The sequence below is a fragment of the Nitrosomonas sp. genome (genome assembly GCF_024282095.1).
Classification (GTDB): domain Bacteria; phylum Pseudomonadota; class Gammaproteobacteria; order Burkholderiales; family Nitrosomonadaceae; genus Nitrosomonas.
The window spans coordinates 1-47,084 of the sequence record NZ_JAMWZS010000022.1; the positions used below are offsets into that span (position 1 = coordinate 1).

A 47,084-nucleotide genomic window follows, 5' to 3' on the forward strand; every position below is an offset into this window, starting at 1 on the left:
GTCAATTCAGCGGCATTCAGCATGGACGGCACGCGCGTGGTGACGGCATCCGATGATGGAGCGGCGCAGATATGGGATGCGCAAAGCGGACAAGCGCTGGGTGAAGCAATGCGGCATCAGGGTAAAGTCATCTCAGCGGGATTTAGCGCGGACGGCACGCGCGTGGTGACGGCATCTTGGGTTAAAACAGCGCGGATATGGGATGTATTGCCGGTGCTATCGGATCCGCATAATCTATTGGCAGAGCTGGCGGAAGCGGTAGCCGGGTTAAAACTCGGTGAATACGGTGCGATAGAAACCCTCGATGATCAAATCGAGCGGTTGAATCAATTGCGTCAGCGCACAGCCCATGTGCGATTAGGTGAGCCGACTGCAGAATCGTTTGTGCGTTGGTTTTTGTCCGATCCGTGGACGCGGACGATTTCACCACTGTCCAGAACGACTGTGCCGGAATATATTCAGCGAGAGATTGCTGCCGGGCGCCGTGAGCAAGTGGCGCGAGAATTCCCCGGTCATCCGTTGTTACTCCCGTCCGCTGACCTCAACTGAGTGTATTTGATAGCGAAACCGGTTGTGTACAACGCCGCGACTGGAACTACCGCCACCGCTGTGCCGGGTCCTGGCGGTAAAACAGCGCCAATTGTTCGTAAACAGAGGGAAAGTGCTGCTGGGTGATGAGCGGCAGTTCAAAAAATACTTCACTCAGCACCGCGAAGAACTCCGCCGGACTCTCCGCGGCATACGGATCGATGATGGTTTCTTGGCGTTTGTCGACCTGATGGCAGAATTGGGCATAGGCTTGGCTGAATACTTCGTGCCAGGTATAGGCACTCATGTTCGCATGCAATTCCGGGCAACCGTTGGCCCCTTCATGCAGCATGTCAATTTTATGCGCAAATTCATGAATGACTACGTTATGGCCGGACCGGGTGGCCGTATGGATTGTATCCTGCCAGGAAAGAATCACCGGCCCGGCAGACCATGCCTCGCCGGCTGCGATCCGATGGATATGATGCACAACGCCAAATTCATCCGCATAATCGTAATCCAGGATAAATTCGCCGGGATAGACAATAATCTCAACCCAGTTCCGGTAATAATCCAGATCAAGGTTGAGAATCAGAATGCAAGCCTGAAGCGCGATTGAGGCGCGCATTTCATCAGTAATTTCCAATTCATGTGCGCCGTTGATTTGTTTGTCGTGCAGAAACAAAGTTGCACATTCGCGCAAGCGCATCAGTTCATCAGGATTGAGTCCCTTCAGGCAGCGCATGCTGATGAGCTTTTGCCAGATGTAATCGGGAATTCCTTCTCGTTGAAGAATCTGGTTTCGGCGCCAATTTTTTATGCTCCATGACATGATGGTAATCTCCTGGAGGCGTTGTGGATCAAGAGGCCAATCGTTGATAACGATTGCTATGATAACTTGCTCTGCATAAAAATTTGCAATTTCGTTGATGCTGAATTAATGAAATAGCAGGCTATGCACTTTCCGCTTAGGAATGAATGCGCTATAGTGATTTCTTTATGTGGCTACTGTAATGCTGCGGTTATGTGGTGTTATGGTCGCTGGTTTTCTGATTAATAAAATGGTTGGTGCAGTTGAAATTTGCATCATAGAAAAAAGGAAATTCATGGCAAATTGGTTTGAAGATAATTCGTTGTCGGTTGGGCGCACGCCCTTAGTGCGTCTTAATCGGGTGACCGATGGTGCATCGGCGCTGGTTTTGGCAAAAATCGAGGGGCGTAACCCGGCGTACTCGGTGAAGTGCCGCATTGGTGTGGCGATGATCGATGATGCGCAACAGCGGGGATTGCTGGGGCCTGGAAAAGAGATTGTCGAGCCGACCAGTGGCAATACCGGTATTGCATTGGCTTTCGTGGCGGCAGCACGGGGGATTCCGCTGACTTTGACGATGCCGGAGACGATGAGTGTGGAGCGGCGTAAATTGCTGGTTGCATTGGGCGCCAAGCTGGAATTGACGGAAGGTGCGCGCGGCATGAATGGCGCTTTGGCCAAGGCGGAAGAAATTGTGGCTTCAGATCCGGACCGATATGTGCTGCTGCAGCAGTTCAAGAATCCGGCTAATCCGGCAATTCATGAAAAAACTACTGGGCCGGAAATATGGGATGATACCGATGGCGCCGTCGATATTTTTGTCGCAGGCGTGGGGACGGGCGGAACGATTACGGGCGTTTCCCGCTATATCAAACAAATCAAAGGTAAGGCAATTACCTCGGTGGCGGTTGAACCAACCGCCAGTCCGGTCATGTCGCAAAAGCGCGCGGGTACATCACTGGCGCCCGGGCCGCATAAGATTCAAGGCATTGGCGCGGGTTTTATACCGGATAATCTGGATCTTTCCTTGGTCGATGAGATCGAGCAGGTCAGTAATGAAGAGGCGATATTGTATGCGCGGCGGCTGGCGCGGGAAGAGGGAATTCTGGCCGGTATTTCCTGCGGCGCTGCGGTAGCGGCGGCGGTACGCCATGCCAAACGACCGGAGAATGCGGGAAAAACCATCGTGGTCATTTTGCCGGATTCCGCTGAGCGTTATCTGAGCAGCATTCTGTTTGAAGGCATGTTTGATGAACAGGGTTTGATTGCGCTGTGAACAATACCAAAAGAACGCGCGATACTTTACTGCGCACGACGCATCTGGATGTGGACAGTATTGTTACTGAATTACGCACTTTGCGCCTGGCGTCGCTGGAGCGCCGCAATCGGCATGATAATCCACCGCGGTTGCCGTCACGAAGGATTTTGGCAAGTGTTACGGAAGGTTTGTGTGCGGCCTTGTTTCCTAATCGATTAGGTTCGCCGGAATTGGCCGATGAGGGCATTGATCATTACGTGGGACATACGCTGAATATGACGCTGCGGGAGATGATGATGCAAATTCAACATGAATTGCATTATAACTCCGGCCTGGAAATCCTCAGTCATGAAGATCGCGAACAGTCAGCGGCGATTACGCAGGCATTTGCCAAACGGCTGCCGGAGGTTCGGAGCCTGCTGGAAAGTGACATTAAAGCGGCGTATGAAGGTGATCCGGCGGCGCGGAATGTCGATGAAGTGCTGGTTTGTTATCCCGGTATCATGGCGATTATGCATTACCGGCTGGCGCATGTGCTGCATGGGTTGGGGGTACCGTTAATCGCACGCATGATTTCGGAAATCGCCCATTCGCAAACGGGCGTGGAAATCCATCCGGGCGCGCAGATCGGCGGTAGTTTCTTTATCGATCATGGTACCGGCGTGGTGATTGGGGAAACTGCGATTATCGGTCAGAATGTTCGTCTGTATCAGGCGGTCACACTGGGTGCCAAGCGTTTTCCGGTGGATGAGAATGGCGCGCTGGTGAAGGGCAATTTGCGCCATCCGATTGTTGAGGATGATGTGGTGATCTATGCCGGTGCGACGATATTGGGGCGCATTACCATCGGCCGAGGATCGACGATTGGCGGCAATGTGTGGTTGACGCGCAGCGTGCCGCCGGGCAGCAATATTTCACAGGCGCAGATGCGCCATGAGGTGTTCGAAGGCGGCGCCGGGATTTAATTTATTTTTCAGAGGCGGTTATGACGGTTAACAAAATAATACTCACACTGGATGACGCCAAGAAGATGGCTGCCGCTGCAGAAGCGGAAGCCAAACGAAATGAATGGCAGGTTGTCATTGTGATCGTGGATGACGGCGGTCACTTACTGTACTTGCAGCGTCTTGATCATGCGCAATTCGGCAGTATCGATGTGGCGATTGAGAAAGCACGTGCTGCGATTGCTTTTCGCCGCCCGACTAAAATATGGGAAGAAAATATTGCGCAAGGACAACTGCGTTATTTGAATTTGCCGGGCACATTGCCTATCGAAGGAGGGTTGCCGATTGTTGTGAACGATCAATTTGTCGGCGCGATTGGTGTCAGTGGCGTGCGATCATTTCAGGATGCGCAGATTGCCCAAGCCGGGATCGATGCATTGTTGGCATAAGCTTCTGTAGTGCCTACGGATTGTGGCGCCTCATGGATGTTTCTCCTCGTCTGTCTGAGTCAGATAGACGAGAACGGCGCCGATAATCATCACTAAACGAAATGCAGCCTGTTGTCCGTTGGCAACTTCCGATTGCCACATCAGAAACCATTCACCACCGATCGTCATAAATCCTGTGAACCATAGCATAAAGCCCAGTGTTAATCCCAGGATTGCCAATCTTTTGGCTTGATTGAATGCTGTCGGGCGCTTGATGTTTTTAACTAGACGCCAGCCGCCTAATCCGCAAAGCCCCGCAATGACGATTTCAGTAACAATGATGAAGCCATAGATCAGATGATGCATAGCCGGGGATTCAATGGCGCGCCAAAGCCCTTGGTTACCCGGAAAGGTCGTATCCATCGTAAGGACGTGCTGGATGATGGCAAAATTTGAATCGTAATCGGTGATGTTATTGAACGCTACCAATGCAGCAAATAGCGCGATAGACCAGACCAGTACAACTTTTGATAATCTTGTATACATAGTGTTAGTGATCTGATGCGACTGAATCAATAAATAACTGCTGGAGATTAACAAACAAGCTGTATGGGTTGGAAAGTTTTGACGGTGCGTGGAATGTCCGGCCAGCGCGGCCGGACAGTTTATACCTAAGAAGCTTGCTGAATACCAGCCAACAACCAAGTGGCATTGGAATCTTTCAGATCTTTTTGTACGTGCCAGATTTCATCAAATTCTTCCGGTTCACCATTGGGTACATCGCGTAATTGGCCGGTGAAACGCACGCTGGCGATGGCCAGGTCTTGAGTGGTTTCTACTTCCAGCAGATTGGCATCAATGAACATGACTTCTGTTTTTTGCTGTGTATCGCCCCGTTCGTTAATCTGCGCGCTAATTTCCGCGAACATTTCTGGTGTGGTGTAGTCACGAATTTCCTCAACATTGCCATGATCATGCGCAGTCTGCAAGCGGATGAACGAAGCTTTCGCGTTGCGGATAAAGGGTTCCACTTTAAAATCTGCCGGAATATTCGGCTGGCGATAGGCTGTTCCGCTATCAGTTGTTGCAGCTTCTGCAGGCGCGGTGAATGGCGGCGTATTGAAGCGCTCTTGTGTATTTGTATTCATGCCCGAGTACTGCATGGCAGGCGTTGCTTCAGCCTTGGGTTTGCGCAGCATGCGGAAGATAAAGAATGCAGCGCCGATGAGTAGCGCCAGAATTACCATATCCATCATATTAATATTTTCAAACGCGCCGCCCATAAACAGCGCAGCCAGTAAACCGCCTGCTGCCAGACCCGCCAGTGCGCCGCCCCATTTGCTTCCGCCAGTGGGCGCTGCCTTAGGCGCTGCGGCAGTTGATTGTTGAGGACTCGGTGTAGCTTGCTGTTGGGATTGACGTTGCGTGCCGATATTTTTGCCGCCGCCTATGCGCTTTGCTTCTGCATCAAAAGCAAGCAATCCAAAACTGAAGATAGCCAAAGTCAGAAAGGTGAGTGTTTTTTTCATCATAATTGTCTCCCAAACTGTTGTTAAGGCATCGAGTATAACATCGGGTTTGCGTTGACAGCTATCATGAATTTTTCGATGTTGGATTCTGTATGATTTATTCTGTTGCAGCGAGTGCTTGATTGCTTGTTTTCAACGCAACAGGATCAAGCGGGGAATGGCATCGCTGCCGATCCATACCATCGCATTCTGATTAAATTGCTGTCCCAGTGATTTGGCAGTATCCACATCCAGCCCAGGCACGAAAAAGCTTTTTTCTGTCGGCCATATGTTGGTCGGATCAATATTCAGGCTTTCTATCATTGGGTAGGAATGGCGGTTCAGACAATGCTTAAGGGATTCGTGTGCGGCCGAATTTTGTTCATCGTTCTGAAGTTGGCTGCATGGATTGTATGCGCTGATAATTGCAGCGCAAGGTTGTTTGGATGCGATCAGAAATTTTGCGAGCGCTTCTGAGTATTGATCAATTTGCAGGAGAATTGCATCAGTGCCGGTGCCCATTTGGTAATGGGTACTGCGATAACTTGCGATAAGGTTTTGGGCGATAACCGATTGAGCCAAAGTCATTCGTGTTGATAACGGAAGATCAGACAATGAGGCCAGTTTGAGTCTCCGTTATTTGGCTAATGACTGTGTCCATGATCGCTGTCCTGATGATCATGTGCTTGATTCTTGGCTGAATTGACGAGATTCTCATATTGCTCGGGTGTCATCTGGCTCATTTTGAGGATAAAGGCCACCATCCCCCAAATCGCATTGTCATCATGACTCAGACCCCAGGCTGGCATGGCGGTCATTTTCAAGCCATTTTTTATCACCCAGAAATATTCTCTGGCATGCTCCAACCGCTTGGCGGGATCGTTGATCGGCTCACGTTGATGAAATATGGGCGCTTGTGGATACAAACCTATCGACAGCTCTGTTGGTTCCAAACCGGGAGCCAGATGGCAGATTGTGCACATGGCGCTATAGTGTTCGGCACCGCCAGCGAGCAATTCCTCGCCATCCAAAGCAGGTACTTGCAAATCTTTGGCCCGCGCTTCAATGGAACTATCACGTACCCATTCGATAATCTTTTCAGTGATACCCCAGTGTTTTTCCGTCGCCGCCATGTTGTAAGCGCCTGATCCAAGAGCGATGGTTGCCAATATGAGTGACGCCAATACTAGGCTGACGATTGTTTTCATTTTTTGACCTCATAGAAAGGTTTATACAGCATCATAGTACTTTCAATTCCCGAGGGAATCAATTTGCATTTTCTGAGTCGCTGTATCGACCGCTTTCCAGCTTAGCCTGGATACTGGCATGATTGAGATGTGGTGCAAACATTTCGATAAAATCGAAGATGTAGCCACGGATATAATTGTTGCGACTGATGCCGATGCGTGTTGTGCTGGGTTCAAACAGATGGCTGGCGTCTATGGATCTGAGATTTTTGTCGCGTTTGGCGTCAAAAGCCATGTTGGCCAATATGCCTACACCCAATCCTAATTCTACGTAAGTTTTAATCACGTCGGAGTCGATCGCGGTCAGTACCACATTCGGTTCCAGTCCGCGGTCTGCAAACGCCTGATTGATTTTTGAGCGACCGGTAAAAGCAAAGTCGTAAGTGATGATGGGATATTGATTAATGGCTTCCAGCGTGAGTTTTTTTAACTTCAGGAGCGGGTGTTTGGGCGGCACAATGACGCATCGGTTCCATTGATAACAGGGCAACATGATCAGCTCATGAAATTGCTCAATGGCTTCGGTGGCAATCGCAATATCCGCTTCGCCTGAGGTGACTAATGCAGAGATCTGCATCGGACTGCCTTGCCGCAGGATGAGTTTGATTTTTGGGTAACGTGCGGTAAAACGTTTGATCACGGGCGGTAATGAATAGCGCGCTTGGGTATGTGTGGTGGCGATAGTGAGTGTGCCGCCCGCTTCATTGGTAAATTCCTGCGCAATTTTTTTTAGGTTGTCGGCATCGCGAAGCATTCGGGTGGCGGTTTTTATGATCAGTTGCCCGGGTGGGGTGATCTGCACGATACGTTTGCCATTGCGCAAAAAGATATCGACACCGAGTTCGTCTTCAAGCAGCTGAATTTGCTTGCTGATAGCCGGTTGAGAAGTGTGCAGTTTGATTGCCGCCTTGGATAAGTTCATGTTCTGGTTGGCGGTTTCGCACAAATAGCGAAGTTGCTGTAGTTTCATAAATCACATCTGCTCATAATAAATAGTTATATAAATCTAACATAATAGTATTTTGAATTATAGAGATGCATTGTTATCATGCGATAAGTCAAAATGGGTAAAAATGAGATGCAAGATTTATTCTGGCAAGTTTCTATTGGGTTGGTTTCCTTGTTTATGTCAGTTCGTGTCGACCACTTGTGTTCGGAATGGCGTGTTCGATTCATCTGTCATTCATGCGTATAAGACAATCACGGGTTAGTTTTTTGGTAGAATACTCAATTGTTATAAATTGCTATCGTTTGTTCGTAGCAGTAGCGCAATAAAATTTAAGGCGACGGCAAGAAGTTGTTTTGTTCAGTATGTCAGGATGATAAGTGGCTGGAATAGTGGGTTGCTGATTCATTGACAGGCTTCGGCAATTTCCCATTAATGAAACAAGGATTGATTGATGAGTACAAATATTGAGAATAAGCCCAAACAAGTCACATGGTTTAATGGGTGTGGTGGACGTATCGGCATTGTGGTGGGTGAGAGCGGTGAACATGCCTATATTGGTATGGCGTTAAGGCATGATGAAGATGATGATGTGAACCATATTATGAAATATGGTGCCAAATTTCCATTGGATGCAGCGCTATTGTTGCCTGTCTCCAAGCAGTATACCCAGACGGAATCCTAGAAATCCCATTGAATTGACTGTGCGTGCCTTATTGAGCATCTTTGAACGAATATGCGGGGAAATTAACAATGTATCGCTATGATGAATATGATCAGCAAATAGTGAATGAACGCGTCGAGCAGTATCGTGATCAAGTGCGTCGGCGTCTTTCCGGTGAACTGACGGAAGAAGAATTTTTGCCTTTACGGCTGCAAAATGGCTTGTATATGCAAATACATGGCTACATGCTGCGTATTGCAGTGCCTTACGGCTTCATATCTTCAAGACAGATACGCATGTTTGCCCACATTGCACGTAAATATGATCGTGGTTACGGGCATTTCACGACACGCCAGAATATCCAGTTTAATTGGCTCAAACTGGAAGATACGCCTGATATTCTGACCGATCTCGCTTCTGTCGAAATGCATGCCATCCAGACTTCCGGCAATTGTGTGCGCAATATTACCTCGGACGAATATGCCGGGGTTGCGCAAGATGAAGTCGTTGATCCGCGCCCTTATGCTGAGATTCTGCGCCAATGGAGCACTTTTCATCCGGAATTTGCTTACTTGCCGCGCAAATTCAAAATTGCCATCAGCGGTGGAAAAGAAGACCGTGCTGCGATCTATGCGCACGATATCGGCTTGTCGGTGACTAAAAATGCGCAGGGTGAAGTGGGCTTCCGTGTGCTGGTGGGTGGAGGATTGGGGCGCACACCTGTCATCGGCAGTGAGATTTGTGAGTTTGTGCCGTGGCAGCATATTTTGACGTATGTCGAATCCATTCTGCGGATCTATAATCAATATGGTCGCCGGGATAATAAATATAAAGCACGCATCAAGATTCTGGTAAAAGCGCTGGGAATTGATGAATTCAAACGTCAGGTTGAAGCGGATTGGGCGGATCTCAAGGATGGTCCCGGTACTTTAACTGCCGAGGAAGTCGATCGTGTTGCCTCGTTCTTTACTGATCCGGCTTATGAAACACTGACGGATCATGATTCCGCGTTGAATGAATTCAAAGCGGATAGTCGCTCATTTTCCAACTGGATGTTGCGTAACGTCAAGCCGCACCGTGTTCCCGGTTACGCAATCGTCGTTTTGTCGTTGAAGAAGCCGGGCACTGTTCCTGGCGATGCCACGGCTGAACAGATGGAAGCAATCGCAGATCTGGCGGATCGCTACAGCTTTGGTGAATTACGCATCACGCATCAACAGAATCTGGTGTTGGCGGATGTGCGGCAGAAGGATCTGATTCGTTTGTGGCAAGAAGCGACAGCCTACGAGCTGACAGCGCCCAATATCGGGTTGTTGACCGATATCATCAGCTGTCCCGGTGCGGAATTCTGCACGTTGGCCAATGCGCGCTCCATACCGCTGGCAAAGTTGATCGCCGAGCGTTTTGAGAGTCTGGATTTTCAGCACGATATCGGTGAGATAACACTGAATATCTCGGGGTGTGTCAATGCGTGCGGGCAGCATCATATCGGCAATATCGGCATTACCGGTGTTGAAAAGAAAGATCATGATGAGTGGTATCAGGTGTCGCTTGGTGGCGCTGAGGGTAACAACAGCTCGATTGGCAAGATTATCGGTCCATCCTTTACATTTAACCAGGTGCCGGAGGTGATTGACCGCCTGCTGCAGGTTTATCTGCGTGAACGTATGGAAGCTGAGCGTTTTATTGATACGGTGCGCCGCATTGGCCATGGGCCTTTTAAAGAGTATGTGTATGCGACGGAATTTGCGGTTGAGGAAGAAGAAATTGCCGACAAGCATGTGGTGGTGCCTGCGGAATATTCAGTGCCCTATTATTCTCCAAGGTTTTAAGTGTGATGATTATAAAAAATAAAGCAATCGTTGCGGATGACTGGGTTGTGCTGCGTTTAAGCGAGCAGGAATCAGCAGACAATGTGACGGTTCCGGCGGGCAAAGTGATTGTGCCATTGCAAGTTTGGTTGCAGCAGCGCGATGCATTACAACAACGTGATGACATAGGCGTGTGGCTCGCCAGCGCTGAACGTCCGGAGGATTTGAAAGACGATGTGCACAAACTTTCCGTGATTGCGGTTGATTTTCCGAAATTCTCGGATGGCCGGGGTTATTCCATTGCCTATAATCTGCGCGCGCGTCTGGGTTATACCGGAGAATTGCGGGCGATCGGCGATGTCTTGCGCGATCAATTATTTTATATGCAGCGCGTCGGATTTGACGCCTTTGCGCCGCGTCCGGATCGTAACATTGAGGATGCGTTAAAAGGATTGAGTGATTTTTCCGAGGTGTATCAAACTTCTTTTAATCAGAAACTGCCATTATTTCGTCGAGTACAGCGCAAGGGAAATCCGGCTGCAGACATGACATGAGTGCGCTGCAACAAAAAGTTGAACAGGTCGTTGCGGTGTTGACTGAAACCGTGCGTGATCATGCACCGGTTACGTTTGCCAACAGTCTGGGGGCTGAAGATATGGTGTTGACAGACATCATTGACCGATATCATCTTGCGATTGATATGTTTAGCCTCGATACCGGGCGCTTGCCGCAAGAAACCTATGATTTGATGCAGACAGTGCGGGAACGGTACAAGACGCCGCTACGCATCTATTTTCCTAATGTAAAACAGGTTGAAGCGTATGTCACCGAGCATGGCGTGAATGGCTTCTATGAAAGCATCGAATTGCGCAAGTCATGCTGCCATATCCGGAAAGTGGAGCCGTTGCGCCGCGCTTTACAGGGTAAGCGCGCGTGGGTGACGGGAATACGGCACGAACAGGGATCTACCCGGCTGGACTTGAGAGTGTCTGCCTATGATATGGGCAATCGTATGCAAAAGGTTAATCCGCTGCTGGAATGGTCAAATGCGGAAGTCTGGGAATACCTGAAACAATATGAAGTGCCCTATAACAAGCTGCATGACAAGTTTTATCCGAGTATCGGATGTGCACCCTGCACCCGTGCGATTACACCCGGAGAGGATATCCGCTCCGGCCGTTGGTGGTGGGAAGCGCCGGAAAACAAGGAATGTGGATTGCATACTGGCAAAGTGATTCCATTAAAATAGGTGCAATTGGTCGCAGTATTACGCGTAGTTTTTTGCGGGCAGCCTGTGCGCAGGGTGCTTAATTTTTGTAGGTTGAGAGAAAGAAAATGAGTAACCACCCCTTTACCCATCTGGACGCGCTGGAAAGTGAAGCGATCCATATTATGCGCGAAGTTGCGGCGGAATGTGCTAATCCTGTTCTGCTGTTCTCCGGTGGTAAGGATTCCATTGTTTTGTTGCGTTTGGCTGAAAAGGCGTTTCGTCCCGGACGTTTTCCATTTCCATTGATGCATATCGATACGGAACACAACTTTCCCGAGGTGATCGCGTTTCGCGATCGGCGTGTCAAGGAACTGGGCGAACGACTGATTGTGCGCAGCATGGAGGATTCGATTAAAAAAGGCAGAGTGGTGCTACGCTCGGAGAATCAGAGCCGCAATGCTTTTCAGTCGGTGACGCTATTGGATGCCATTGCGGAATTCAAATTCGACGCGTGTATCGGTGGTGCGCGCCGGGATGAGGAAAAAGCGCGTGCCAAAGAACGAATTTTTTCTTTCCGCGATGAATTCGGCCAGTGGGATCCCAAAAATCAGCGCCCGGAATTATGGGATATTTATAATACCCGCACGCATCCTGGCGAGAATATCCGGGTGTTTCCGATCAGTAACTGGACCGAATTGGACGTTTGGGAATATATCGCACGCGAAAAACTGGAAGTGCCGCAAATCTATTTTGCCCATACGCGTGACGTGATCCGGCGTGCAGCCGGTTTGTTACCTGTTTCGCAGTTGGTGCAACCGCAGGCGGGTGAGAAAATTGAGCACATTACCGTGCGCTTTCGCACCGTGGGCGATATGAGTTGTACCTGTCCGGTGGAGTCCGATGCAGCCAGTATCGATGAAATCATTGCTGAGACAGCGATGACGCGCATTACTGAACGTGGCGCTACGCGCATGGATGATCAAACGTCGGAAGCGTCGATGGAATTGCGCAAGAAAGAAGGATATTTCTAGCATTGACGTATCAGTGGCGGTTTTGACTGAAAAATACCGCATTCTTGGGCATATCAATCAATTTTTAATCATTTATTTCTATATTCTGTGGTAACACGAATTTCCAGAAGGTTTCCAAATGTCGATCATTGAAAAAATTTCGTTTGATCAAGCCGGGTTATTGCGCTTTATTACTGCCGGGAGTGTGGATGACGGTAAAAGCACTCTGATTGGCCGTTTATTGCATGACTCAAAGTCTATTTTTGAAGATCAACTTACGTCGATTTCCAATACCACGCGCAAGCGCGGTATGGAGGGTGTGGATCTATCACTGCTCACCGACGGATTGCAAGCCGAGCGTGAGCAAGGCATAACCATTGATGTGGCCTACCGGTATTTCGCTACGCCCAAGCGCAAATTTATTATTGCCGATACGCCGGGGCATGAACAATATACACGCAATATGGTCACCGGCGCGTCAACGGCCAATCTGGCGATTATTCTGATTGATGCGCGCAAGGGCGTGCTGACGCAATCGCGCCGTCATGCCTATCTGGCAAGTTTGGTGGGAATTCCGCATCTGGTGGTGGCCGTTAATAAGATGGATCTGGTGGATTACGCGCAACCAGTCTTTGAGAAGATTTGTCAGGATTTCGCTGCGTTTGCGGAGAAACTCAAGTTGCGCAATATTACCTATATTCCGATGTCGGCACTCAATGGGGATATGGTGGTTGAACGCGGTGATCATCTGAGCTGGTATCAAGGCTCTACACTGATGGATCTATTAGAAAGCGTATCGATCGAAGACGATATCAATCGTGACGATTTCCGTTTCCCTGTGCAATGGGTGTGCCGACCACAAACTAAGGAGTTGCATGATTTTCGCGGTTATATGGGACGTATCGAATCGGGTTCAATACGTGTCGGTGACAACGTCACGTTGCTGCCATCCGGATTGACTTCGCGCATCAAAGAAATTTTGGTTTACGAGGGGGCCATTGACGAAGCTTCCGCCCCACAATCGGTCACACTGACGATTGAAGATCACATAGACATTTCACGTGGTGATATGCTGGTGAAAGCGGGCGATGCACCGCAGGTTATTAAAGCATTTGACGCGATGTTATGCTGGCTCTCCGAGCAACCGCTGGATCCCGGCCGGAAGTATCTGATCAAACAGTCTACCCGCATGGTGAAAGCCGTCATCAGCCGGATTGATTATCGTGTCGATGTCAATACCATGGACCATGAAACAGTGAATACTTTGAAAATGAACGATATCGCGCATATTGGACTGAAAGTGCAAGCGCCGCTGGTTTGTGACGATTATGAACGCAATCGTGCCACCGGATGTTTTATCGTCATCGATGAAAGCAGTAATAATACGGTTGCGGCCGGGATGATTGCAGCGGCTAAGGAATAGGCAGGCATCCAGGCGTAGCGGAATAGGTGAGTTTGATGTGATAAGTATGCATGTTGGGTCTGTTTCCGGCACCGTAGTGGCAACACAGATCGTTTTGCGCCTGCGGGGGGTGCCGGCCACATGCAACGAGTGAACTTGCGAGAAGAATCTGTTGTGATTTATTGCGTACGGGATTGCAAGTATAGTGGAAACAGTTAATCATGCAAATTTGAAAGTGAATTTGATGCGCAATGATCGGGAGCTTACAGGATTTGCTATTTTGGTGGTCGAGGACAATGAGCTGAATCAGCAAGTTATCAAGGAGATACTGGAATATTCAGGTGCCACTGTAGCCATTGCAGAACATGGAAAAGAAGCGCTGGACCTTCTGAGCAAGGAATCATTTAATTGTGTGTTAATGGATATTCAAATGCCCATCATGGATGGTCTGGAAGCTACGCAAATGATTCGAATCAATGCGCATTGGTCGGATTTGCCGATTATTGCGTTAACAGCCAATGCGGATCAACACCATAGGGATTTGTGTCAACATGTTGGTATGAGTGATTTTTTAGCCAAACCGATTAATCCCGACTTACTGATTAATACACTTCTGAAATGGCTCTGATAGTAAAAGAATACGTGCTGTAGTGATTTATTGAATGCTCCTGGACGAATTATTAGTAGTTGTTAAGTAAGCGCTTAACTAAATTCTTCGGATGGATAAAAAGAAAAATATACGTGTGTTAGTACTTGATGATGACAAATTTATGCTTGAATTTGTCAGTCATTTGCTTAGAGAATTGGGAGTCAATGAAGTGCTGGTTGCAGAAGATGGTGCCGCTGGTTTGTTTGCACTGTCTGCTCAAATAGAAGTTGTTGATTTGTTGATCTGTGATATTGAAATGCCAGGAATGGATGGCATTGAGTTTTTGCGTCATATTGCTGATCAGAAATATAGTGGAAAAGTTGTATTATTTTCAGGTGTTGACGCGGATTTGCTCAAAGCAATAGAGCGTTTAGCCATTGTACGTGGGTTGAATGTCATTGGCACATTGACTAAGCCGGTGACCATGGGTTCTTTGACAGCGATATTGGAGAAACTGAGTTTACCGATTCAAAAAACTGCTGACTCTTCCCAGATAAGACAAATGTTTGATGTGGAGGAGATCCGACAGGCTTTGATGGCTGATCAGATCACGCTATTTTTTCAACCCAAAATTTCCGCTTCCAGCCGTCGCGTTACCAGTGTCGAGTGTTTGGCACGGTGGCATCACGCGAGATATGGCTATATTTCTCCTGATAATTTCATTTCCATTATCGAGCAAAATGGCTTGATCAATGATTTTACACGCAATGTTCTGAAGAAATCCGTGCAGCAGTTGGATATCTGGCTACAGAACGGATTGGATTTGAAAATTTCTGTGAATGTTTCCATGGCAAACCTGGATCGCTTTAATTTGCCGGAGATTTATCAGGAAGCGGTGCAGGATTCCAATGTGCCGATTGAGCGGGTCACGTTGGAAATTACCGAGGGTAAGCTGGGGAAGGATTTTGCACAAAGTCTGGATATTCTGACGCGTATTCGGCTTAAAGGTTTTGGGTTGTCCATTGATGATTTCGGTACCGGCTATGCGTCCATGGAAACGCTTAAATATATGCCTTTTACAGAACTCAAAATAGACCGGATTTTTGCACATAACGCTACGCAAGATCTGGCGACTCGTGTAATTCTTGAGTCGAGTATAAAATTAGGCAAAGCTTTTGGCTTGAATGTGGTGGTAGAAGGGATTGAAACCCAGGCTGATTGCGAATTGGTTGCAGAACTGGGGTGCGATGAAATACAAGGATATTTTATTGCAAAACCCATGCTGGCCGATGAATTTGCCCGGTGGCTATGTGATTATGAGAAGAATAGGGAATAACAGGAAATAACGGTTTTAACATTATCACCCAACTAATATAGTACGTTTAGGTTAAGTGATTACACGGATAATAGAATAAAATAATTGATTATGACAAACTCAGATGCAGCGTTAAGCACTCAGCAGGAAACAATGACAGCTTTATCGAATTTTAATTTTGGTTTTACGATTGCCGATCTTTATCAGCGCAGCGGCTTGGTCAGGCTCGATCAGATATTTATGGATTTTCTCCGTACCGGCGATGAAGTGCTGTATAAAAGGCTGGAGCATGCACGTGCGCATCCTGATGAATTGCTACCCAAAGATGATTCCGCGTTATTGATCGACATCGCACCTTGGCTGGAAGATTTTATTGCCCGGCTATTCAACATTGAGAATGAAGTGCAACAGTTGGCCGCAAAGCATCATGAACTGGCACCGCTGTATTTCTGTAAGCGGCAATTTGTGCAGCGTCGGGCGAAGAGTAAGGTCAGTGATGCAGAACTGGCTGGAATCGATGGTTTGGCGCTGGAGAAAGAACTGACAGCAGAATTTGGTGAGCCCTTCTCAGAATTGGTTTTTGCCACGAAGGTGATGCAGTGGATGGAAGCGGAAGCAGACAATGAGTCGCGGCTGAACAAGGCACTGCATTATGCTGCCTGGGCGCTGAGAACGCCGGCTGGACAGCGACATACGCACCAGGGAATTTTATTCAAATCGCCTGCCAAACTCGATTTTCAGCATCTGTTGTCGCTGGAGACGGATGAATCAAGAGGATATCCGTTACATCGGCTTGGACATCTGCGTGAACGCAACGGTTTTGCGCTGACCGATCAAGGCACTGATCTGATGGGCGCGCTGGATGAGGCCAATTACTGCATCTGGTGTCATGAACAGGGTAAAGATTCGTGTTCAAAAGGTTTGATACAAAAATCCAAGTTGCCGGATGAGCCGCCTACCTTCAAGAAAAGTGAACTGGGTGCGTTGTTGGCAGGTTGTCCGTTGGAAGAGCGTATTTCCGAATTTCACAAACTCAAGACGCAAGGCGTTGCAGTCGGCAGTCTGGCGATGATTACGCTGGATAATCCGATGTGCGCCGGCACCGGTCATCGCATTTGTAACGACTGCATGAAATCCTGTATTTATCAAAAGCAGGAGCCTGTGGATATTCCTCAAGCCGAGACGCGGACGCTGAAGGATGTGCTGGCGCTGCCATGGGGATATGAGATTTATAGCCTGCTGACGCGCTGGAATCCATTGAATCTGCGTCGACCGGTGCCGAAACCGGCATCCGGTCGCAAGGTTCTGGTGGTGGGCATGGGACCGGCCGGCTATACACTGGCGCATCATTTGATGAACGAAGGCCACACGGTGGTGGGAATTGATGGGCTGAAGATCGAACCCTTGCCGGAAGAAATTTCGGGGGTTAATCAACAAGGCGAGCGCGTACCATTTAAAGCGATTCAACACGCCAGTACACTGGAAGAAAATCTGGATCAGCGCATGCCTTGGGGTTTTGGTGGCGTGGCAGAGTACGGGATTACGGTGCGTTGGAACAAAAACTTTTTGAAGCTGATCCGCCTGCTACTGGAACGCAGAGAAGAATTCGCTTTGTTTGGCGGCGTGCGTTTTGGCGGCACATTGACGACCGATGATGCGTTTGCCATGGGATTTGACCATGTGGCTCTGGCTGCCGGTGCCGGACGTCCTACCGTGCTGGATTTGCCGAACGGGTTGGCGCGTGGTGTGCGTGCAGCATCTGATTTTCTGATGGCATTGCAATTAACCGGTGCTGCGCAGAGTGATTCCATTGCCAATATGCAGCTACGCTTGCCGGTGGTGGTGATTGGTGGCGGTTTGACGGCGATCGATACGGCTACCGAAGCCCTGGCTTATTATCCGGTACAGGTGGAAAAATTTTTGCAGCGCTATGAAATTCTGACGGCTGTGCAAGGAGAAGCTGCCGTTCGTGAGGCCTGGGATGCGGAAGAAAAAGACATCGCTGATGATTTTCTCAACCATGCGCGAGCCATCCGTGCAGAGCGTCAGGTTGCTGAACGGGAAGGACGTGCGCCGCGTATCATTAAACTGTTGCAATCCTGGGGCGGCGCAACGATTGCCTATCGGAAACGCCTGGCAGATAGCCCTTCTTATACGCTGAATCATGAAGAAGTGGAAAAAGCGCTGGAAGAGGGGATCTGGTTCGCTGAGGGTATGACGCCGGTGCGGGTCAATGTGGATGCATGGGGACATACGCAATCGGTGCAATTTGCGGTGCAAAAACAGGATGAGACCGGGCAGTGGCAAAATGCCGGCGAAGTTGAATTGCCGACGCGTGCTTTGCTGGTTGCTGCAGGAACTCAGCCCAACACGGTGCTGGCGCGAGAAGATGAGAAGTTATTTAAACTCAACGGCCGTTATTTTGCGGCTTGCGATGAAGCAGGTAATCCGGTGCAGCCACCGTATGCCAATCCCAAACCTGAAACGCCGATGGTATTGCTGAGCCGCTACAAGGATGATCAGGATGGGCGTTTCATCAGTTTCTTCGGTGATTTGCACCCGTCGTATTCGGGTAACGTGGTAAAAGCGATGTCCAGCGCCAAGCAGGGTTACCCCGTTGTGAGCCGTGTGCTGGAGCGCGTCAAGCCGGTCTTGGATCAGTCAGCGCAGCAATTTTTTGCGGGACTGAATAATCAACTGCGGCCAACGGTTTACAAAGTGGAAAGACTGGCACCCAATATCATCGAAGTGGTGGTGCATGCGCCAACGGCAGCTGAGCATTTTCAACCGGGTCAGTTTTATCGGTTTCAGAATTATGCCACCCTGGCGACCATTGCCGGAGATACTCGGTTGGCGATGGAAGGCTTGGCACTGACAGGTGCGTCGGTGGATATTGAACGTGGATTGGTTTCACTCATTGTGTTGGAAATGGGCGGATCTTCCAATCTGTGTGCGATGCTGAAACCGGGAGAGCCGGTTGTGCTGATGGGCCCCACCGGCACGCCGACTGAGATTCCATCCGGTCAAACCGTGGTGCTGGTAGGTGGCGGTTTAGGTAATGCGGTACTGTTCTCTATTGGTGCGGCTGCGCGTGCGGCCGGGTCAAAAGTGCTGTATTTTGCCGGCTATAAAAAAATGGTGGATCGCTATAAGGTAGCCGAGATTGAAGCCGCGGCGGATATCGTTGTGTGGTGCTGTGACGAATCCCCGGGTTTTACAGCCACACGTCCGCAGGATAAAAGTTATGTGGGTAATATCGTGCAGGCCATGGTGGCTTATGCCAGTGGTGAATTGGGCGAGCAGCCAGTGGCGTTGGCGGATGCCGATCATATTATTGCCATCGGGTCAGATCGCATGATGGCCGCAGTCGGCGTGGCGCGTCATAATCAGCTGAAGTCATATTTGAAAGCCGATCATTTCGCCATCGGCTCGATTAATTCTCCCATGCAATGCATGATGAAGGAAATTTGCGCGCAGTGCTTGCAACCGCATCAGGATCCGGAAACCGGAAAAATCACGTATGTGTTTTCGTGTTTTAATCAGGATCAACCACTGGATCAAGTGGATTTTTCCGGATTGGCAACACGCTTACGTCAGAATACGGTACAGGAGAAGCTGACGAATCAATGGATCGGACGTTGTTTGAACAGCGTGGAGTAGAGAATCCGAGCCCGGTGAGAAGCGGTGATGGATAATCAGTCGATAGAGCACGCTGCAGCGGCGGTATCTGAAAGTGACCGGGATATTCCGGATGCAATACTTCAAGTCATTCGTATACGGGCACAGGATACGCACTATGCGATCGCACTTAGGTATGTTGAGTGTGTTTTACCCTTGATGGAGTTACAACCAGTACCCGGTGGTGCAAATTATCTGGCTGGTTTGATGAATTATCATGGCAAGAGCCTTGCGGTTGTTGATCTGGGCATGTGGCTCGGGTTAAAGTCTCCCGCAATGTATCACCTGAATACGCCGCTGGTCGTATGTGGCGACAGATGTGCCCAAATAGCCCTGGTTGTGGATGAAGTGATGCAGATTGAAAGGGTGCAACCCAGTGCCATCCATATGCAAGGATTATTCAAGGAAGGTGGCGCACCGTTTGAAGCTTCCTTGAGCTTGAATGCAGGAATAGCTTTGTTGCTGGATATGCCGCGCATTTTAAATATCAATTTCACACGAACGGATTCTGTGTCCTCGCAAGTAGCGCATGCGTTCGGAAGCTGAGTTTACTGCGCATCATCCAGTGAGTTTTCTCTCGGCGAGTGAAGAATCCTTATATCATCTGATTATCCACCGAACTGGCATTGTGTTGCGGGATTATCAAATGCCGGTGCTGCGTAGTGCGCTTGCAGAAGCTTGCACTTACTTTGGTTATAAAGATACCAAAGTGTTGTTGCAGCAACTGAGACGAAATAACAATCCATCGCTGGAACTTGAGTTCTTACTGATCAGAATAACGATTGGGGAAAGTTATTTTTTTCGTCATACCGAACAAATGTCGCTGCTCCGTGATGAATTGCTGCCTAAGTTGATCGCCCGCAAACGACTGCATGAGGATTATTCGTTACGCGTGTGGAGCGCGGGCTGTGCAAGTGGTCAGGAAATTTACAGTGTGGTTATCATGCTGCATGAGATGCTGCCGGATATCCAGCGCTGGAAGTTACAATTCCTGGCGACCGATATTAATCGGGAAGTGCTGACGGATGCCGTGCAGGGGCGCTACAAGTTGTGGTCGTTGCGCGCAACACCTGAATCCATCATGCAAAAGTATTTTGCGAAAGATTCTGGGGATTATCAGTTGCGCAGTGATATTTGCCAGCAGGTAAAGTTCGCTTATCTGAATTTGGCGGAAGATATTTTTCCTGCGATGCATACAGACACCCATGCAACCGATATCATTTTGTGTCGCAATGTTTTTATTTACCTGGAACCGAACATGATACGGCGTATCATGAGTCGGTTTGCACAATGTCTGGTGCCGGGTGGCTTGTTATTTTTAGGCCCCGCTGATTTTACGGATGTGCCGGATGATCTTGAGTATATCCAACATGACGCGACCTCCCATTTCCGGCGTAAATCAGACGCTCAGCCTGAGTTACCAGCATTAGCAGAGAATAATGCCGATACGATCGTTTCACCGGTGATCATCAGGGAACTGAGCAACGTAGAAAAAATACCACCGAAATCAGTGTGTAAGAGCAAGAAGAGTTTTGGGGATATTGCCCTCATTCAGGATCTTTTGCGCACTGAGCGTTGGTATGATGCGCTGCTAGTCATTGATGAGATGATTAAGCTGCATGGAAAATCTGCTGAATTATTGCAGGCTAAATCCAAGGCGCTGGCCAACCTGGGGCACGTGTCCGAAGCATTGCAAACCTGTGAGGGAAGTCTTACACTCAATCCGACTGAGAAACTTACTTATTTGTTGCAGGGCACGATTCTTATCGAGAGCGGGCAATTTTTCGATGCTGAAAGTGCTTTCCGTAAGGCGATTTTTTTGGACCATGCATTCTCTGAGGCACACTATCAGTTAGGATTGTTGCTGATACATCAGGGGAATCGGAAGGCGGGCTTAAAATGTTTGGCGCATGCACTGACGCATGCAAAGCGCGCATCCCCGCAACGTGAAGTGCACAATGCACCAGGGATGACTTATGCACGCTTTGTTGAAATTATTCAGGATGAGATGAGTATTTATGCCAATACGATATCTAATGGGCGGTAACTGTGTAGGCAAGCAATTCAGTGAAGTGGCCTGATATGCCGGTAACGCACCAAGAATCAGGCGTCGAATCCAAGATCATTGGTGTCGTGCAGTTAAAAGGAGGTGCCGGGCGTTCGACTGTGGCGACCAATCTTGCGGCGGCATTATCACAGCGATCGGCGGTTGCATTGATTGATTGCGATTTGCCCCAGGGTACCAGTGCTGCGTGGGGATTGATTAGAGAACAGAATGATCGGCTGGGTAATCTGTTGGTCACTACTGCATTAGATCACCACGAACTGGTTGCTAAAGCCAGAGAGCTCAGTCAAACGCAAGCGTTTATTATCGTTGACGGACCACCGCGCGTCGCGGAGATAACCCGGGCCATTCTGGTTATGAGCGATCTCTGTTTATTGCCGCTTGGAGCGAGCGCTGCGGAAATCTGGGCACTGTCTGATTTACATACGACAATTGACGAAGCACGGCGGAATCATCATCGAGTGGGTGCGCATATCCTCTGGAATCGTTATCGCAAGCAAACCCGTTCGGCTAAGGAGCTCAGTGATGCCGTACAAGACGAACTGGCGTTACCGCAACTGCGTTCTCATCTGAGTTTTCGCGTGGCTTATAGCGATGTGCTGGCAAGAGGTTTGTGGGTGGGTGAATGGCATGATCGGGCAGCCAGGGATGAAATCAATGCATTAGCTGCGGAAGTGGTGGAATTATTAGGTGTGCGATCACTTACCGATCTGCAAAAGACTACATCGAGCAAATGGGATGATTAGTAATGGCGGCTAAGAAACCGGAACAGGGCAAACGGGCGAATACTAAGCATATCGCTGCCAGCATCAGCAAACCGGTTTTGCCAACATCAAGCAAATTAGACCGGGCGCTTGATTTTGCAGAAACGCAGTTGCCGCTGCAAACGCCTGCCGGTGAGCAGATGACAACAGTGTTGTCAGTACCTCCACAACAACCGGCTATCGGTACGATGATCACTGATCATGTTCAGTCTAAAATCAGCGCATGGTCATTGATGCCCCAATCCGATGAAGCGCAGCAGATCATGCGCGCACGTGCGAAAATTTTTTCGCGGCAGGCGCAACAGCAGACACGCGAAGTCAGTGAACAATATATACGTTTCAGGTTGGGTAAAGCGGCTTTGTATGGCGTGCCTTACGCGAGTATGAAAGAGATTCTGCCGGCTACCAAAGTGTCTCGCGTACCTTGTACGCCTTTGTTTATTGCCGGTATCGTCAATTATCGCGGGGAATTACTCACGGTTCTTGATTTAAGGGAAATTTTTCATATTCAACATGATGAGCAGCAAGAGAAATGCTGGATTATTGTCGTGGGGGAGGGCAAGTTGAAAGTTGGATTGATAGCGGATGGAATTGATGATAACGATGAATTTGCACCGGCTTATTTGGCACCGTCACTGGATGATAATGAATTAATACGCGGTATTCATCAAGGCAAAGTGGTGATACTGAATGTCGGTGCAATCTTTACCAATCCGGCATTGAGTATTGACGAAGCAATGAATTAAACCGTTATTTCTGGTTTGGTATGTAATGTTTTGAGGGATTCGGGAATGAAACATAGGACTGATACAAAAGCAACAGACGAAGCACTTGCTGATTATCAAAGTCAGGTTGAAGCGCTGAATAGATTGCACTGCATTATCGAATTAAATCTCGACGGTACGATCATCACGGCTAATTCCAATTTTCTGGAATTGCTGGGCTATGCGCTGAAAGAGATCGCAGGCAAGCATCATCATGTTTTTCTCGATTCAATTTATGCTGACAGTACCGAATATCAGGATATCTGGAAAGCTGCACAGCGGGCGGATGGTGCCGCGGGAGATTGCAAGTGGATGAGTAAAAAAGGCAGCGAAGTCTGGCTGCAAGTTTCTTATAACTTAATTCACGATAAAAATGCCAAACCGCTCAGGATCATGCTGTTAGGCAGAGATATTACGGACAGCAAAATAAAATCCCTGGCGAAAGAGGCTGAGCACGAGGTACTTACTAATATTGTGAACATGACCAGCATTATTTCCTACGCGGATCTGAGAGGACACATTACCGACATCAATGAGAAGTTTGTGCAGGTTTCCAAATACAGCCGGGAAGAATTGATTGGCAGTCCGCACAATATCACCCGTCATCCGGACATGCCGAAAGCTACTTTCAAGGAAGTGTGGAACACGATTGGTCATGGAAAAATTTTTCGCGGCATGATTAAAAATCGGGCAAAGGACGGAACTCCTTATTATGTCGATGCAGTGATTGCCCCTATTCTTGGGAGTAATGGTAAACCCAAGCGGTACATGGGCGTCCGTTATGATATTACTGAACAGGAGATTGAACGCCAGAATATGAAAGGCATACTGGCTGCTATTGATGCTTCTTATAACTATATTGAATTTGATCCGAATGGCATCATCCTGACGATTAATGAAAATTTTCTGCAGCTACTGGGGTATCAAAGAGAGGAAGTGATTGGTAAGCATCAACGCATATTTGAGGATCCGAGTTATGCAAAAACTTCTGACTATGGCCAGTTCTGGACGGATCTGGGAAATGGTCAGGATAAAAATGACGTATTTAAGAGAATTACAAAATCAGGTGATGAAATCTGGATACAGGCAATCTATTCGCCGGTCAAGAATGAAATGGGGCGAGTGGTTAAAGTGGTCAAGATTTCAACAGATATTACCCAACAGGTGAAAGACAACATCGAATATAAAAATCGCGTCAAAAGGTACAGTGAGTTTATCAGCAAAGTGGCCAAGGGTGATTTGCGTCAACGCATTGATGCAGACGGTAATAATGAACTTAGTGTGATTGGCGGTAATTTAAATGCAATGGTTGAAAGCCTGACGAATATTACCCATCAAATGGGCGAGGCGAACAGTACTTTGCTAATCGCTTTAGAGCAAATACAGTCTACCGTCAATGCGCAAGCAGCTGGTGCTTCTCAGCAAGCTGCTGCAGTTAGTGAGATTACAGTGACGCTGGAAGAGGTGCGTTCAACTTCTGCACAAAATCTGGTCAAGACAAAACAGTTGGGTGAAGTCGCGGAGCGCGTGCGGCGAGAAGGTGTACAAGGGCAGCAGATATTGGAACAGGCGGTAGCCGGCATGGAAGTGATTCGTGAGCGCGTGGAAAATATTGCCCATACTATTTTGGCATTATCGGAACAGACACAGCAGATTGGTGAAATAACCAATGTGGTATCCAATATTGCCCAGCAATCCAAGATGCTGGCACTGAATGCATCCATTGAAGCGGCTAAGGCCGGTGAAGCAGGCAAGGGATTTGCCGTGGTTGCTGCAGAAGTGAAAGAACTGGCCATACAATCGCAGCAATCGACGGCACAGGTGCAAAAAATACTGCAAGATATCCGGCGTGCGACGGATCGTGCCGTGATGGCGACAGAAGAAGGTAACAAGCGGGTCGATGCCGGTGTCGTACTGGTTGAAAAAAGTGGTGAAATGATGAAGCAGTTGAGTGAAGTGATTGATGAAACAGTGCGTGCCAGTAAACAGATTGTTGCGGCGGTACAGCAAGAGGTGATCGGTATTGATCAGGTTTCCACATCCATGAATGAAATCAACAAGGTGACCTCGCAGTTTGTATCCAGCACGCAACAGACCAAGGAAGCAGCAACCAATATGGGCAAGGTGGCCGGAAGATTGAGAGAATGTGTCAGTATTTACAAAACATAGCCTGCTAGTGGATGTATCACGAACTCCCGAGGCAAGCGCAAGCGCTGAAAATTTTCCGGAAATGACTCTGCATTGGGAGATTCATGGTGGTAATGAAACTCGATCCTGAAATAATGCGTCAGTTGATGCTGATGTTCAAGGTTGAACTGGGTGAGCAGTCACAACTCATCACCGAGGGCTTGCTTGCACTGGAAAAGGGAGTTTCCGGCGAGCAGCGTGAGGAATGCCTGGATGGTATTTTTCGTGCTGCGCATAATATCAAAGGTGCAGCACGTGGCATCGACGCGAGAGATATCGCCAGTATTGCGCATAGCCTGGAGACGCTATTCAGTAAATTCCGCCGGGAGGAAATGGCGGTCAGCTCGGAGTCTATTGATCGATGCTTGTTGGGTCTGGACCGCATGAAACTGATCATGGCGGCATTGGAATCCAATCAGCCACCGGATTCTGACATTCAGGATCTGCTGGATTTGTTGAATGGACAACCGGCAGCTCAACTGGAGCCCAAGCCTAAATCCGCGCTTGCGCATGCTGTAGAGGAAGAAATCAGCGGTAACCCAGAGATTTCTGTCGAATCAATCAAGCAACCTGAGCAGGCAATTTCGATGCCGGCAGCGGCTTCAAATCCACCATCAACCGCGACAGCGGAATTCCCCAGTGCACATGAGAATACCGAGACGATACGGGTCTCATTGCATAAATTGGATCAGTTTTCCGCCCTCGTGGAGGATTTGCTGATTTCCAAGATTGAGATGGAAGAACACCTGGATGCCACGAAGTATTTATTTGACGAATCACAGTCTTTTTATCGTGAGTGGTTACAGTATCTGGAGACACTCAGGAAAGCGAATGCGGTCGCACATGTCGTGCAGGAACATGATCCGCTGGAAACCATGACAGCTGTTCTTAATCGCTTTAGAACGAATACTCAGCAACTGTATAAGCAAATGCGCGACGGGAATAACCGCGCCGGTCTGACTTTTCTTCGGTTGCAGGACCAGGTGCGTGCGTTGTACCTGGTGCCTGCTGCGACGCAGCTACAGCCACTAGCGAGATTGGTGCGGGATGTTGCGCAAGAACTGGAGAAGAAAGTCAATTTTGAGATTATCGGTGGTGACATCGAAATGGATCGTCCCATATTGGAAGGCATCAAGGATCCACTGATACATTTGCTGCGTAATGCTATCGATCACGGCATTGAGAGCCCTCAGGAAAGACGTGCCAGAGACAAGCCTGAAATCGGGCGTCTGACAGTTGCAGTCAGCCGGGAAAATGATCGGATTTTGATGACGGTTAATGATGATGGGGCTGGCATTGATGCCGATAATGTGGCACGGTATGCGATTAGAAAAAAGATACTGACCCAGAATGAAATTGCTGTACTCAGCAGGGCGGAGATCATGCAGCTTATTTTTCGCCCAGGATTCTCCAGCAAGGAGATTATTACCGACATCTCAGGGCGAGGAGTCGGGCTGGATGTCGTTTTAACCAGCATACGTCATTTGAAAGGCCGCATCACAGTAGATACGGTTGAGGGAAATGGCACCACGTTTGTTCTCAGTTTGCCATTAACGTTATCGGCGGATCGCGGCTTGTTGGTGCGTGTCAGTGGGAGTGTATTTGCTATTCCGATTGCTGCGATTGAACGTGTGATGGAGATCAGGCAGGATGACTTGGTCGAGATTGGCGGCAGCCAGGCCATCCTGATTGAAAATAAGGCGATTCCAATTCGTGATCTGGCCGCTGTTCTGGAGATTGGGCAATTCCGCTTTGGCGTTTCGGAACGACTGCCGCTAGTTGTGGTTTCGAAGGGCTGGCAACGCGTTGCGCTATTGGTTGAGGAAATTATCAGCGAACGAGAAATTGTGATCAAACGTTTGAAACCGCCTTTAAAATCGGTTCGTAATGTCATGGGAGCGACTTTTATAGGCAGTAGTGACGTGATTGTGGTATTGAATCCTGATCATTTAGTGACTTCTGCGTTACGCTTAGGCAGTGCCGCACAACTTTCGGTGCAAGAACAAACTGCAGTGGAAAGAGAAATGCATGCATCGCATATTTTAGTGGTGGATGATTCGATTACCATTCGTACCTTCGAGAAAACGCTATTGGAAGCCTGTGGTTATCAGGTGACAGTGGCGGTTAACGGGCAAACTGCATGGAATTTATTACAGAAGCAGAATTTTGATTTGATCATTACTGATATTGAAATGCCACTGATGAATGGTTTTGAACTCAGTGAACGAATTAAGCGTAGCGAGAAATTCAGAAATATTCCAATTGTTATTGTGTCTTCATTGAGTAGTGAAGCAGAAAAGCGTCGGGGAATTGAGGTCGGTGCCAATGCTTATATTGTTAAGAATCAATTTGAATCAAAGGTGTTGTTGGATGTGATCCAGCAATTAATAGGATAAATGGCAAAATAATGATTGGGAAACTGGATGATACGGATTCTAATTGTAGAAGACTCCGATGTAGTTAGCCTGTTGCTCAAGACCATTTTTGAGAGTGAACCCGATATGCAGGTGATCGGACGAGCCAGGGATGGGCGTGAGGCAGTGCAGTTGACGCAAGAACTGAACCCTGATCTGGTCACGATGGATATTCGCATGCCGATCATGGATGGTTTTCAGGCAACGCGTTTAATTATGTCGACACATGCGGTGCCGATTGTTGTGATTAGTTCCAGTATTGATGATGAGGAATTAAAAATCACCTTTCGTGCGATTGAAGAAGGTGCCCTGGCTGTGTTGGAAAAGCCGCTGGGATTGAATCACCTCGGTTTTGAGGCGGTGCGCAAAGAAATGATCGATACCCTGCGTTCCATGGCGGAAGTGAAGGTGGTGCGCCGTTATGGGCATGCGTGCAGGGGCGGATCGAGCATGTCTGGGGCGGCAGTCATGGCGCAACACAGCAAGCCGTATGAGATTATTGCAATTGGTTGCTCTACAGGCGGTCCGCAAGCACTATTGACAATATTGACGGAATTTCCTCGGGAGTTTCCGATACCGATAGTGGTCGCACAGCATATCAGCAAGGGGTTTGTCAGCGGATTGGTTGCCTGGCTGCAAGAGAACGTCTCGCTACAGATCAGGCTGGCCACGGATGGACAAAAATTGCAGCCGGATACGGTGTATTTTGCACCGGACAACTGTCATTTGCTGGTCGAACGCAATCAAGACGGTTTGATTGCAAAATTAAGTGATACACCGGCAGTCAATAACTTTCGCCCATCGGCTACACCGCTATTCAGATCGGTGGCGGAAACCTGTAAAAATCAAAGTGTGGGCGTGTTGTTGACCGGAATGGGTTCCGATGGCGCCGAAGGGCTACTGGCAATGCGGCAGGCGGGATCGCATACGATCGTGCAAGATGAAGCGAGTGCTGTGGTTTATGGCATGCCCGGATCCGCCATTGCATTGAATGCCGTGGACCAGGTTGTGCAGTTGCAGGATATGGCATCCTATTTATTGAGTCTGGTAAGAAATGAGCATACTGACCGGTAGCATTTGTGGAATTCATGCTGTGCCGCACTGGGTTTATCGAACAGCTGAATGGTTGTGTGAAAAATGAAAGGAGAATATCCATGCCTGCATTGAATGAAACCGACCGGGAATCGAAGCAATCCGCTGATGGACGCTATAGTATTCTTGTGGTTGATGATATGGCTACTAATCGCATGTTGGTGCGTGCAGCACTGAATCATTCCGAGTACAACATTCTGGAAGCCAAGGATGGCGAAGAAGCGCTGCAATTATTGAGTGTTCATCCGGTTGATGTGGTGTTGCTTGATGTGAATATGCCGGGTATGAACGGTTTTGAAGTATGCAAGAGAATTCGGCAAATTGAGCAGATGAGGTTGCTGCCGGTGATCATGCTGACTTCTGAAGAAGATACTGACAGTATTGTGCATGGCATCAATTCAGGTGCTACGGATTATTTGACCAAGCCTTTTCAACCGAATGAATTAATGGCGCGCCTGGCAGCTGCGGCGGAACGTAGCCGGTTGAGTGCGGAGTTGATGATGGCGCGCCAGGCTGCGGAATCAGCCAATCAATCCAAAAGCGCATTTCTTGCTACGATGAGCCATGAAATTCGAACCCCGATGAATGTCATCATCGGATTGTCGCATTTATGCTTGCAGACCAAGTTGGATAACACACAAAGTAATTATCTGGAAAAGATCAATCATGCAGCCAAGTCGTTATTGGATATTATTAACGATGTACTGGATTTTTCGCGTATCGAGGCCGGTAAGCTGGAGTTGTCAAAAGAAGACTTCGATATACGTGTATGTCTGGCGCGGGTGGATTCTCTGGTGGGTTATCTGGCGCGTGATAAGGGACTCAGTTTTAGGATTGATATTGCCAATGAGGTTCCCTGTTTTTTGTATGGAGACGCGGTGCGTTTAGGTCAGATACTCATTAATCTGGCCGGTAACGCGGTCAAATTTACCGAACAAGGATCGGTAACCATTCAGGTCGTTGCGAACATGCTTAAATCCGGTTCAGTGGAGCTGCAATTCTCCATTCGTGATACGGGCATCGGATTGAATTTTGAGCAAATTGAGCGCTTGTTTAAATCATATAATCAGGCTGAAAACTCTATTCATCGTAAGTATGGGGGAAGTGGTCTGGGCTTGGCGATTAGTCGGCAGTTGGTTGAGTTAATGCAGGGGCGTATCTGGATTGAAAGTGAATTGGGTCATGGCAGTGTATTCCATTTCACTGCTTGTTTCGGACGCGGGAATGAAGCTAGAGAAAGTTTAGTTCATCAGGCTGACGAGCTTGAGGCGGCAAAAGCAAAATTACAGGAGGCTTGCATTCTCATTGTTGAGGATAGTCCGTTTAATCAATTGGTGATTCAGGATCTATTGGGATTAGTGGGCGCAATGACTGTGATTGCGAATAATGGGCAAGAAGCGCTGGAGCGGCTGGCCACTGAAAAATTCGACTTGGTATTGATGGATACACAACTGCCGGTGATGGATGGTTTTGAGGCTACGCGACGTATCCGGGCGACAGCAGAACTAGCGGAACAACGCATTGTTGCGATGACAGGTAATGTGACCACAGAAGATCGCAATCAATGTTTGGCTGTAGGCATGGACGGCTTTATACCCAAGCCGATCGATCCTCCTCAATTATATCGGATTTTAGCCAAATGGCTGCCCAATAATCCGGTTGCGCAAAGTAACAGGAGCAATGAAATTGAGGAAAAAAAGGTGCAATCTCCGGTGGATGTCACGATTTTGCATCGAATGTTTCATGACAATAAGACGTTGGTGCGCAAATTTGCGCTTAAATTTATCGAAGTCTCCAAGGACGTATTGGCCGAGATGTATGTGGCGCAAGCCAAGAGAGATTTACCAGAATTAGGCCGCTTGGGGCATAAATTAAAAGCTTCTGCCAGAACAATCGGCGCTTCAAGTTTTGCTGATTTATGCGAAGAACTGGAGCAAGCCAATTTGAACAATAGCTGGCCTGATGCAGAGTCGTTGCTGGCAGAGATTCCGGTATTGCTGGCGCAGATTACGCAGCAGTTACAGCGAGAATTCGGCGCGATGGATAAGTGAATTTCTCCACGCTCCCGGTTCTTGGCTTGTGTGACCACAATTAGCGTATTTGCTCGGATGCGCTATCAGAAAATCAAGTGATATCAAGTTTTTCCTGATCCAAGTAATGCATTACGTGCAAATTGATTTATAATCCGCAGTTCATTAAAAGAATTCAGCACAATTTCGGTTTTTGTTTTAATTTGCAAGCAGGCTGGTAAGAAAAGGGAGATCATCAATGCATATAGGCATACCCGCAGAGATTCGCGGTGGAGAAACGCGTGTAGCAGCTACACCGGAGACCGTGAAAAAATTTACTGCCAAGGGTGTTCATAAAGTTTCAGTGCAATCAGGAGCCGGCGCAGGTGCCAGCATACCGGATTCAGCATATCAAGAGGCAGGCGCGACTATCGTCACTGATGTGGCTGAGTTATATGCACAATCACAAATTATACTCAAGGTACGCGGCCCGGAATCCAACGAATTGGCAATGATGCGTAAGGACGCTGTGTTGCTGGGTCTGCTGTCACCGCACCAGAAGGATGGCATAGCGGCATTAGCTCAGCATGGGCTGACTGCATTTGCGATGGAAAAGCTGCCGCGTATTTCTCGAGCGCAAAATATGGATGTTCTATCATCACAAGCGAATATTGCCGGCTATAAAGCGGTGATTATGGCGGCTGATGTGTATCAAAGATTTTTCCCTATGTTGATGACAGCGGCAGGTACTGTGAAAGCGGCGCGGGTTCTGATCCTGGGCGCTGGTGTTGCGGGTTTGCAGGCGATTGCAACAGCGAAAAGGCTGGGGGCTGTGGTAGAAGCCTTTGATGTGCGGCCAGCAGCTAAAGAACAAGTAGAAAGTCTGGGTGCTAAGTTTGTCGAAGTACCACTGAGCGATGAAGAAAAGGCAAAAGCTGAAACAGCGGGCGGGTATGCAACGGAAATGTCTGATGACTATAAGCGTCGTCAAGGTGAGCTGGTGCATGAACGCGCGATCGCAGCAGATATTATTATCACCACTGCTTTAATTCCCGGGCGCCCGGCACCTGTTCTGATCAAAGAAGAAACTGTGCGCGCGATGAAACCGGGTTCGGTGATTGTGGATATGGCGGTTGAGGCAGGTGGTAACTGTCCTTTATCAGAACTGAACAAAACCGTGGTGAAACATGGCGTGCATCTGATTGGTATCGCAAATATTCCAGGTTTGGTCGCAGCGGATTCCAGCACACTATATGCACGAAACCTGATGAACTTTCTCAACTTGATGCTTGATCCGGAAAGTGGTGAGCTTAAGATTGACCGTGGCGATGAAATTATTGCCGGAACGTTGGTTTGTGCGGGCGGTGAAATTATCAGCAAGCCATAATGAATGGTGAGCTCAAGCAAATTTAACGTATCATCTATGCAATTGTCACGTCTAGAACGTGCAATTAACGAATTTAAAAGGAGTAATCATGATTGGTGAAATTGATCCGGTTATTATCAATCTGACAGTTTTTGTACTGGCGATTTTTGTTGGTTATCATGTTGTATGGAATGTGACACCTGCTTTGCATACCCCGTTGATGTCAGTGACTAACGCTATTTCCGGCATTATTCTAGTGGGTGCGATGCTGGCGGCGGGGCCGACTGAAACGGATTGGGGCGTATGGTTGGGCGCTGCTGCAGTAACATTAGCTGCGATTAATGTTTTTGGCGGATTTCTGGTAAGTCAACGTATGCTGGAAATGTTCAAGAAAAAAGACAAAAAAGGAAACGCGTAAATGTCAGCAAATATGGTAGCACTTGCATATTTAGTGGCTTCGGTATTTTTTATACTGGCACTAAAAGGTCTAAGCTCGCCTGAATCTGCACGCCGTGGAAATTTGTTCGGTATGGTTGGTATGGCGATTGCGGTTGCCACAACCTTGACGCTTACCCAGAACTGGCCTTTGATTTTAGGTTGTATCGCAGTGGGCGGTATTATTGGTGCGCTTGTTGCGCAACGTGTGCAAATGACAGCAATGCCGGAATTGGTCGCATTTATGCATTCGCTGGTTGGTTTAGCGGCGGTATTTATTGCGATTGCAGCGGTTAATAATCCGGTTTCATTCGGTTTGCCGGAAGTCTTGCCCGCAGGCAGTAAATTGGAATTGTTCCTGGGCACTTTTATCGGTGCCATGACATGGTCAGGTTCAGTCATTGCGTTTCTGAAACTGTCCGGGCGTATGAGCGGCACACCGATCGTTTTTACTGGCCAGCATATGATTAATTTGCTGCTGGCAATCGCCATGATTGGATTTGGTTTGTGGTTTTTCTTTAGTGAAACAACAAACTGGACCGCATTTATTGCCATGACTGCAATTGCTTTCATTCTAGGATTCCTGATTATTATTCCTATCGGCGGTGCTGATATGCCGGTGGTGATATCCATGCTGAATTCCTATTCCGGTTGGGCTGCAGCGGGTATTGGTTTTTCTCTGGGTAATCCGATGCTGATTATCGCTGGATCATTGGTGGGCAGCTCGGGTGCGATTCTTTCCTATATTATGTGTAAGGCCATGAATCGGCCATTTCTATCTGTCATACTCGGTGGTTTTGGCAGTGATGGCGGTACGGTGGCTGCTGATGACGGGGTACAGAAAACATATCGCAGTGGAAGTGCTGAGGATGCAGCTTTCCTCATGGGTAATGCAGACAGTGTGATTATTGTTCCTGGGTATGGATTGGCGGTTGCGAGAGCGCAGCATGCTGTTAAGGAATTGGCTGAACTGTTACATGAGAAAGGCGTTAATGTTCGTTTTGCGATTCATCCGGTAGCCGGACGTATGCCCGGACACATGAATGTACTGTTGGCAGAAGCAGAGATTCCTTACGAACAAGTTCAGGAAATGGAAGAAATTAATAGCGATTTCTCAAATACGGATGTCGTGTTGGTGTTGGGTGCGAATGACGTGGTAAACCCCGCGGCAAATGTTCCGGGCAGTCCAATCTATGGCATGCCGATATTGGATGCACATAAAGCGCGTACGGTAATGGTTGTTAAGCGTAGTATGGCGGTAGGTTATGCAGGTCTTGATAATGATCTATTTTATATGGATAAGACCATGATGATATTCGGGGACGCCAAAAAAGTCGTTGAACATATGGTCAAGGCGCTATGATGCCTTAATAGTACTAATGAATAAAAGGGGCAATATTGAGAAATATTGCCCCTTTTATTTTCAGCTTAAGGTGTTGCGGGGAGTAAGAATTATAATTCGAGATCTCTGAATGGATAAGCTTTAGCAATACCAAATCCCTGTGCATAATCAACACCAATTTCTTGTAACTTTGCAATGATGTCGTCAGTTTCCACTAATTCTGCAATTGTTTTAATACCGGCTTTCTGAGCTAGTTTATTAATAGCTATTACTTTCGCTAAATCTTCCTCATCGCGAAGAATATTGCAAATCAGGCTGCCATCAATTTTCAGGTAATTTACTTTCACTTTATCAAGTAGCGCAAGCGAGCTAGGATCATGGTTAAAACTGCATAGTGAAAGTAGGCAACCTAATTCATGAATTTTTTGTGAAAAAATAACCGTATCTGTAATGTTTGCCTCTGCATCTGATATTTCAATTTCAAAGCAAAGACTTGAAGCGGCTACATTCATTTTTTGTAATTGATCTTGGATGAAACCAGGAAAAGCATGATCACTTAAGGTATCTTTAGCAACATTAAGGCAAAATATTGAATTAGTTTGGTGAGTAGATAACCATTTTGCGATATGGCCGACTATCCACCGATCCAGTTGTGGCATCATTTTAAATTGATCGACAAAGGGTAAGAATGAGCCTGGTGGCATCAGGTTATTCTCTTCCTCATTCATGCGAATTAGAATTTCATAGTGTGATGGTGAAGTGGTGGTGGGTTTGACAGAGCTGATTTGTTGGTAATAGAGATTAAATTCTCCCCCTTCAATTGCTTGTACGATACGTGCGGATGCTGTTGTCATTTCTGCACTGAGTGTTTGGGTGCTTTGAAGGGCTGCATTGTCTCCAGTCGGTGGATTATTGGTTCTTCGTGGTTCCGGTTTAACTGAATTTTCTACTTTATTTTTTAAAGAGACGCGACTCTTTTCCTGTGTACGTGGAGTATGCACTGTGTAGAAGCCAATTGTTTTTCCTTTACTGTCAAGATGTGGAACATATTGCTCAGTGAAAATATAAGGAAAGCCCTTGATTGATTTAAGAGTGCGTTCGTTATGTACGGTTTTCCCCGCTAAAATCTCTGTAATACAATTTTTAATATCAGTGAAAAATTCTTCGTCGGAGAATTCCATTAAAAGCCGTCCGTCTATTTGATCAGGCTTTAATCCAAACCATCGGCGAAAGATTCGGTTATGATAACGGCAGCGTAGATCAACGTTGAAGTAGGCCAGCATCACAGGGATATTTTCATCGATAAATAATGATTTTATTTTGCTCTCTGATGCCTTCTTCTCAGCCCATAGTCGGTGCTTTATCTCATTTGAAAGTCTTTCCTTGCTGACTAATAATTGGTCTGAATAGTTTTTGATATTTTTTTCTGCGCGAGCCGTTTGGATAAATATTGCTATTAGTGCGAATATTAAAGACAGCCATAGTATGGCTGACCAGTGCAATGCGAGTTCATTCAAGAAAAATGTACTCATTATTAGAGCGATAGTAAGTATTAATGCAGTGCAAGCAGCTAAATATGGCCTGACAATATTAAATAGAGAGGTTCTGTGCATGACGGTTCCTTGTTCTTAATATCTGTGAGTTTTAGTAAAAGCTGCTGCTGCAACTTGGTCAAAATAAAAAATAATATTGAAATGTTTTGATTTGTTTAGTGCTTTACTAGATAAAAGGAAAGTGGGTGGGTTACTAGCCAGAATTTCCATAAATTAGAGCGCATGATTACAAAATCCTGAGATGAAGTTTCGTTTAGGGTCGTGATGGTTAATTGGTCAATTTTTCCCTTTCTCAGGGCCTTATATAGGGGGGAAAACCAACTTTTCTCCAGATTCGTCAAAGTTTCACGCCAGCCATAAGCATTTCTGTATTTGGCTTTTCCAAGCAGAGTATCTAATACCATCAGATGATTTCCTGCTGTTCCAAGTTGTAGCCATTCATCAGCGTGGGCAGGTAATTTTGAATGGCTGAGGTTGCTCGCCGCTGCTAATGCACGCGGTAAGTCATGGTCACTCCAGATATGTGTATAAGGAGCTTGTATCGATTGTGGCATATTTCCTCCTCCCCAGAACCAAACACTATTGATGGATAATTCTCCGCGAGATTCACGTGCTTGATTAACCGGGTGTTCATAAAGCAACATCTGGATTTCATTGAAAATCTTGTGCCAAATTATACTTTCACTGCCTGTAGGTAAAAAGCCATTAATGTTCATGCATGTGACTTGACCGAGTGTATATGTCTGGATTTTCGGTACTTTTGATAATCGGATATACCAACGATCTGGACGCAGTGGTAGGATAGAGAAATCGTAGTGATTACCGATGTTGTGATTTAAATCTTGCACTATTTGCTCGGCTTCTTCTTTAGAAATTTCGAAAGCTTGATTATCAGCTAACATGATGTGGTTTTGTTCGATTCGTAGATGCACAGGATCGGCTCGCATCCAGAAATCTTTACTGGTTTTTGCTAAACCCGGGTTGTCGATGCGCAACATGATTGGTGCAATAGGCCAGCTGTTTTGTTGTTGTGCTATATTAAACGCTTTGCATAGCCACATCTCTATTTCCTGTGATGGATGCTGCGTAGAAGTACTTTTTGCTAACAGTATCTCCAAAGATGGTATTGACAAATCACTATAAATTTCTGGCTGCGAAGCATCGGGCCAAAATAGGTTGGGTATAAGAAGATTTAAATTCATTAATATGATGCGAGCCGTTTATATTAGTATTATGTAGTGTATTGATTTTGTGAATTTAATGTGCTTGGATTGTATAAATAGTTGGTAAGGGATTGTACTTGCGGTATCTTGTTGGGTAAATAAGCATGAGCGTGTTTATTGATCGCAATAGAAAGGTATCAAGTTTACTCGTATAATAATAAAACTATAAGAATTACGAAGTTTATTCTACCAGTAGCTAAGTTAACGTTAACGCGCAGTGAGCAGGGATGCTTTCTACTTAAAATGTGGTACCAATGAGACGAGTGTTCTGCTCGGGATTTCTAGGACTGATTTTTAGCTGGGACGTCTTGAATTTTCTTTGAATGCGGCATGTTAAATATACTTACATAAGTAATTGTAAATGTTGTGTGTTATTCTGAGCGTAAGAGATTGATGAGATGATAATTTGATATTCCAATACTTGGAGATGCAATGTACCAGCATATAAAGGTGCCTGTTGATGGCAAGAAAATTCAGATTAATGATGATAATTCGTTAAGTGTGCCAGATAATCCCATTATTCCTTTTATTGAAGGAGATGGGATTGGTGTTGATATTACTCCCGTAATGCGGAAGGTTGTCGATGCAGCAGTTGAAAAGGCATATGACGGTCAACGTAAAATCTCATGGATGGAAATTTATGCTGGTGAGAAATCAACACGAATTTATGGGGCTGACGTGTGGTTGCCGGAAGAAACTCTAGCGGCAGCAAAAGAGTTTGTGGTTTCAATTAAAGGCCCATTAACAACACCGATTGGTGGAGGTATTCGTTCGATTAACGTAGCACTTCGTCAACAACTCGATTTATATATTTGCTTGCGTCCTGTGCGTTATTTTGCTGGTGTCCCTAGTCCGCTAAAGAATCCAGAAAAAACTGAGATGGTGATTTTTCGTGAAAACTCTGAGGATATTTATGCAGGGATAGAGTGGGAAGCCGAGTCGGAGTCAGTCAAGAAAGTTATTAATTTTCTGATTAAGGATATGGGAGTTGCCAGTATACGTTTCCCTAATACTTCGGGTATTGGTATCAAACCAGTTTCAAGAGAAGGGACAGAACGCTTTGTTCGAAAGGCAATTCAATATGCGATAAATAATAAACGTAAATCGGTTACTTTCGTTCATAAAGGTAACATTATGAAGTTTACCGAGGGTGCATTCAAGAAATGGGGATATGCTTTGGCTGTTAAGGAATTCGGAGCAGAGTTACTGGATGGAGGTCCTTGGATGAAACTGTCACGAGAAAGTGGCGGTATTGTCATTAAGGATGTAATTGCAGATGCTTTTTTGCAGCAAATTTTGCTACGCCCAGAAGAATATGATGTGGTGGCAACTTTGAACTTGAATGGCGATTATATTTCTGATGCATTGGCAGCTCAGGTGGGTGGAATAGGAATTGCACCAGGGGCTAATCTGAGTGATTCTGTTGCAGTTTTTGAAGCAACACATGGTACGGCACCAAAATACGCTGGAAAAGATCAAGTTAATCCTGGTTCTATTATCTTGTCTGCGGAAATGATGCTGCGGCACTTAGGCTGGATAGAGGCTGCGGATATACTTATTAAAGCAATGGAAGCAACCATAAAGGATAAGATAGTCACTTATGATTTTGCACGTCAGATGGGGGATGCTCAGCAAGTTTCTTGCTCAATGTTTGGCGATTCAATGATTAGGCATATGAATTAGCAGGTTATTGCAAAGGCAAAGACGCAAAGGCGTGTGTGTGGTGGTATGGGAGTAAAATAGCCCCCCTAACCGCTATGGCAAGGGGGGTAACTGCTATATGTCTTTATGATCTTACTGTGTCAAAAGTCTACGCCAGTTTTCATTTTTCTGAACAAACAGTTAAGCGGATTGGATATTAGAGGCTTGTTTTCCTTTCGGGCCTTGAGTGACATCAAAGCTCACTTTCTGACCTTCTTTGAGTGTTTTAAATCCAGACATGTTGATTGCTGAAAAGTGTGCAAATAAATCTTCACTACCATCATCAGGAGTAATAAAACCAAAACCTTTCGAATCATTAAACCATTTTACTGTACCTGTTGCCATCTCTACTTCCTATATTAAAAACTGGGCCGGAAACCCTAATACTATTTGAATTTCAAGACCATTGACGGATAAAACCGGTACCGCAGAGAACTTGAAGCCAAACGCCATATGCCGTTTTACGCAAATCCGGGGTTAAAGTCAAGCGGTTACATCATATTATTTTGTCATGAGGATTGGATGATTATCTCAAGATACTTGAAAAAATTGTCGTAATCGTCAAATATGTCCATGGTGAAGTACTTTATACTAATTAATATCCAATTTTTTGATAGAGATTAGTAAGAAAGGAAGGCAATTATGGCGGGAAGAGATTCTGATACTGCTGTTTATAAAGAAGAAAAGGCTAAAGCTAAAGAGAAAAGTCCTTCAATGTATAAAATCTTATTATTGAATGATGATTTTACTCCGATGGAATTTGTCATTGAGGTGTTAAAGATATTTTTTTATATGAATCAAGAAGAAGCAACGGAAACAATGTTAAAGGTGCATACAGAGGGGGTCGGAGTGTGTGGCGTGTACACAAGTGATATTGCAAGCACTAAGGTTAATCAGGTGGTTGCATATGCGAGAAAAAATCAACATCCACTTAGGTGCGTAATGGAGGAAAATTGAGATGATTGCCCCTGATTTAGAAGTCAGTTTGCATATGGCATTTGTAGAGTCTAGACAAAAGCGCTATGAATTCATTACGGTCGAGCACTTACTGCTGGCTATGCTGGATAATGCGAGTGCTGCAGAAGTATTAAATGCTTGCTTAGTGGATACTGAAGATCTGCGATCAGTATTGTTGGACCATATAGCACGTCATACACCCGTGATTAATGGTAGCGAAGAAGTTGATACGCAACCAACCTTAGGTTTTCAGCGCGTCATTCAGAGAGCCATTCTCCATGTTCAATCATCTGGAAAGAAAGAAGTTACTGGTGCAAACGTTCTGGTATCAATATTTGGCGAGAAAGATTCACATGCTGTCTATTTCTTGCATCAAAGGGGTGTAACACGCTTAGATGTGGTTAATTATATTTCACATAATATTCGGAAAACACCACATGAAAATGATGCTAAAACTGGAAATGAAGGGGATGGGGAACACGAATCCAGCGCTGGAGGAGTGCTAGAGAATTACACAATAAATCTTAATCATTTGGCATTGATCAATAAGATTGATCCATTGGTAGGGCGTGAAAAAGAGATCGAGCGAGTTATACAAACGTTATGTCGGCGTCGTAAAAACAATCCCTTGTTGGTCGGCGAGGCCGGTGTAGGAAAAACTGCAATTGCAGAAGGTTTGGCAAAACGCATTGTTGAAGCAGATGTGCCCGATTTACTTTTGAAGCATCAAATTTATGCGCTTGATATGGGAGCTTTATTGGCTGGGACCAAGTATCGAGGAGATTTTGAACAACGTTTAAAGACACTGTTGAAACAACTGACCGATAATCCGGCGGCTATTTTGTTTATTGATGAGATCCATACATTAATTGGTGCGGGTGCTGCCTCGGGAGGGGTTTTGGATGCATCGAATCTTCTAAAACCTGTTTTAAGTTCTGGGCAATTACGATGTATCGGTGCCACAACGTTTAATGAGTATCGTGGAATCTTTGAGAAAGACCATGCGCTATCTAGGCGTTTTCAGCAGATAGAAGTTAATGAACCTAGTGTTGATGAGACTGTTGCCATTTTGCGCGGCTTGAAATCACGCTATGAACAGCACCATAAGGTTAAATATACTGCCAGCGCATTGATCTCCGCAGCGGAATTATCAGAGCGCTATATTAATGATAGACATTTACCTGACAAGGCAATTGACGTACTCGATGAAGCAGGTGCAGCTCAGCGTATATTGCCAAAATCGAAAAAACGTAAAGTTATTGGTAAAAGTGAAATTGAAAGCGTGGTTGCCAAGATTGCGCGAATTCCTCCACAAAATATTTCCACCAATGATCGTAACAAGCTGAGAACATTGGAACGTGACATGAAAGCCATTGTTTTTGGCCAAGATAATGCGATTAATTCATTGACCGCAGCCATTAAAATGGCAAGAAGTGGGCTGGGTAATCCGCGTAAACCAGTAGGCTCTTTTCTTTTTTCAGGTCCGACAGGAGTTGGTAAAACCGAAGTAGCTAGGCAGCTAGCCTACGCACTGGGTATTCATTTGCATCGCTTCGATATGTCTGAATATATGGAGCGCCATGCTGTCTCTCGTTTGATTGGTGCGCCACCCGGATATGTCGGCTACGATCAAGGTGGATTGCTGACAGAAGCAGTAATTAAGCATCCCTATTCAGTTTTATTATTGGATGAAATTGAAAAGGCACATACAGATATTTTTAATATTTTATTGCAAGTCATGGATTATGGGACACTGACGGATAATAATGGACGCAAAGCAGATTTTCGCAATGTTATTATCATTATGACTACAAACGCAGGTGCCGAATCCCTTACTAAGTCCTCAATTGGATTTACGAAATCAAAATCTGCAGGCGACGAGTTGGTTGATATTAAGAGGCTATTTACTCCTGAATTCCGTAATCGGCTTGATGCGATTATTTCATTCACTCCTTTAGATCAGGAAATTATTTTACGAGTAACTGATAAGTTCCTGATTCAATTGGAAACACAGTTGCAGGAAAAGAAAGTGGAAGCAACATTTACGGAGAAATTGCGCAAATATCTTGCAAAACATGGTTTTGATCCGCTGATGGGTGCACGTCCTATGGAGCGGCTTATCCAAGATACTATCCGTAGCGCATTAGCAGATGAATTACTGTTCGGGCGTTTAGTCAATGGCGGTAAGGTAACTGTTGATATTGATAGTAATGATAAAGTAACGCTGTTGTTTGAAGAAGAGGCTGCAATTATTTGATCTATAACTTTCTAGCTACTACATATAAGAAACAGTTCTACTGTTATATTTGCCCGGAAAGATAGTGGGATACCTGTCGAAAGCTTTGGTTTGTTTTTGTCACACTGTTTTTTTATGACCTTGGCGCATCCCGTTGTCGCTCAAACTTACCAATGGCGATTGGCGATGTCTTGGCCGGAAGGCACGCCGTGTGGGGAGAGATGAAGAAAAAAAGCGATATTAAATTCGTACTTTTCCCGGGGATGTATTGAAAGCTTTCAAACAGGTCAATGATTAATTATTGATTGAAGCTGCTAAGCAATCACTGCTTACTAAGAAAATTATTGAGAATCAAAGAGAATTTCTTGGTAAGGCGAAAAATTGACCTAAGATCATCGATGAAGATTATCTGCAATTAAGATAAATTCATTTTCTTGAAGAATGAGATTCTTTTCTTTTTTATTTAACTGTCTTGTGATCCACTATCTGCGTTTCGGCAGGTAATGGTAATATATGTATTTTCTCGGTTTCCAAAAAATTTCAAAGGATTGGTATCACCATGTTTTCTCAGAAACACACAATAGAAAATGTCGACCCAGAAGTATGGCAAGCGATTAAAGGCGAAGTGCAACGTCAAGAAGAATATATCGAATTAATCGCGTCGGAGAACTATGCAAGTCCTGCTGTTATGCAGGCACAGGGCTCCGTTTTAACCAATAAATACGCCGAAGGCTATCCGACCAAACGCTATTACGGTGGCTGTATGTACGCCGATCAGGTGGAGCAATTGGCGATTGATCGATTAAAAGCACTCTTCGGTGCTGAATACGTCAATGTGCAGCCACATTCAGGTTCTCAAGCCAACGCAGCGGTTTATCTGTCAGTGCTGAAGCCTGGCGATACTTTGCTGGGCATGTCATTAGCGCACGGTGGCCACTTAACGCATGGCTCCAGCGTTAGTATGAGTGGAAAAATTTTCAATTCAGTTTCCTATGGTTTGCATCCGGAAACTGAAGTGCTTGATTATGATGAAGTTGAGCGATTAGCTCACGAACATAAGCCAAAAATGATTGTTGCAGGTGCTTCGTCTTATGCACGAGTTATCGATTGGAAACGTTTTCGCAAAATTGCCGATGCGGTGGGTGCGTACCTTTTTGTCGATATGGCCCATTACGCTGGATTGGTAGCTGCCGGTTTTTATCCCAATCCGGTGGGCATCGCGGATTTTGTGACGAGTACTACGCACAAAACCCTACGTGGCCCACGTGGCGGTATTATTATGGCCAAACCTGAGCATGAAAAAGCGCTGAATTCCGCCATCTTTCCACAAACGCAAGGCGGCCCTTTAATGCATGTGATCGCGGCTAAAGCAGTTGCATTTAAGGAAGCTGCTAGTCAGGAATTTAAGGACTATCAAGAGCAAGTCATTGAAAATGCGCGTGTCATGGCGAAAGTACTAATTCATCGTGGTTTGCGAATTGTGTCGGGTCAGACGGATTGTCATATGTTTCTGGTTGATTTGCGCGCAATGAATCTGACTGGTAAGAAGGCAGAGGAAGCGCTTGAGTTGGCGCATATCACGGTTAACAAGAATGCTATCCCTAATGATCCGCAGAAACCGTTTGTAACCAGTGGTATTCGCGTTGGTTCACCAGCTATAACCACGCGAGGTTTTAAAGAACTGGAAGCAGAACAATTGGCTAATCTCATAGCCGATGTATTGGCTGCGCCTGAAGATGCGTCAGTTTTGTCACGTGTGGCTACTGAAGCAAAACGATTGTGTGCAAAATTTCCGGTGTATGGATAGCTCATCAAGCTGAGCAGCTATTAAAATGATCTGTTCAGCTGATTATTGTTGGTTTGGCGTAGTATGAAGTGTCCTTTTTGCAACGCGGATGATACCAATGTGATCGATTCTCGTGTGAGCGAGGACGGTCAAAAAATACGCCGTCGTCGGCGCTGTCAATCTTGTGATAAACGTTTTACAACCTATGAAACCGTCGAATTGCGTTTGCCTCAGGTTGTAAAACATGATGGTAGTCGAACGGAGTTTGATCGTAATAAATTATTGACGGGATTTAAACGAGCACTGCATAAACGTCCGGTTCCTACCAGTTACGTGGATGCTGCGATCGATCGTATTGTGCAGAAGTATTTAAGTATGGGAGAACGAGAAGTCTCGTCGCGCAGCATTGGTGAAAGTGTGATGCAAGAACTGCATAAGCTTGATCAAGTGGCTTATATCCGGTTTGCATCTGTGTATAAAAGCTTTCAGGACGTCGATGATTTCCGAAATGCAATCAATGACGTACAAAAATCAGAACAGTGAATGTAACTGAAGAAAGTATTCGGGATCAGTCCGAGAGTTTTTTGCTTGTAGTTTTATTAGCATACCGATAGATCCTCAATCATATCTAGCAATTTTCAGATGTTTTCTTCCGCCGATTATGCCTTTATGTCTTATGCGCTACGATTAGCTGAGAAGGGACTCTATAGTACAACGCCAAACCCGCGTGTGGGTTGCGTGATCACCAGCAATGGTGAAATTGTGGGCAGCGGATGGCATGAACGGGCGGGGCAACCGCATGCGGAAATTCATGCATTACATGCAGCTGGAAAAGTAGCACGTGGCGCAACAGCCTATATAACCCTGGAGCCTTGCAGTCATTATGGACGTACGCCGCCTTGTGCCAATGCTTTGATTGAAGCAGGCATCGCCAGGGTCATCGTGGCCATGGAGGATCCTAATCCACTGGTATCTGGACGTGGTTGTGCACTATTGCAACAAGCTGGCATTACCGTACAAATAGGCCTGCTACATGTGCAAGCGCGCGCACTCAATGTGGGTTTTGTTTCCCGCATGCTTCGTAAAAAGCCCTGGATCAGGTTGAAAATTGCTGCAAGCCTGGATGGTAAGACTGCGCTGAATAATGGCAAGAGTCAGTGGATCACCGGCGAAGCTGCGCGGCAGGACGGACATCGATGGCGGGCACGCTCATGCGCTATTGTGACGGGTATCGGTACAGTAAAATCCGATAATCCTCAGCTGACAGTACGTCATATTGAAACATGCCGTCAACCCAAGAAAGTCATCGTGGACAGTCACTTGGCTATTTCATTGGATGCTAAATTACTGCAGGGTGGGGAGGTATTGATTTTCACTGCTGATAACGGGAATCAGGAGAAAAAAACGGCCCTTGAGAAGATGGGGGTGCGAGTGATTGTTTTACCCAATGCTGAAGGCGTGGTCGATCTGGGAAAAATGATGGCTATGCTGGCTGATTTTGGAATAAATGAAGTATTGGTAGAAGCTGGGTGTGGGTTGAACGGTGCTTTGGTTAGCGCGGGATTGGTCGATGAGATGATCATTTATCTTGCGCCGCATCTACTCGGTGATGATGCGCAAGGGATGCTGAAACTACCTGAATTGGTAGACCTGCAGCAAAAGGCAACACTTGCAGTTCAGGATCTGCGCATGATTGGGCAAGATATACGGGTAATTGCAACGTTATAAGATTGTCTCTAGTTACTCGCGATGCGGTCTTTTGGCAAGTTTACGTTGCAATGTGCGGCGATGCATGTTCAATATTCTTGCGGTAACCGATATATTGTTGTCATTTTCCGTGAGAATCCGCTGAATATATTCCCATTCCAGTCGGCCTACCGATAAGGGGTTTGCACTGATAGGTATATCCGATTCACCAACGACACGTTCAAAAGCAGCCATAATTTCGTCGGCATCAACAGGTTTGGCGAGGTAGTGTGTAGCACCCAGTTTGATGGCCTCAACCGCTGTAGCGATACTGGCATAGCCCGTCAGCATGACGATACGTGTGCCGGGATCCAGGGATCTTAGTTTCTCGACCAAAACCAATCCAGACTCACTGGATAATTTTAAGTCGACAATGGCATATTCGGGTGTTGAAGCTTCAACCAAATTCAATGCATCTTCGATCGTATGCGCGCATGCCACGCTGAAGCCGCGTTTTGTCATGGCTTTTGCCAGCACATCACAAAAAACGGTGTCGTCATCGACAATCAATAGACTGGGATACTCGTTGTTATCGCTTAATGAAGATTCAGTCATGACATCTACCTTATCAACGGCAAAACGACTTGTGTACAGGCACCACCCTGTTCAAGATTAAACAGGCGGACACTGCCACCAAATCGTTCAATATTTGCATTGGCCAGAAATAGACCGATTCCAAAGCCTTGCCCCGGTGTTTTGCTGGAAAAAAAAGCTTCACCGGCGCGTTGCATGGCTTCTGCGGACAAACCTTCGCCATCATCAATGATTTCAAGATGTAGCATCAGATTCTCCCAATTGCTTTTGATTTCAATACATTTTGAAGAAGCATCGGCGGCATTATTAAGCAAATTTAATATCGATTGACTCAGCAATTGATTATCCATAATTTTAGGGACAGGTTGTATGTCTGTACTTTGATAGGTGAATTTTACAGAAGGGCGTATTAGCTTCCATTTATCAAGAATCTGACGCAGGAACTCATCGACGGGTAACTCACTGCCATGCTCAGCCCTGGTTTGGCCGGCTTTCGCCAATAATTGGGTTAGCGTCTGCTTGCAATGAGTAATCTGGTCCCGCAGGATGCGAACGTTATTCTGAAATTCACTATCGTGTGTGTACTCTTGCTGTAATTCCCGTGTCACCACAGCCATGGTTGAGAGTGGTGTGCCAAGCTCATGTGCGGCACCGGCTGCCAGTGTTCCCAAGGCAATAATTTGTTCATTGCGTAATGCATGTTCTCGCGCTTTGGCAAGATCTTGATCCCGCTCTCGAATGGAGGAACTCATTTTAACGACAAACCACGCAATGATTACGGTGCTTAATACAAATGCTAACCACATGCCTGACACATGCAATGCGAATTCAATGAGATGATTGCTGTGTTCGTGCGGTAGGGGTACGTAATTAAATAGTAATAGTGTATAGCAAGCGATTGTGATAATCGCCATGACCCATGTATAGCGCCAGGGTAGTGTGGCGGCAGCGATAGTCAGTGGGAGTAAATATAATGAAATAAATGGATTGGTTGATCCACCGCTAAAATACAATAACGTGCTGAGTGCTAAGACATCAATTAATAATTGCAAAAAAAATTCTATATGCGATACCGGCCATTTGCGGTGCAGACGTATCCAGGTCAATAGATTTAATAGTGCGAGTAACGCGACAACTGAGATCATCTGAGTCCAGGGGATTACTATTTCAATCGTCCAATACACTAAGCCGAGTGTGAGACACTGGGCGATGATGGCGATACTTCGGAGTAGAAATAAGCGTTGTAAGTTTTTGCTGAGAGGTGATTGACTAAGGTCACTGAACATGATGAGGGGAGAGAATGAATTCCTGGCGTGGTTAACAATAGAACATTAGCTTAAATTTTAGTGTATGGCTATGTGACAAATTGTCTCAGGGCTATTCATAAGGCATTAAAAGCGATATTTAGAGACCTTTGCAAAACCATCAGTTTTCGCTGCAGATTCTTTAAATCCCACTTCAATGTTGAAGATCAGGTAAATTTTGGTGAATTCTTTGCAAAAAACTAAGAGATAAAGGCGCTATTGCGCCATTTCTTGGTTAAAAGACGTACCTTGTCTGT

The 47,084-nt window shown here is 46.4% G+C and carries 41 protein-coding genes; 30 read left to right on the top strand and 11 right to left on the bottom strand.

All coding sequences use genetic code 11. The features are described 5' to 3' along the window. Nucleotides 1-549: WD40 repeat domain-containing protein (locus Q0K92_RS07835; protein WP_297325253.1), on the top strand; the 549-nt coding region annotated here is incomplete at its 5' end. Nucleotides 550-595: 46 nt separating this feature from the next. On the opposite strand, the gene Q0K92_RS07840 is transcribed toward Q0K92_RS07835, so the two are convergent. Beyond that, nucleotides 596-1,360: a M90 family metallopeptidase gene (locus Q0K92_RS07840; RefSeq protein ID WP_297325254.1), complete on the bottom strand. Its 765-nt coding sequence runs from the start codon at nucleotides 1,358-1,360 to the stop codon at nucleotides 596-598. Between the two features lie 274 nt (nucleotides 1,361-1,634). Between Q0K92_RS07840 and cysK the strand changes: the two genes are divergently transcribed. Genes cysK through Q0K92_RS07855 form a run of 3 tightly spaced genes read left to right on the top strand, consistent with a single transcriptional unit; the run spans nucleotide 1,635 to nucleotide 3,990 of the window. Continuing rightward, the gene (gene cysK, locus Q0K92_RS07845; RefSeq protein WP_297325255.1) at nucleotides 1,635-2,615 is read left to right on the top strand and encodes a cysteine synthase A; all 981 of its coding nucleotides are present in this window, start codon (nucleotides 1,635-1,637) and stop codon (nucleotides 2,613-2,615) included. Between the two features lie 44 nt (nucleotides 2,616-2,659). Further along, nucleotides 2,660-3,562, top strand: a complete 903-nt coding sequence (gene epsC / locus Q0K92_RS07850; protein ID WP_297325287.1) for a serine O-acetyltransferase EpsC — start codon at nucleotides 2,660-2,662, stop codon at nucleotides 3,560-3,562. Nucleotides 3,563-3,582: 20 nt separating this feature from the next. After that, nucleotides 3,583-3,990 carry a heme-binding protein gene (locus Q0K92_RS07855; protein ID WP_297325256.1) on the top strand — a complete coding sequence of 136 codons (408 nt, stop codon included), beginning with the start codon at nucleotides 3,583-3,585 and terminating at the stop codon, nucleotides 3,988-3,990. Between the two features lie 30 nt (nucleotides 3,991-4,020). On the opposite strand, the gene Q0K92_RS07860 is transcribed toward Q0K92_RS07855, so the two are convergent. The 5 genes from Q0K92_RS07860 to cysB all read right to left on the bottom strand — a co-directional run bounded on the left by Q0K92_RS07860 (nucleotide 4,021) and on the right by cysB (nucleotide 7,694). Then, nucleotides 4,021-4,515: a DUF2165 domain-containing protein gene (locus tag Q0K92_RS07860; protein ID WP_297325257.1), complete on the bottom strand. Its 495-nt coding sequence runs from the start codon at nucleotides 4,513-4,515 to the stop codon at nucleotides 4,021-4,023. Between the two features lie 125 nt (nucleotides 4,516-4,640). After that, nucleotides 4,641-5,498, bottom strand: a complete 858-nt coding sequence (locus tag Q0K92_RS07865) for a Tim44-like domain-containing protein (RefSeq protein WP_297325288.1) — start codon at nucleotides 5,496-5,498, stop codon at nucleotides 4,641-4,643. Between the two features lie 132 nt (nucleotides 5,499-5,630). Beyond that, nucleotides 5,631-6,065 carry a DUF3293 domain-containing protein gene (locus Q0K92_RS07870; RefSeq protein WP_297325258.1) on the bottom strand — a complete coding sequence of 145 codons (435 nt, stop codon included), beginning with the start codon at nucleotides 6,063-6,065 and terminating at the stop codon, nucleotides 5,631-5,633. A gap of 56 nt (nucleotides 6,066-6,121) precedes the next feature. After that, nucleotides 6,122-6,685: a cytochrome c gene (locus Q0K92_RS07875; RefSeq protein ID WP_297325259.1), complete on the bottom strand. Its 564-nt coding sequence runs from the start codon at nucleotides 6,683-6,685 to the stop codon at nucleotides 6,122-6,124. 58 nt (nucleotides 6,686-6,743) lie between these two features. Next, nucleotides 6,744-7,694, bottom strand: a complete 951-nt coding sequence (cysB, locus tag Q0K92_RS07880) for an HTH-type transcriptional regulator CysB (RefSeq protein ID WP_297325260.1) — start codon at nucleotides 7,692-7,694, stop codon at nucleotides 6,744-6,746. 430 nt (nucleotides 7,695-8,124) lie between these two features. On the opposite strand from cysB, the gene Q0K92_RS07885 reads away from it, so the two are divergent. The 20 genes from Q0K92_RS07885 to Q0K92_RS07980 all read left to right on the top strand — a co-directional run bounded on the left by Q0K92_RS07885 (nucleotide 8,125) and on the right by Q0K92_RS07980 (nucleotide 33,808). Further along, nucleotides 8,125-8,355, top strand: coding sequence for a hypothetical protein (locus tag Q0K92_RS07885; protein ID WP_110339915.1), 231 nt, complete (start codon nucleotides 8,125-8,127; stop codon nucleotides 8,353-8,355). A 68-nt stretch (nucleotides 8,356-8,423) separates the two neighbouring features. Next, the gene (locus Q0K92_RS07890; protein WP_297325261.1) at nucleotides 8,424-10,166 is read left to right on the top strand and encodes a nitrite/sulfite reductase; all 1,743 of its coding nucleotides are present in this window, start codon (nucleotides 8,424-8,426) and stop codon (nucleotides 10,164-10,166) included. A 5-nt stretch (nucleotides 10,167-10,171) separates the two neighbouring features. After that, the gene (locus tag Q0K92_RS07895) at nucleotides 10,172-10,699 is read left to right on the top strand and encodes a DUF934 domain-containing protein (protein WP_297325289.1); all 528 of its coding nucleotides are present in this window, start codon (nucleotides 10,172-10,174) and stop codon (nucleotides 10,697-10,699) included. Further along, the gene (locus tag Q0K92_RS07900) at nucleotides 10,696-11,394 is read left to right on the top strand and encodes a phosphoadenylyl-sulfate reductase (RefSeq protein ID WP_297325262.1); all 699 of its coding nucleotides are present in this window, start codon (nucleotides 10,696-10,698) and stop codon (nucleotides 11,392-11,394) included. The genes Q0K92_RS07895 and Q0K92_RS07900 overlap by 4 nt, the downstream gene beginning before the upstream one ends. A gap of 86 nt (nucleotides 11,395-11,480) precedes the next feature. After that, nucleotides 11,481-12,386, top strand: coding sequence for a sulfate adenylyltransferase subunit CysD (gene cysD, locus Q0K92_RS07905; protein ID WP_297325263.1), 906 nt, complete (start codon nucleotides 11,481-11,483; stop codon nucleotides 12,384-12,386). A 118-nt stretch (nucleotides 12,387-12,504) separates the two neighbouring features. Further along, the gene (gene cysN / locus Q0K92_RS07910; RefSeq protein ID WP_297325264.1) at nucleotides 12,505-13,788 is read left to right on the top strand and encodes a sulfate adenylyltransferase subunit CysN; all 1,284 of its coding nucleotides are present in this window, start codon (nucleotides 12,505-12,507) and stop codon (nucleotides 13,786-13,788) included. Between the two features lie 184 nt (nucleotides 13,789-13,972). Further along, nucleotides 13,973-14,395: a response regulator gene (locus tag Q0K92_RS07915; RefSeq protein WP_297325265.1), complete on the top strand. Its 423-nt coding sequence runs from the start codon at nucleotides 13,973-13,975 to the stop codon at nucleotides 14,393-14,395. Nucleotides 14,396-14,486: 91 nt separating this feature from the next. After that, nucleotides 14,487-15,692, top strand: a complete 1,206-nt coding sequence (locus tag Q0K92_RS07920; protein WP_297325266.1) for an EAL domain-containing response regulator — start codon at nucleotides 14,487-14,489, stop codon at nucleotides 15,690-15,692. 132 nt (nucleotides 15,693-15,824) lie between these two features. Beyond that, nucleotides 15,825-19,331 carry an FAD-dependent oxidoreductase gene (locus Q0K92_RS07925; protein ID WP_297325290.1) on the top strand — a complete coding sequence of 1,169 codons (3,507 nt, stop codon included), beginning with the start codon at nucleotides 15,825-15,827 and terminating at the stop codon, nucleotides 19,329-19,331. Between the two features lie 27 nt (nucleotides 19,332-19,358). After that, entirely contained in the window at nucleotides 19,359-19,895 is a 537-nt protein-coding gene (locus Q0K92_RS07930; protein WP_297325267.1) for a chemotaxis protein CheW, read from the top strand. Next, nucleotides 19,879-21,396 (top strand): CheR family methyltransferase, encoded by a 1,518-nt coding sequence (locus Q0K92_RS07935; protein ID WP_297325268.1) that lies wholly within the window; start codon nucleotides 19,879-19,881, stop codon nucleotides 21,394-21,396. Before Q0K92_RS07930 ends, Q0K92_RS07935 begins: the two co-directional genes overlap by 17 nt. 20 nt (nucleotides 21,397-21,416) lie before the next feature. Beyond that, nucleotides 21,417-22,160: a ParA family protein gene (locus Q0K92_RS07940; RefSeq protein WP_297325269.1), complete on the top strand. Its 744-nt coding sequence runs from the start codon at nucleotides 21,417-21,419 to the stop codon at nucleotides 22,158-22,160. A gap of 2 nt (nucleotides 22,161-22,162) precedes the next feature. Continuing rightward, nucleotides 22,163-22,924 carry a chemotaxis protein CheW gene (locus Q0K92_RS07945; protein ID WP_297325270.1) on the top strand — a complete coding sequence of 254 codons (762 nt, stop codon included), beginning with the start codon at nucleotides 22,163-22,165 and terminating at the stop codon, nucleotides 22,922-22,924. Nucleotides 22,925-22,969: 45 nt separating this feature from the next. Beyond that, nucleotides 22,970-25,111, top strand: coding sequence for a PAS domain S-box protein (locus Q0K92_RS07950; protein WP_297325271.1), 2,142 nt, complete (start codon nucleotides 22,970-22,972; stop codon nucleotides 25,109-25,111). Nucleotides 25,112-25,203: 92 nt separating this feature from the next. Then, nucleotides 25,204-27,525: a hybrid sensor histidine kinase/response regulator gene (locus Q0K92_RS07955; protein WP_297325272.1), complete on the top strand. Its 2,322-nt coding sequence runs from the start codon at nucleotides 25,204-25,206 to the stop codon at nucleotides 27,523-27,525. A 27-nt stretch (nucleotides 27,526-27,552) separates the two neighbouring features. Then, entirely contained in the window at nucleotides 27,553-28,617 is a 1,065-nt protein-coding gene (gene cheB / locus Q0K92_RS07960) for a chemotaxis-specific protein-glutamate methyltransferase CheB (RefSeq protein WP_297325273.1), read from the top strand. Nucleotides 28,618-28,697: 80 nt separating this feature from the next. Next, nucleotides 28,698-30,686, top strand: coding sequence for a response regulator (locus tag Q0K92_RS07965; RefSeq protein WP_297325274.1), 1,989 nt, complete (start codon nucleotides 28,698-28,700; stop codon nucleotides 30,684-30,686). Between the two features lie 217 nt (nucleotides 30,687-30,903). Further along, the gene (locus tag Q0K92_RS07970; protein ID WP_297325275.1) at nucleotides 30,904-32,031 is read left to right on the top strand and encodes a Re/Si-specific NAD(P)(+) transhydrogenase subunit alpha; all 1,128 of its coding nucleotides are present in this window, start codon (nucleotides 30,904-30,906) and stop codon (nucleotides 32,029-32,031) included. Between the two features lie 88 nt (nucleotides 32,032-32,119). Further along, nucleotides 32,120-32,428 carry an NAD(P) transhydrogenase subunit alpha gene (locus Q0K92_RS07975; protein ID WP_097104187.1) on the top strand — a complete coding sequence of 103 codons (309 nt, stop codon included), beginning with the start codon at nucleotides 32,120-32,122 and terminating at the stop codon, nucleotides 32,426-32,428. Continuing rightward, nucleotides 32,429-33,808: an NAD(P)(+) transhydrogenase (Re/Si-specific) subunit beta gene (locus tag Q0K92_RS07980; protein WP_297325276.1), complete on the top strand. Its 1,380-nt coding sequence runs from the start codon at nucleotides 32,429-32,431 to the stop codon at nucleotides 33,806-33,808. It abuts the gene before it with no gap. An 89-nt stretch (nucleotides 33,809-33,897) separates the two neighbouring features. Here the strand turns inward: Q0K92_RS07980 and Q0K92_RS07985 are convergent, their stop codons facing one another. Beyond that, nucleotides 33,898-35,304 carry an EAL domain-containing protein gene (locus tag Q0K92_RS07985; RefSeq protein WP_297325277.1) on the bottom strand — a complete coding sequence of 469 codons (1,407 nt, stop codon included), beginning with the start codon at nucleotides 35,302-35,304 and terminating at the stop codon, nucleotides 33,898-33,900. Between the two features lie 191 nt (nucleotides 35,305-35,495). Then, nucleotides 35,496-36,542 carry a phosphoglycerate mutase gene (locus Q0K92_RS07990; protein WP_297325278.1) on the bottom strand — a complete coding sequence of 349 codons (1,047 nt, stop codon included), beginning with the start codon at nucleotides 36,540-36,542 and terminating at the stop codon, nucleotides 35,496-35,498. A gap of 453 nt (nucleotides 36,543-36,995) precedes the next feature. Between Q0K92_RS07990 and icd the strand changes: the two genes are divergently transcribed. Continuing rightward, nucleotides 36,996-38,246, top strand: coding sequence for an NADP-dependent isocitrate dehydrogenase (gene icd / locus Q0K92_RS07995; protein WP_297325279.1), 1,251 nt, complete (start codon nucleotides 36,996-36,998; stop codon nucleotides 38,244-38,246). A 159-nt stretch (nucleotides 38,247-38,405) separates the two neighbouring features. On the opposite strand, the gene Q0K92_RS08000 is transcribed toward icd, so the two are convergent. Beyond that, nucleotides 38,406-38,609: a cold-shock protein gene (locus Q0K92_RS08000; RefSeq protein WP_013964362.1), complete on the bottom strand. Its 204-nt coding sequence runs from the start codon at nucleotides 38,607-38,609 to the stop codon at nucleotides 38,406-38,408. 297 nt (nucleotides 38,610-38,906) lie between these two features. On the opposite strand from Q0K92_RS08000, the gene clpS reads away from it, so the two are divergent. From clpS to ribD, 5 genes are all read left to right on the top strand, one after another. Then, nucleotides 38,907-39,221, top strand: coding sequence for an ATP-dependent Clp protease adapter ClpS (clpS, locus tag Q0K92_RS08005; protein ID WP_297325280.1), 315 nt, complete (start codon nucleotides 38,907-38,909; stop codon nucleotides 39,219-39,221). A gap of 1 nt (nucleotide 39,222) precedes the next feature. Continuing rightward, nucleotides 39,223-41,478 carry an ATP-dependent Clp protease ATP-binding subunit ClpA gene (clpA, locus tag Q0K92_RS08010; RefSeq protein ID WP_297325281.1) on the top strand — a complete coding sequence of 752 codons (2,256 nt, stop codon included), beginning with the start codon at nucleotides 39,223-39,225 and terminating at the stop codon, nucleotides 41,476-41,478. 538 nt (nucleotides 41,479-42,016) lie between these two features. Continuing rightward, entirely contained in the window at nucleotides 42,017-43,264 is a 1,248-nt protein-coding gene (glyA, locus tag Q0K92_RS08015; RefSeq protein WP_297325282.1) for a serine hydroxymethyltransferase, read from the top strand. Nucleotides 43,265-43,327: 63 nt separating this feature from the next. Continuing rightward, entirely contained in the window at nucleotides 43,328-43,786 is a 459-nt protein-coding gene (nrdR, locus tag Q0K92_RS08020; protein WP_297325283.1) for a transcriptional regulator NrdR, read from the top strand. Nucleotides 43,787-43,885: 99 nt separating this feature from the next. After that, nucleotides 43,886-44,971, top strand: coding sequence for a bifunctional diaminohydroxyphosphoribosylaminopyrimidine deaminase/5-amino-6-(5-phosphoribosylamino)uracil reductase RibD (ribD, locus tag Q0K92_RS08025; RefSeq protein ID WP_297325284.1), 1,086 nt, complete (start codon nucleotides 43,886-43,888; stop codon nucleotides 44,969-44,971). Nucleotides 44,972-44,983: 12 nt separating this feature from the next. On the opposite strand, the gene Q0K92_RS08030 is transcribed toward ribD, so the two are convergent. Both Q0K92_RS08030 and Q0K92_RS08035 read right to left on the bottom strand, forming a co-directional pair. Further along, the gene (locus Q0K92_RS08030; protein WP_297325285.1) at nucleotides 44,984-45,544 is read right to left on the bottom strand and encodes a response regulator transcription factor; all 561 of its coding nucleotides are present in this window, start codon (nucleotides 45,542-45,544) and stop codon (nucleotides 44,984-44,986) included. Nucleotides 45,545-45,549: 5 nt separating this feature from the next. Then, the gene (locus Q0K92_RS08035) at nucleotides 45,550-46,809 is read right to left on the bottom strand and encodes an ATP-binding protein (RefSeq protein WP_297325286.1); all 1,260 of its coding nucleotides are present in this window, start codon (nucleotides 46,807-46,809) and stop codon (nucleotides 45,550-45,552) included. Nucleotides 46,810-47,084 lie beyond the last annotated feature (275 nt).

Bases quoted from the DNA above. Each gene is read 5' to 3' on its own strand.
- Q0K92_RS07840 (WP_297325254.1), bottom strand. From the start codon at position 1,360: ATGTCATGGAGCATAAAAAATTGGCGCCGAAACCAGATTCTTCAACGA.
- cysK (WP_297325255.1), top strand. From the start codon at position 1,635: ATGGCAAATTGGTTTGAAGATAATTCGTTGTCGGTTGGGCGCACGCCC.
- Q0K92_RS07855 (WP_297325256.1), top strand. From the start codon at position 3,583: ATGACGGTTAACAAAATAATACTCACACTGGATGACGCCAAGAAGATG.
- Q0K92_RS07860 (WP_297325257.1), bottom strand. From the start codon at position 4,515: ATGTATACAAGATTATCAAAAGTTGTACTGGTCTGGTCTATCGCGCTA.
- Q0K92_RS07865 (WP_297325288.1), bottom strand. From the start codon at position 5,498: ATGAAAAAAACACTCACCTTTCTGACTTTGGCTATCTTCAGTTTTGGA.
- Q0K92_RS07870 (WP_297325258.1), bottom strand. From the start codon at position 6,065: ATGACTTTGGCTCAATCGGTTATCGCCCAAAACCTTATCGCAAGTTAT.
- Q0K92_RS07875 (WP_297325259.1), bottom strand. From the start codon at position 6,685: ATGAAAACAATCGTCAGCCTAGTATTGGCGTCACTCATATTGGCAACC.
- cysB (WP_297325260.1), bottom strand. From the start codon at position 7,694: ATGAAACTACAGCAACTTCGCTATTTGTGCGAAACCGCCAACCAGAAC.
- Q0K92_RS07885 (WP_110339915.1), top strand. From the start codon at position 8,125: ATGAGTACAAATATTGAGAATAAGCCCAAACAAGTCACATGGTTTAAT.
- Q0K92_RS07890 (WP_297325261.1), top strand. From the start codon at position 8,424: ATGTATCGCTATGATGAATATGATCAGCAAATAGTGAATGAACGCGTC.
- Q0K92_RS07895 (WP_297325289.1), top strand. From the start codon at position 10,172: ATGATTATAAAAAATAAAGCAATCGTTGCGGATGACTGGGTTGTGCTG.
- Q0K92_RS07900 (WP_297325262.1), top strand. From the start codon at position 10,696: ATGAGTGCGCTGCAACAAAAAGTTGAACAGGTCGTTGCGGTGTTGACT.
- cysD (WP_297325263.1), top strand. From the start codon at position 11,481: ATGAGTAACCACCCCTTTACCCATCTGGACGCGCTGGAAAGTGAAGCG.
- cysN (WP_297325264.1), top strand. From the start codon at position 12,505: ATGTCGATCATTGAAAAAATTTCGTTTGATCAAGCCGGGTTATTGCGC.
- Q0K92_RS07920 (WP_297325266.1), top strand. From the start codon at position 14,487: ATGGATAAAAAGAAAAATATACGTGTGTTAGTACTTGATGATGACAAA.
- Q0K92_RS07925 (WP_297325290.1), top strand. From the start codon at position 15,825: ATGACAGCTTTATCGAATTTTAATTTTGGTTTTACGATTGCCGATCTT.
- Q0K92_RS07930 (WP_297325267.1), top strand. From the start codon at position 19,359: ATGGATAATCAGTCGATAGAGCACGCTGCAGCGGCGGTATCTGAAAGT.
- Q0K92_RS07935 (WP_297325268.1), top strand. From the start codon at position 19,879: ATGCGTTCGGAAGCTGAGTTTACTGCGCATCATCCAGTGAGTTTTCTC.
- Q0K92_RS07945 (WP_297325270.1), top strand. From the start codon at position 22,163: ATGGCGGCTAAGAAACCGGAACAGGGCAAACGGGCGAATACTAAGCAT.
- Q0K92_RS07950 (WP_297325271.1), top strand. From the start codon at position 22,970: ATGAAACATAGGACTGATACAAAAGCAACAGACGAAGCACTTGCTGAT.
- Q0K92_RS07955 (WP_297325272.1), top strand. From the start codon at position 25,204: ATGAAACTCGATCCTGAAATAATGCGTCAGTTGATGCTGATGTTCAAG.
- cheB (WP_297325273.1), top strand. From the start codon at position 27,553: ATGATACGGATTCTAATTGTAGAAGACTCCGATGTAGTTAGCCTGTTG.
- Q0K92_RS07965 (WP_297325274.1), top strand. From the start codon at position 28,698: ATGCCTGCATTGAATGAAACCGACCGGGAATCGAAGCAATCCGCTGAT.
- Q0K92_RS07970 (WP_297325275.1), top strand. From the start codon at position 30,904: ATGCATATAGGCATACCCGCAGAGATTCGCGGTGGAGAAACGCGTGTA.
- Q0K92_RS07975 (WP_097104187.1), top strand. From the start codon at position 32,120: ATGATTGGTGAAATTGATCCGGTTATTATCAATCTGACAGTTTTTGTA.
- Q0K92_RS07980 (WP_297325276.1), top strand. From the start codon at position 32,429: ATGTCAGCAAATATGGTAGCACTTGCATATTTAGTGGCTTCGGTATTT.
- Q0K92_RS07990 (WP_297325278.1), bottom strand. From the start codon at position 36,542: ATGAATTTAAATCTTCTTATACCCAACCTATTTTGGCCCGATGCTTCG.
- icd (WP_297325279.1), top strand. From the start codon at position 36,996: ATGTACCAGCATATAAAGGTGCCTGTTGATGGCAAGAAAATTCAGATT.
- Q0K92_RS08000 (WP_013964362.1), bottom strand. From the start codon at position 38,609: ATGGCAACAGGTACAGTAAAATGGTTTAATGATTCGAAAGGTTTTGGT.
- clpS (WP_297325280.1), top strand. From the start codon at position 38,907: ATGGCGGGAAGAGATTCTGATACTGCTGTTTATAAAGAAGAAAAGGCT.
- clpA (WP_297325281.1), top strand. From the start codon at position 39,223: ATGATTGCCCCTGATTTAGAAGTCAGTTTGCATATGGCATTTGTAGAG.
- glyA (WP_297325282.1), top strand. From the start codon at position 42,017: ATGTTTTCTCAGAAACACACAATAGAAAATGTCGACCCAGAAGTATGG.
- nrdR (WP_297325283.1), top strand. From the start codon at position 43,328: ATGAAGTGTCCTTTTTGCAACGCGGATGATACCAATGTGATCGATTCT.
- ribD (WP_297325284.1), top strand. From the start codon at position 43,886: ATGTTTTCTTCCGCCGATTATGCCTTTATGTCTTATGCGCTACGATTA.
- Q0K92_RS08030 (WP_297325285.1), bottom strand. From the start codon at position 45,544: ATGACTGAATCTTCATTAAGCGATAACAACGAGTATCCCAGTCTATTG.
- Q0K92_RS08035 (WP_297325286.1), bottom strand. From the start codon at position 46,809: ATGTTCAGTGACCTTAGTCAATCACCTCTCAGCAAAAACTTACAACGC.